The 57,263-nt window shown below is 58.0% G+C and carries 53 protein-coding genes and 1 tRNA gene (2 of these 54 running past the window's edge); 32 read left to right on the top strand and 22 right to left on the bottom strand.

Features of this window, described 5'->3' with window-relative positions; genetic code table 11:
- The 4 genes from GPM19_RS01800 to GPM19_RS01785 all read left to right on the top strand — a co-directional run.
- Positions 1 to 1,260, top strand: partial view of a CocE/NonD family hydrolase gene (locus GPM19_RS01800; protein ID WP_160417156.1) — the 3' portion only. It extends 762 nt beyond the left edge of the window; only the last 1,260 of its 2,022 coding nucleotides appear in the window; the start codon falls outside the window, past its left edge; the stop codon is at positions 1,258 to 1,260.
- Positions 1,261 to 1,404: 144 nt separating this feature from the next.
- Positions 1,405 to 1,794, top strand: coding sequence for a hypothetical protein (locus GPM19_RS01795; RefSeq protein WP_227842050.1), 390 nt, complete (start codon positions 1,405 to 1,407; stop codon positions 1,792 to 1,794).
- Positions 1,795 to 2,002: 208 nt separating this feature from the next.
- A complete protein-coding gene (locus GPM19_RS01790; protein WP_160417155.1) occupies positions 2,003 to 2,950 on the top strand; it encodes an AEC family transporter in 948 nt (315 codons plus the stop codon).
- 51 nt (positions 2,951 to 3,001) lie between these two features.
- Positions 3,002 to 3,078, top strand: a tRNA-Arg gene (locus GPM19_RS01785).
- A gap of 157 nt (positions 3,079 to 3,235) precedes the next feature.
- Here GPM19_RS01785 and GPM19_RS01780 read toward each other — a convergent pair.
- On the bottom strand, positions 3,236 to 3,913 hold the full coding sequence (locus GPM19_RS01780) for an IclR family transcriptional regulator (protein WP_160417154.1): 678 nt from the start codon (positions 3,911 to 3,913) through the stop codon (positions 3,236 to 3,238).
- Positions 3,914 to 4,113: 200 nt separating this feature from the next.
- On the opposite strand from GPM19_RS01780, the gene GPM19_RS01775 reads away from it, so the two are divergent.
- Both GPM19_RS01775 and GPM19_RS01770 read left to right on the top strand, forming a co-directional pair.
- A complete protein-coding gene (locus GPM19_RS01775; protein ID WP_202114627.1) occupies positions 4,114 to 6,477 on the top strand; it encodes a cytochrome P450/oxidoreductase in 2,364 nt (787 codons plus the stop codon).
- 68 nt (positions 6,478 to 6,545) lie between these two features.
- On the top strand, positions 6,546 to 7,607 hold the full coding sequence (locus GPM19_RS01770) for a TRAP transporter substrate-binding protein (protein WP_160417153.1): 1,062 nt from the start codon (positions 6,546 to 6,548) through the stop codon (positions 7,605 to 7,607).
- Positions 7,608 to 7,710: 103 nt separating this feature from the next.
- Here the strand turns inward: GPM19_RS01770 and iadA are convergent, their stop codons facing one another.
- Genes iadA through GPM19_RS01755 form a run of 3 tightly spaced genes read right to left on the bottom strand, consistent with a single transcriptional unit; the run spans position 7,711 to position 12,367 of the window.
- The gene (gene iadA, locus GPM19_RS01765) at positions 7,711 to 8,883 is read right to left on the bottom strand and encodes a beta-aspartyl-peptidase (protein ID WP_160417152.1); all 1,173 of its coding nucleotides are present in this window, start codon (positions 8,881 to 8,883) and stop codon (positions 7,711 to 7,713) included.
- On the bottom strand, positions 8,880 to 11,522 hold the full coding sequence (gene cphA, locus GPM19_RS01760) for a cyanophycin synthetase (protein WP_160417151.1): 2,643 nt from the start codon (positions 11,520 to 11,522) through the stop codon (positions 8,880 to 8,882). The genes iadA and cphA overlap by 4 nt, the downstream gene beginning before the upstream one ends.
- Positions 11,519 to 12,367, bottom strand: a complete 849-nt coding sequence (locus GPM19_RS01755; RefSeq protein WP_160417150.1) for a cyanophycinase — start codon at positions 12,365 to 12,367, stop codon at positions 11,519 to 11,521. The genes cphA and GPM19_RS01755 overlap by 4 nt, the downstream gene beginning before the upstream one ends.
- A 351-nt stretch (positions 12,368 to 12,718) precedes the next feature.
- On the opposite strand from GPM19_RS01755, the gene GPM19_RS01750 reads away from it, so the two are divergent.
- Positions 12,719 to 14,020, top strand: coding sequence for an ATP-grasp domain-containing protein (locus GPM19_RS01750; protein WP_160417149.1), 1,302 nt, complete (start codon positions 12,719 to 12,721; stop codon positions 14,018 to 14,020).
- Positions 14,021 to 14,080: 60 nt separating this feature from the next.
- Positions 14,081 to 16,123, top strand: coding sequence for a CocE/NonD family hydrolase (locus GPM19_RS01745; RefSeq protein WP_160417148.1), 2,043 nt, complete (start codon positions 14,081 to 14,083; stop codon positions 16,121 to 16,123).
- 86 nt (positions 16,124 to 16,209) lie between these two features.
- On the opposite strand, the gene GPM19_RS01740 is transcribed toward GPM19_RS01745, so the two are convergent.
- Positions 16,210 to 16,881, bottom strand: coding sequence for a glutathione S-transferase (locus tag GPM19_RS01740; RefSeq protein WP_160417147.1), 672 nt, complete (start codon positions 16,879 to 16,881; stop codon positions 16,210 to 16,212).
- A 198-nt stretch (positions 16,882 to 17,079) separates the two neighbouring features.
- Between GPM19_RS01740 and GPM19_RS01735 the strand changes: the two genes are divergently transcribed.
- On the top strand, positions 17,080 to 17,463 hold the full coding sequence (locus tag GPM19_RS01735) for a SpoIIAA family protein (RefSeq protein WP_160417146.1): 384 nt from the start codon (positions 17,080 to 17,082) through the stop codon (positions 17,461 to 17,463).
- Between the two features lie 73 nt (positions 17,464 to 17,536).
- Here GPM19_RS01735 and GPM19_RS01730 read toward each other — a convergent pair whose 3' ends face one another.
- From GPM19_RS01730 to GPM19_RS01690, 10 genes are all read right to left on the bottom strand, one after another.
- On the bottom strand, positions 17,537 to 17,902 hold the full coding sequence (locus tag GPM19_RS01730; protein WP_160417145.1) for a hypothetical protein: 366 nt from the start codon (positions 17,900 to 17,902) through the stop codon (positions 17,537 to 17,539).
- A gap of 121 nt (positions 17,903 to 18,023) precedes the next feature.
- Entirely contained in the window at positions 18,024 to 18,905 is an 882-nt protein-coding gene (locus GPM19_RS01725; protein ID WP_319928078.1) for an alpha/beta fold hydrolase, read from the bottom strand.
- A 48-nt stretch (positions 18,906 to 18,953) separates the two neighbouring features.
- Positions 18,954 to 19,148, bottom strand: a complete 195-nt coding sequence (locus tag GPM19_RS01720; protein ID WP_160417144.1) for a hypothetical protein — start codon at positions 19,146 to 19,148, stop codon at positions 18,954 to 18,956.
- Positions 19,149 to 19,163: 15 nt separating this feature from the next.
- Positions 19,164 to 20,372 carry a YeeE/YedE family protein gene (locus tag GPM19_RS01715; RefSeq protein WP_160417143.1) on the bottom strand — a complete coding sequence of 403 codons (1,209 nt, stop codon included), beginning with the start codon at positions 20,370 to 20,372 and terminating at the stop codon, positions 19,164 to 19,166.
- Positions 20,373 to 20,450: 78 nt separating this feature from the next.
- Entirely contained in the window at positions 20,451 to 21,425 is a 975-nt protein-coding gene (locus tag GPM19_RS01710; protein ID WP_160417142.1) for a sulfurtransferase, read from the bottom strand.
- Between the two features lie 166 nt (positions 21,426 to 21,591).
- Entirely contained in the window at positions 21,592 to 22,125 is a 534-nt protein-coding gene (locus tag GPM19_RS01705; RefSeq protein WP_160417141.1) for a DUF302 domain-containing protein, read from the bottom strand.
- On the bottom strand, positions 22,125 to 22,688 hold the full coding sequence (locus tag GPM19_RS01700; protein WP_160417140.1) for a DinB family protein: 564 nt from the start codon (positions 22,686 to 22,688) through the stop codon (positions 22,125 to 22,127). The genes GPM19_RS01705 and GPM19_RS01700 overlap by 1 nt, the downstream gene beginning before the upstream one ends.
- Positions 22,689 to 22,778: 90 nt before the next feature.
- Entirely contained in the window at positions 22,779 to 23,111 is a 333-nt protein-coding gene (locus GPM19_RS15185) for a hypothetical protein (protein ID WP_202114626.1), read from the bottom strand.
- Between the two features lie 112 nt (positions 23,112 to 23,223).
- Positions 23,224 to 25,641, bottom strand: a complete 2,418-nt coding sequence (locus GPM19_RS01695; RefSeq protein ID WP_160417139.1) for a PqqD family peptide modification chaperone — start codon at positions 25,639 to 25,641, stop codon at positions 23,224 to 23,226.
- Positions 25,642 to 25,758: 117 nt separating this feature from the next.
- On the bottom strand, positions 25,759 to 26,475 hold the full coding sequence (locus GPM19_RS01690) for a TVP38/TMEM64 family protein (RefSeq protein ID WP_160417138.1): 717 nt from the start codon (positions 26,473 to 26,475) through the stop codon (positions 25,759 to 25,761).
- Between the two features lie 163 nt (positions 26,476 to 26,638).
- Between GPM19_RS01690 and GPM19_RS01685 the strand changes: the two genes are divergently transcribed.
- From GPM19_RS01685 to GPM19_RS01665, 5 genes are all read left to right on the top strand, one after another.
- A complete protein-coding gene (locus GPM19_RS01685) occupies positions 26,639 to 27,493 on the top strand; it encodes a cytochrome c oxidase assembly protein (RefSeq protein WP_160417137.1) in 855 nt (284 codons plus the stop codon).
- 109 nt (positions 27,494 to 27,602) lie between these two features.
- The gene (locus tag GPM19_RS01680) at positions 27,603 to 28,319 is read left to right on the top strand and encodes a Crp/Fnr family transcriptional regulator (RefSeq protein ID WP_319928077.1); all 717 of its coding nucleotides are present in this window, start codon (positions 27,603 to 27,605) and stop codon (positions 28,317 to 28,319) included.
- 124 nt (positions 28,320 to 28,443) lie between these two features.
- Positions 28,444 to 28,821, top strand: coding sequence for a phasin family protein (locus GPM19_RS01675; RefSeq protein ID WP_160417271.1), 378 nt, complete (start codon positions 28,444 to 28,446; stop codon positions 28,819 to 28,821).
- A 169-nt stretch (positions 28,822 to 28,990) separates the two neighbouring features.
- A complete protein-coding gene (locus GPM19_RS01670; RefSeq protein ID WP_160417136.1) occupies positions 28,991 to 29,794 on the top strand; it encodes a methyltransferase domain-containing protein in 804 nt (267 codons plus the stop codon).
- Entirely contained in the window at positions 29,794 to 30,795 is a 1,002-nt protein-coding gene (locus GPM19_RS01665; RefSeq protein WP_160417135.1) for a methyltransferase, read from the top strand. The genes GPM19_RS01670 and GPM19_RS01665 overlap by 1 nt, the downstream gene beginning before the upstream one ends.
- Here the strand turns inward: GPM19_RS01665 and GPM19_RS01660 are convergent.
- Positions 30,768 to 31,313: a GreA/GreB family elongation factor gene (locus tag GPM19_RS01660; RefSeq protein WP_160417134.1), complete on the bottom strand. Its 546-nt coding sequence runs from the start codon at positions 31,311 to 31,313 to the stop codon at positions 30,768 to 30,770. The genes GPM19_RS01665 and GPM19_RS01660 overlap by 28 nt on opposite strands.
- 135 nt (positions 31,314 to 31,448) lie before the next feature.
- Here GPM19_RS01660 and GPM19_RS01655 point away from each other — a divergent pair, with 135 nt between their 5' ends.
- The 8 genes from GPM19_RS01655 (at position 31,449) to GPM19_RS01620 (ending at position 38,375) form a co-directional block, all read left to right on the top strand.
- Positions 31,449 to 32,099 carry a TRAP transporter TatT component family protein gene (locus tag GPM19_RS01655; RefSeq protein WP_160417133.1) on the top strand — a complete coding sequence of 217 codons (651 nt, stop codon included), beginning with the start codon at positions 31,449 to 31,451 and terminating at the stop codon, positions 32,097 to 32,099.
- A 103-nt stretch (positions 32,100 to 32,202) separates the two neighbouring features.
- Positions 32,203 to 32,871, top strand: coding sequence for an NUDIX domain-containing protein (locus GPM19_RS01650; RefSeq protein ID WP_160417132.1), 669 nt, complete (start codon positions 32,203 to 32,205; stop codon positions 32,869 to 32,871).
- Between the two features lies 1 nt (position 32,872).
- Entirely contained in the window at positions 32,873 to 33,322 is a 450-nt protein-coding gene (locus GPM19_RS01645) for a DUF1249 domain-containing protein (RefSeq protein ID WP_160417131.1), read from the top strand.
- Positions 33,322 to 34,056, top strand: a complete 735-nt coding sequence (locus tag GPM19_RS01640; RefSeq protein ID WP_160417130.1) for a metallophosphoesterase — start codon at positions 33,322 to 33,324, stop codon at positions 34,054 to 34,056. The genes GPM19_RS01645 and GPM19_RS01640 overlap by 1 nt, the downstream gene beginning before the upstream one ends.
- Before the next feature lie 135 nt (positions 34,057 to 34,191).
- Positions 34,192 to 35,163, top strand: coding sequence for a sulfate adenylyltransferase subunit CysD (gene cysD, locus GPM19_RS01635; protein WP_160417129.1), 972 nt, complete (start codon positions 34,192 to 34,194; stop codon positions 35,161 to 35,163).
- On the top strand, positions 35,163 to 36,605 hold the full coding sequence (cysN, locus tag GPM19_RS01630; RefSeq protein WP_160417128.1) for a sulfate adenylyltransferase subunit CysN: 1,443 nt from the start codon (positions 35,163 to 35,165) through the stop codon (positions 36,603 to 36,605). The genes cysD and cysN overlap by 1 nt, the downstream gene beginning before the upstream one ends.
- An 88-nt stretch (positions 36,606 to 36,693) precedes the next feature.
- Positions 36,694 to 37,257, top strand: coding sequence for a type 1 glutamine amidotransferase domain-containing protein (locus GPM19_RS01625; RefSeq protein WP_160417127.1), 564 nt, complete (start codon positions 36,694 to 36,696; stop codon positions 37,255 to 37,257).
- An 89-nt stretch (positions 37,258 to 37,346) separates the two neighbouring features.
- Positions 37,347 to 38,375: an App1 family protein phosphatidate phosphatase gene (locus GPM19_RS01620; protein ID WP_160417270.1), complete on the top strand. Its 1,029-nt coding sequence runs from the start codon at positions 37,347 to 37,349 to the stop codon at positions 38,373 to 38,375.
- Position 38,376: 1 nt separating this feature from the next.
- Here the strand turns inward: GPM19_RS01620 and modC are convergent, their stop codons facing one another.
- From modC to modA, 3 genes are read right to left on the bottom strand one after another with little or no spacing between them, the layout of a single operon-like run.
- Entirely contained in the window at positions 38,377 to 39,573 is a 1,197-nt protein-coding gene (gene modC / locus GPM19_RS01615) for a molybdenum ABC transporter ATP-binding protein (RefSeq protein WP_160417126.1), read from the bottom strand.
- A gap of 11 nt (positions 39,574 to 39,584) precedes the next feature.
- Positions 39,585 to 40,268 (bottom strand): molybdate ABC transporter permease subunit, encoded by a 684-nt coding sequence (modB, locus tag GPM19_RS01610; RefSeq protein ID WP_160417125.1) that lies wholly within the window; start codon positions 40,266 to 40,268, stop codon positions 39,585 to 39,587.
- 15 nt (positions 40,269 to 40,283) lie between these two features.
- Positions 40,284 to 41,054, bottom strand: a complete 771-nt coding sequence (modA, locus tag GPM19_RS01605) for a molybdate ABC transporter substrate-binding protein (protein ID WP_202114625.1) — start codon at positions 41,052 to 41,054, stop codon at positions 40,284 to 40,286.
- Positions 41,055 to 41,231: 177 nt separating this feature from the next.
- Between modA and GPM19_RS01600 the strand changes: the two genes are divergently transcribed.
- Positions 41,232 to 41,906: a zinc metallopeptidase gene (locus tag GPM19_RS01600; protein WP_160417124.1), complete on the top strand. Its 675-nt coding sequence runs from the start codon at positions 41,232 to 41,234 to the stop codon at positions 41,904 to 41,906.
- Positions 41,907 to 41,908: 2 nt separating this feature from the next.
- Here GPM19_RS01600 and cmoB read toward each other — a convergent pair whose 3' ends face one another.
- Complete coding sequence (cmoB, locus tag GPM19_RS01595; protein WP_160417123.1) at positions 41,909 to 42,904, bottom strand: tRNA 5-methoxyuridine(34)/uridine 5-oxyacetic acid(34) synthase CmoB; 996 nt, start codon at positions 42,902 to 42,904, stop codon at positions 41,909 to 41,911.
- A gap of 1 nt (position 42,905) precedes the next feature.
- Positions 42,906 to 43,649, bottom strand: a complete 744-nt coding sequence (gene cmoA, locus GPM19_RS01590; RefSeq protein ID WP_160417122.1) for a carboxy-S-adenosyl-L-methionine synthase CmoA — start codon at positions 43,647 to 43,649, stop codon at positions 42,906 to 42,908.
- 85 nt (positions 43,650 to 43,734) lie between these two features.
- Here cmoA and pgi point away from each other — a divergent pair, with 85 nt between their 5' ends.
- The 7 genes from pgi (at position 43,735) to GPM19_RS01555 (ending at position 55,132) form a co-directional block, all read left to right on the top strand.
- Positions 43,735 to 45,420, top strand: a complete 1,686-nt coding sequence (gene pgi / locus GPM19_RS01585; RefSeq protein WP_160417121.1) for a glucose-6-phosphate isomerase — start codon at positions 43,735 to 43,737, stop codon at positions 45,418 to 45,420.
- 148 nt (positions 45,421 to 45,568) lie between these two features.
- Entirely contained in the window at positions 45,569 to 47,458 is a 1,890-nt protein-coding gene (gene parE, locus GPM19_RS01580) for a DNA topoisomerase IV subunit B (protein WP_160417120.1), read from the top strand.
- Between the two features lie 6 nt (positions 47,459 to 47,464).
- Positions 47,465 to 49,741, top strand: coding sequence for a DNA topoisomerase IV subunit A (gene parC / locus GPM19_RS01575; RefSeq protein ID WP_160417119.1), 2,277 nt, complete (start codon positions 47,465 to 47,467; stop codon positions 49,739 to 49,741).
- Between the two features lie 3 nt (positions 49,742 to 49,744).
- The gene (serB, locus tag GPM19_RS01570) at positions 49,745 to 50,950 is read left to right on the top strand and encodes a phosphoserine phosphatase SerB (RefSeq protein WP_160417118.1); all 1,206 of its coding nucleotides are present in this window, start codon (positions 49,745 to 49,747) and stop codon (positions 50,948 to 50,950) included.
- A gap of 3 nt (positions 50,951 to 50,953) precedes the next feature.
- Positions 50,954 to 51,844: an ion transporter gene (locus tag GPM19_RS01565; RefSeq protein ID WP_319928076.1), complete on the top strand. Its 891-nt coding sequence runs from the start codon at positions 50,954 to 50,956 to the stop codon at positions 51,842 to 51,844.
- A gap of 345 nt (positions 51,845 to 52,189) precedes the next feature.
- On the top strand, positions 52,190 to 53,899 hold the full coding sequence (leuA, locus tag GPM19_RS01560) for a 2-isopropylmalate synthase (protein ID WP_160417117.1): 1,710 nt from the start codon (positions 52,190 to 52,192) through the stop codon (positions 53,897 to 53,899).
- A 123-nt stretch (positions 53,900 to 54,022) separates the two neighbouring features.
- On the top strand, positions 54,023 to 55,132 hold the full coding sequence (locus GPM19_RS01555) for a hypothetical protein (protein WP_160417116.1): 1,110 nt from the start codon (positions 54,023 to 54,025) through the stop codon (positions 55,130 to 55,132).
- Positions 55,133 to 55,217: 85 nt separating this feature from the next.
- On the opposite strand, the gene epmB is transcribed toward GPM19_RS01555, so the two are convergent.
- A complete protein-coding gene (epmB, locus tag GPM19_RS01550) occupies positions 55,218 to 56,258 on the bottom strand; it encodes an EF-P beta-lysylation protein EpmB (RefSeq protein ID WP_160417115.1) in 1,041 nt (346 codons plus the stop codon).
- A 60-nt stretch (positions 56,259 to 56,318) separates the two neighbouring features.
- Between epmB and efp the strand changes: the two genes are divergently transcribed.
- On the top strand, positions 56,319 to 56,885 hold the full coding sequence (gene efp / locus GPM19_RS01545) for an elongation factor P (protein ID WP_160417114.1): 567 nt from the start codon (positions 56,319 to 56,321) through the stop codon (positions 56,883 to 56,885).
- Positions 56,882 to 57,263, top strand: the 5' portion of a protein-coding gene (epmA, locus tag GPM19_RS01540) for an EF-P lysine aminoacylase EpmA (RefSeq protein WP_160417267.1). Its footprint extends 593 nt past the window's final position; the window shows 382 of its 975 coding nt (coding positions 1-382); the start codon lies at positions 56,882 to 56,884; its stop codon lies off the right edge, out of view. Before efp ends, epmA begins: the two co-directional genes overlap by 4 nt.

Raw genomic sequence — 57,263 nt, 5'->3', positions numbered from 1 at the left:
CTGGTAGCAAACATGCCTGGCTTATGCAAAGGGTTGATCGGGCCATGGAGCCATAAGTACCCACATCTGGGCGAGCCCGGTCCGGCTATCGGCTTCTTGCAGGAATGCCTGCGCTGGTGGGATCAATGGCTTAAGGGCGAAGAAACCGGCGTCAAGGAAGACCCGGCAGTCAGGGTCTGGATGCAGGACAGCATTCCACCCACCACCAGTTACAGCTGCCGCCCCGGTCGCTGGGTGATGGAGCCGAGCTGGCCTTCTTCTGATATTACTACTTGGCGTTTGCCGTTGGCACAAAAAGCATTGTCTCTCGACGGCACCCGAACGGATGAAAAAGCGGCGTTGACCGTACAGTCGCCGTTGAGCTGTGGGCTATTCGCTGGCAAGTGGTGCTCGTATGCGGCAGGGCCTGATTTGGCCCATGACCAGCGTGAAGAAGACGGGGGAGCCTTGATCTTTGAGAGCCCACCCTTGGAGAAGAACCTGGAAATCATGGGTGCGCCGGTATTTGAACTGGCATTTTCGGTGGATCGCCCAGTGGCCATGGTGGCGGTGCGCCTTTCCAATGTTGCCCCCGATGACAAGGCCACGCGCGTGACCTACGGCTTGCTCAACCTGACACACCGAGAAAGCCATGAGTCACCAGCACCGCTTGAGCCCGGCCGCCATTATACTGTGCGGGTCAAGTTCAATGATGTGGCTCAGGTATTTCCGGGCGGTCATCGATTGCGTCTATCGGTTTCCACCTCCTATTGGCCGCTTGCCTGGCCACCCCCCGAACATGTTCGTCTTTCGGTAATAGAACGCGATAGCACTCTGGAATTACCGGTAAGAACGCCACGGGCGGAGGATAAGCAACTGGCCTTTGAAGAAGCCGAAGCCGCTCCCACGATTCCGGCGAAGCGTCTCGAGCCCGACCATCACAACTGGTATGTGCATCGTGACTTGGCCGAGGATTCCTCTACGCTTGAAGTGATCAATGACAATGGGACCATCCGTCTGGAAGACTCGGGTCTTGAAGTGCAGACCAAAGCAGTGGAGTGCTACCGTTCGAAAGACGACGACTTCGACAGTGTGGTGGGGGAGGCACGTTGGGATCGTTCATTAAAGCGCGGTGACTGGGAGGTTAGAACCGTCACCCGGACGATACTTACCTCTAATTCGAAGGAGTTTATAGTGCATGCCACGCTGGATGCCTACGAGGGAGAGCTGCGTGTCTGTTCTCGAAACTGGGATGTCAGCATACCGCGCAAGCTGGTCTAGGTAATGCCCAGCTCATCATCAATGTTCGGCTTGCAGCGTGGCGGATTCGAGGATTTCCAGGAATAACAAGTGGGGAGGAAGTAAGCCACGTTCAAGATGTTGCCAGCGAATCAAGGTGTTAGGGTCGGCACTGTCTTGCGGATAATGAGTGATATCGCTACTCGTGGTGACTTTCAGCCGCTGGCCTTCGATGGTGAAGGGCAGGCTGATAGCGTTCGCCAAGGCTGGCAGTCGGGTGACCGCAAGCGGCGCGATGCCAAGCCGCCACGCTTTAACCCGGTCGCGGGCTGTTATCCAGTGATGTATCGCGGGCAACTGGCCAAGTTTGATGATGGCTTCACTACAGCAAGCCTCAAACTCTGGGATAGCAACGAGTGGCTATGGCACGACGTCGCCATCAAGGCGGTGCGCCAGCGCCATTTTCTTGGCACGGTGAAATCTCCCACGCTGGTTATCAACCGCCGCTGTCATCTTGCGGTGCAGATAAACGCGCCGCATGATTCGTGGGTGCATTCACTTGGTAGGTATCGCTGAAAGCTTGCTGGTGGTCGATGGCTTGATTAAATGCCTGTAATCGCTGGGGCTCATTGGATGAAAAGATGCCGGGAGCATACGAAGCCTGTGCAGTAGCGTGCATGTTTTTGCCTACTTTCCATTAAGTTGCAGGTACTGTCTAGCCTGTCGACAAAGCTGAGCGAACGGTAGAGTATGGCATTTTGCTTACTTGCGCGAGAGCTTATTGATGAGCCTGGTCGAACTTTTTTCTCGTACTTTGGATATCACTCTACCGGTATTTGCCATGGTGTTTATCGGGCTGGGGCTTAAAAAATTAGGTTGGATTGATGGCGCCTTTGTGTCCACCGCTTCGACCTTGGTATTCAAGGGAACATTGCCGGCACTAATTTTTCTGAGCCTGATAAAGGCGGACCTTCAGGTGGCTCTGGATGTGGAGCTGTTGCTGTTCTTTGCTTTTGCCACGCTAGGCCAGTTCCTGCTGAGTTGGGGTTGGGCGCATTATCGAGTGCCCGCGGCTGACAGAGGCGTCTATGTGCAAGGCGCATTTCGTGGAAATTGCGGCGTGGTGGGGCTGGCGCTAGCGGCGGGCATGTATGGCAACTATGGGCTTTCGACAGGTAGCTTGCTCTTGGGAGTGGTGATTTTGATGTTTAACATTCTCTCGGTAATCGTGCTTTCCAGTTACCAGCCTGAGCAGTCCACGAATTGGCGCAGCCTGTCATATAGCCTGGTGAAAAATCCCTTGATTCTGGCAGTGCTGGTGGCGCTTCCCTTTACCGCCTGGGAAATTCCATTGCCTAGTTGGCTGATGACCTCCGGCGATTATTTTGCTTCCCTGACGCTACCGCTGGCACTGATTTGTATCGGTGCCACGCTCTCGGTTAGAGAGGTGCGCAAAGGCCAGGCAGTGGCGTTCAGCGCCGCCGGCATGAAGATGCTGGTGCTGCCGATAGTGGCCACCATCGCCGCCCGGCTGTATGGCTTTTCGGGGCGCGAGTTAGGGCTGTTGTTCCTGTTCTTTGCCAGCCCGACGGCAGCGGCAAGCTTCGTGATGGTGAAAGCGATGGGGGGCAATTCAGCGCTTGCGGCCAACATCATTGCGCTCACCACCTTGATGGCCAGTCTCACGGTTACCTTGGGGATTTTCGGATTGAGCCTGCTTGGCTGGATCTAAGGCAGTGGTTGGCCTGGAGAGGGCAAGAAGTTATACTACCCGCCCGCCTAAGTCCCTGTAGCTCAGTAGGATAGAGCAGCCGCCTCCTAAGCGGCAGGTCGCAGGTTCGACTCCTGCCAGGGACGCCAGAATTACATAGCGAGGAAAACCGGAAAATTTTCCCGCGATTCCGCTTAGATAAAGAAAGGTGAGTGTCAGAGCTCAGACTGCGACCTCTCGCCTCCATCCGTGGCGATGATCCGTTGATCGCTACAAAACTCAAGATTTTCCACCTGTCGCTTTTGCCTATTGCCCAATCAGTTCGACCAGCTGTCTGGCGGAGGCCTTCACCTCTCGGATCGCCCTCTCGGTATCCAGATCATCCATCGCCACCACCCCGACGCAGGCTTCGATCCCCGCGCGCAGACGAGCGGTAACGATGGGGCTGGCTACTCCCACGGCTCCGCGCTGTAATTGTCCGCGGGTGAGGCTGTAGCCTTCGGCGCGGGCCTGGCATACCTCGGGACTGTCATCATCCTGCGGGGTTCTCCCAGCCAGGATCGCAATGCCAGCTGCGCCTTGGGTCAGCGGATGGCGGCTGCCGACTCGATAGCTCACCCGCAGCATCCCCTCGTCGGGCTCGGCGACCAGCGTCACCACGCACTCCTTTCCCTGGGCGATGGAGACGAAGGCGGTGGCGCGAGTCGCTTTGGCTAGTGTTTTTAACAGCGGCTGCGCCACGGCGTGCAGCTGCGGTTCGAAGCGTGAGGCGAGCAGAGTGATGCCGGCGCCCAGCCGCACAGGACCCTCGGGAGTACGGGTGAGCAGGGCGTGTGCCTCGAGGGTGGTGACGATGCGGTAGGCGATAGCCCGGTGCACTCCCAGCTGTTCGGCGAGCCCGGCGATGGTGATGCCCTCTTTATGCTCGGAGACGATTTCCAGGGCGAGCAGGCCGCGATCCAGGGTTTGCAGGGTGGAAGACATCGGTGGTGCCCCTCGTGCTGACGTAACAACGTGGATGGTTAGTGATCGGCAAGCATGGCGCAGTGCATACGGCCGCAGGCATGTATTGACGGCGTAGGTGACTTCGCCTATTTTGCATATGTGCGCTAAACGATTTTAAGTGTGCGATAAAAGTAACAATAAAAAAAGCCCTGGCAAGCAGACCGTACCTTGGAGCCATCATGACGATATCCTCTCATCAACCCGAGACCATGGCAGAAGGCTGCCCTTTTCATCAGCCAGGTCATGCCGACGATCAGGTGACGATGAAGTCGCCTACCGGCTGCCCGGTCTCGCCCGAGGCGGCCGCCTTCGACCCCTTCGGCGCGTCCTACCAGCTCGACCCCGCCGAGGCGCTGCGCTGGTCCCGTGAGCAGGAGCCGGTGTTCTTCAGCCCCAAGCTTGGCTATTGGGTCGTGAGCCGCTTTGATGACGTGAAGGCGGTATTTCGCGACAACATTACCTTCTCGCCATCCATCGCGTTGGAGAAGCTCACTCCGGCACCACCCGAGGCAACGAAAATCCTCGAGAGCTACGGTTTCGCAATGCGCCGCACCATGGTCAACGAGGATGAACCGGACCACATGGAACGCCGCCGCCTGCTGATGGATGCCTTTCTGCCCGAGAATCTCGAACAGCACGAGGCATGGGTACGTGAGTTGGTGCGTGACTATATGGATCTCTTCATCGATAAGGGACGTGCGGATCTGGTGGGTGAGATGTTTCGGGAAATTCCCATGACCGTCGCACTGCGCTTCCTTGGCGTACCCCATGAAGACGCCAAGGAGCTTCGCAAGTTCTCTGTCGCTCATACGCTTAATACCTGGGGCCGCCCCTCTCCGGAGCAGCAGCTTCAGATTGCCGAGGATGTCGGCCGGTTCTGGAAGACGGCTCAGGATATCCTCGACCGCATGTATGCCGAGCCTACCGGCGAGGGTTGGATGTACGATTCGATCCGCATGCACAAGGTGCATCCCGCCATCGTCCCGGAGAGCTACCTGCGCTCGATGATGATGGCGATCCTGGTGGCTGCGCATGAAACTACCGCCTTCGCCACCACCAATGCCTTTCGTACCTTGCTATCGAACCGTGAATCCTGGAACGATATCTGTGAGAACCCCGCGCTGATTCCCAGCGCGATCGAGGAGTGTCTGCGTGTTGCCGGCTCGGTCGTGGCCTGGCGTCGTATCGCTACCGACGACACTATCGTGGGTGGAGAGAAGATTCCTAAGGGTGGCAAGCTGCTGATCGTGCAGGCGTCGGCCAACCGGGATCAGAGCCACTTCGAGAATCCCGACGACTTCGATATCTACCGCCATAACGCAGCGGAGCACTTGACCTTCGGCTACGGTGCGCACCAGTGCATGGGCAAGAACATCGCCCGGATGGAGATGCGTGTCATCCTCGATGAATTTGTCCGACGTCTACCGCATGTGCATCTGGTCGAGGACCAGACGTTCGAGTATCTGCCCAATACCTCGTTCCGGGGGGCCACGTCGCTGTGGGTGGAATGGGAGCCGGCACAGAATCCTGAACGGCGCACCCGCTCGGTGCTGGAGAACCCCACGCATTTCCATATTGGTGCGCCTATCAAGGATGACATCCTGCGCCGGGTCGTGGTCACCGAGGTGGAACGCGAGGCCGAGGCGGTAATCCGCATTGATCTGGTCGATCCACATGGACGTGATCTGCCCGACTGGTCCCCCGGCTCGCATGTCGAGCTGGTCTCCGGCGAGTGGCGTCGTTACTACTCGATATGCGGGACACGCGGGGATCGTAGCCGCCTGTCCTTCGCCATCCTGCGCGAGCCAGAGGGGCGCGGCGGCTCGGTACATTTCCACGACACCGTCAAACCAGGTGATGTGCTGCATATTGCCGGCCCCAAGAACCACTTCCATCTGGACGAGACGGCAACGCGCTATACCCTGATTGCCGGTGGTATTGGTATCACACCGATCCTTGCCATGGCCGATCGGCTCAAGGCGCTCGGCAAGCCCTATACGCTTCACTATTGCGGCGCCGGGCGGCGAACCATGGCCTTTCTTGATAGGGTCGAGCGTGACCACGGCGCAGCGCTGACTGTCCATGCGGGAGACGAAGGCTGTCGACTCGACCTGCCAAGGGTACTGGGCGGGCTATCCGAGGGTGAGCAGGTCTACTCCTGCGGCCCGGAGCGCATGCTGGAGGCGCTCGAGACGCTGGCGGTGAATTGGCCCGAGGGAACGTTGCATGTTGAGCATTTCACCGCCCGCTCCAGCATCCTTGATCCCGCGAACGAACATGCCTTCGAAGCGGTGCTTGCGGACTCCGACCTGACGGTACAGGTCGGCAACGATCAGACCCTGCTCGAGGCGCTAACGGCGGCCGGCGTGGATGTGCCTAGCGACTGCTGCGAAGGCCTGTGTGGTACCTGCGAAGTGGCTGTGGTCGAGGGCCACATCGATCACCGTGACCTGGTGCTCAGCCGTACCGAGCGCGACGCCAATGACCGTATGATGGCCTGCTGTTCGCGCGCCAAGGACAAGCGCCTGGTGCTCTCTCTCTAATACCGACGATAATCAAAACGGCCCGAGGCGTACGCCAAACCTGAAGTGAATAACAAAGGAAATCAACAATGAAAAAATTGGCAACACTGACGACAGTCTCCGCCCTGATGACCCTAGGGGCCTTCCAAGGCGCCACCGCCGCCACCGAGCTGCAGGTCAGCACTTGGGCGGGGCCTAATCACGGCGTCAATACCATCGTCTGGCCGACTTGGGGCAGTTGGGTGGAGGAGGCTACCGAGGGTCGCGTCACCGTCAACGTGATCCACGACCTGGGTCCGCCCGATGCCCAAATGGAGTTGGTGGCCGACGGGGTGGCCGATGCCACTTGGCTGTTCCATGGTCTAATGCCGGGGCGCTTCGAGCTGACCAAACTGCCCGAGCTGCCCACCTTCGAGGACTTCTCCTCCGAGGACGCCTCGGTGGCCTACTGGCGCACCCATAACGAGTACCTGGCCGAGGCCGGTGAGCACCGCGGCGTCGAGGTAATTGGTCTCGGGGTGCACGGACCCGGCGCGCTCTACCTCGACGAATCGATCGACAGCCTCGATGATCTTGACGGCAAGCGCGTGCGCATCGGCGGCGGAACCATGGCCGACATCTCCAATGCACTCGATCTCACCGGTGTGGCGCTGCCTCCGGCAGGCACTTACGAGGCCGCCACACAGGGCGTCATTGACGGCGCCATGCTGACGCTAGAAGGGCTCAAGAGCTTCCGCCTGGCCGAAGTGCTGCCCTACACCGTGCAGATGCCCGGTGGCTTCTACCGTGGCAGCTTCTCGCTGGTGATCAACCCCGATACTTGGGCGTCGCTCTCCGAAGAGGATCGTACAGCCATCGAAGAGGTCTCGGGCGAGCGGCTTTCCCGCCTGTTCGGCTACATGATGGATGTGGTGGACGAGCGCGGCATCGAGTTCGCCGAGGAGCAGGGCAACACCTTTATCGAGCTGCCTGACGAAGAAGTGGAACGCTTCCAGCAGATGGTGGCGGACCTGCCGGAGCAGTGGGAAGCCGAGGCCGGTGAGCGCGGTGTTGACGGTGAGGCCGCCCGCGCTTTCTTCCTCGAACAGCTCGAGGTGGTGGGCAATGAAGAAGGCATGAGTGAAGACGACTTGGTCGATCAGAGCACCTAAAGCTCTGCATCGCGCCATACATAATGGGCCTGACGCGAGCACGGTACCGCCGTGCTCGCTGTCGTTACGCTCGCTAGGTCGTCATAAGGGTGAATGTCTTGAGTTATTCTGTGCGACTCACGTCATAGATACATTTCCCCGCCACAAACGTCTGCTGCGGCTGAAGTTCACGGTCGAGTAGCGTCACATCAGCCTCGAAGCCGATAGCTAAATATCCCTTGTTGGTGTGTAAACCGAGTACCCGGGCCACATTGGTGGAAATCAGGCCCAAGGCCGATTCGAGAGGTAGTACACCTTCACGAACGAGACGTTGCCAATCCGCAATCAAGGTCGTATTTTTGGCTACCTTCATTCCCAGGTACGCCCCATCGGCATCGAATTCAGGCAAACTGCCATTGCAATCGGAGCTCATGGTGATGCGCTCCGGGGCTACGCCGCGCTCCAATAGCCGAGACACCGCGTCGAAACCGGAGAGGCCGTCGCCAGCATCTTCAAAGGCGGTAACATCGACACTGGCGTTGAACGCCAAGGCATAGTCGGCGGCTTCCTCGAGCAAGGCAGGGTGGCGATTCACATGGGTGGGAATCACCTGATCGGCGGGAATCTCGGTCTCGGATAGCAATCTGCGCAGCGGCTCCAGTCCTCGCTTTCCGCCACCGATATGGAAATGACAGATACCTCGCTTGCCGGCCAGCATGGCACCGATGCGTGTATCACTGACGAGCCGTTCGATTTCATCCTGACGTGGCTGGCTCGAACGATGGTCCGAGATGGCGATTTCGCCCAGGCCGATGACTTCAGGAATCCAGGCCAGATCGCGCTGAATGTCGCCGGTCAGGGTGGGAGGTGGAACACGATACGCACCGGTATACATGAAGGCCGAGATGCCTTCGGCCCCCAGCCCCCGTACCTTGGCCAGCAGATCTGCCGGGGAGCGGCTGATGCTGTCAGTGCCAAGCACACCCACCACCGTGCCAATTCCCATCGCTGCGATTTCCCGAGCCGTAATCTCCGGGCAGCGGGTACCGCAACCGCCTTCGCCTCCGCCTCCGGTAACATGCACATGCTGGTCAATGAAGGCGGGAACGGCGATAAGGTCGCGGGCCTCCACCACACGTATAGGCCAGTCCTTGGGAATACTGAAGTCGTTTCCCAAGGCGATGATTTTTCCTCCCGCCATGAGGATATCGGTTGCCTCGAGCCGTTCGGGCGAAAAGACGCCGCCGACACGCAGCAGGGTCATGAGCCCGGGACTACACGCATTGCGGGATGTCATGGTCGGTCACCTGCATCGCTACCCGGCGCCGGTGTATCCGGCAGGAACCGGCGTCCACGCAGGCGTTCGGTGGCGCTATCGATGTCATCGATCAGCAGTACCAGCAGATCGCCTTCCCTGGCCTCATTGAACGCTCTGTCGACGGCGTGATGTTCTTTCATGACCACCTCGACTCGGCAGGTGCCGGATCCTGACTGCGCCCCAGCGCGCAGCAGGTTGACGGTTTCACCGGCGGGGCGGCCTCGCGGGTCGGTTTCATACAGAACGACAATGTCATGCATGCTGGCAAGCTGAGCGCCCAGGCTATACAGATCCTCGTCACGCCGGTTGCCCGGGGCGCTGGCCACGCAAATACGCCGCTGCGCGGGGATACGGCTCACGAGTTCGCTCAAGGCTTTAAGCGCCGGCACGTTATGGCCGTAGTCGATCAGCACTTTTATGTTGCCGGCGTCGATAAAATTGGTACGTCCCGGATTCTGCCCCGGCGTCGGGTGGAACGTCTGCAGGCCCAGCTGGATATCGGCAATGCTTAGCCCCAAGGCATAGGCCGCGGCGCTGGCGGCCAGGGCATTGGCAACATTGAAAGGGGCATGGCCTTCGAAGGTAATAGGGGCATCCACCACCGAAATGATGCTAGCTTCGACATTTCCTTGGCGCAGCACGATGCAGTCGTCATGAACCGTGAAAGCGACCCCATGGGCTTGCACATGCTGACGGACAGGCGCTGAGTCGGGATTCAGAGAAAAATAGATCACATTTCCTCTGGCCCATTCCCTGCTCGCCAGCACGCGCGGATCATCGGCATTGAGCACAGCCGTCCCTTCGGGGCTGACCGCATCGACAACTACGGTCTTGCAGCGTGCCAGCTCATCTAGGGTATGGATGTCGTTTTCCCCCAGATGATCGCTCGCAATGTTCAGCAGAACGCCGACCTGGCATTCATCGAAGCCCAAGCCGCGACGCAAGATGCCGCCTCGTGCGACTTCCAGAACGGCATACTCGACGGTGGGCTCGCGGAGCACGGTCGTGGCCGCTTGCGGCCCGCTATAATCTCCCCGCATGATGGTGTGGTTGTCGATCTCGATGGCGCCTGTGCAGGCCGTGCCGACACTGCGTCCCGCCTGGCGGAGCAAGTGCGAGATCAGGCGCACCGTGGTGGTTTTGCCATTGGTGCCGGTTACCGCAACGATGGGTATCCGCCCGTTGTCTTCGCTATCCGGAAAAAGCATCTCGATGACGTGATGACCGACATCCCGGCCCGTGCCATGGGTCGGCGAAAGATGCATCCGAAACCCCGGACCAGCGTTGACCTCGACCACCGCGGCAGACTGTTCCTCCAAGGGCATCGTCAGAGTCTCGGCGAGCAGGTCAATGCCAATGATGTCCAGTCCGACCAGGCGGGCGATGCGCTCTGCCGTGTACCTCACGTCAGGATGGACATCCTCGGTGACATCCGTCGCAGTGCCCCCGGTGCTCAGGTTCGCCGTGGACTTCAGATAGATGACCTCATCTTTCGTGATGACAGTCTCCAAGGTCAGATTCTGCTGAGCTATCAGCCGGTGCGACTGCTCGTCCAGGTGAATCTGTGTCAGCAGGTTTTCATGACCGATACCGCGGCGCGGGTCCTGATTTTCCCTGTCGATCAGTGCCTGCAGCGTCGCCTGTCCATCGCCGACCACATGTGCCGGGCGCCGCCTGGCGGCGGCGACGAGCTTGCCATCGATCACTAGCAGCCGGTGATCCTCTCCCTTGATGAACCTCTCGACGATGATCGATGAATTCTGCAGGGAGGCGATGGTAAACGCCTCCCGCAATGCCGGTTCGTCGGAGATGTCTGTGCTGATACCGCGGCCGTGATTGCCGATCAGCGGTTTTACGACAACGGGATAGCCGATATCGTGAGCGGCCTCGAGCGCTTCCTCGATCGAGTGGCAAACGCGCCCGAGCGGCACGGGAATCCCGGCCTCGCCGAGCACTTGCTTGGTCCAGTGCTTGTCATCGGCGATGCCGTGACTGATCAGGCTCGTGCGGCAAGTCACCGTCGCCTGGATGCGTTGCTGACGGCAGCCGTGCCCCAATTGGACATAACTGCTGTCCTCGTCAAGGCGGATGCAGGGAATCCCTCGGCGCACGGCGGCATCCACGATCGATGCCGTGGATGGCCCCAGCATATGCGCATCGCGCACCTGCTTGAGACGGGTGATTGCCGAGGCGATATCTATCTCGTCGCCATTGAAGAGCCGGGCGACGATATCGACGGCTTCCACGCCGGCCGCCAGACCGCAGGCCTCGTCCCGGTAACGATAGACGACGTTATAGATGCCGGTTTCGTAGGAATCGACCGTCTTGCCGTAGCCCACCGAAAAGCCGATCAGATTCTGTAGCTCGATCGCGACATGTTCTACCACATGGCCGGCCCAGGTGCCCCGCTCGAGCCGTTCCAGAAACCCGCCGGCCCGCCCCACCGAGCAGCGGTGTTCGTATAGGGTCGGCAGAAGTTCGGTGATGCGTTCTGCGATGCCGGGAACGGTATCGCTTGGCCGCTCCTCGAGCTCACCAATGTCCAGTCGCATGAAGATTGTCGGATAGCGACTATAGAAATTCGGACCGCGTAGCGCTCGATGCTCAAGAATGTTCATCGACTCTCCGCGAGAATGGCGCCAAGTTCATGAGGGACGAGATAGCGCCGGGCCTCGACATCGTAGCCTTGGCCGCTAACCAGCGCATGGAGGATCATGTGCTCGACGGACACCGGTTCACCCATGGCCAGTTCCGCGATATTGGAACTCGCCAGTTCCCGGCTATCGATGAGGATGACATGCCCCGGACCGATGGCTTCGAGAATGCCGTGGGGATGGATGATCACGCCGGCATCCTCACCCAGGCCCACGCCTAGGTGTTCCGGGTTGCTGGCGCCAACCTCCATCAGCCGCGTAAAGCGCCCGCGCTCAAGGAAGTGGCTGTCGATGATCAGGCCTTCGATGAAATCCAAGCCAAAGGTCATGTTGACGGCGCCCTTGCGCAGGGCGTCAGCAGCGGCACCGTTATAGATCATGGTGCTTGGCATGGCCGCGGCGCCGGCACTGGTCCCAGCCACGACGGCGCCGGCCCTCAACCGCTCGCGGATGGCCTTCAGAACCGGCGAGCCGCCCAGCACATTGGTCAGGCGCAGCTGGTCACCGCCGGTGAAGAAGATGATGCCGCTCTGCTCAATCAGGTGCACCGTCTCGGCATCGGCTGCCTCCTGGCGGTCCCGGATCCCCAGCGAATGGACCTGGCTTGCGCCCAGGCGAGAGAAGGCCGCTTCGTATTCAGGCAGGATCTGGTCGGGAATGCCACTGGCCGTGGCAATGACCGCGACCTCCTGGTTACCCTCGGGGGCCAGGACGAAGACCTTCTTCAGGATCTCGAGATTGGAGGTCCTGTCCTCGGCACCGCCGATGGCGACGAGGTGGCCGGATGCCAAGAAAATTGGAGAGGCCATATTCCTTTCGTCGCCCAGCGACGCTTTTGAGGGACGCTAAATCATTACCGATACCGGCAATGTCGTATCGTATGATGCTTTAACCCGCCTCTTCACTTATAACAGCTGAAAACCGCCCTAGCCAGATTAATAATGAACCCTCGGCCTGGCTAAATCCCGCCTGTGGAATAAGTGGAGTTCCTGCTCTTTTGCGTATTTTTGCGTATTGCCCCAGCGCAGCAACGATAACCCGCTATGCTTCGATAAACGGCCTTCCCTAAGCCTTGACCGAAGGTCAGGAAGGTAAGCGCCAAACCTGCTGCGCTTAAGCGGCGAGGGCTGCGATAGCCGAGCTTGCGCCAGGAGGCGATCATGAGCGTACGGAATATTTTTGTAGTCGGGCTGGATGAATACAATCGTAAACGGCTCGAGCATTTACGTGGGGCCGAGAAGTACCGGTTCCATGGCGTGATCGAGCCAACGGAAGTCTATGATACGGAAATCTTTCCTATCGAAGAGATGCTTTCCAGAGCCGAAACCCAGTTGAAAGAATTCAGTGAGCCTATCGATGCTGTCGTTGGCTACATGGATTTTCCCGTCTCGACCATGCTGCCGCTGCTCTGCGAGCGACTGGGGACGCGTTCCACCAGTCTCGAAAGTCTGCTCAAATGCGAGCACAAGTATTGGAGTCGGCTCGTTCAGCATGAAGTGATTGCCGATTATATTCCCCGCTTTACCGCCTTTGACCCCTTTGACGCCCAGGCACTGCAGCAGATAGGGGAGGCGGGCCTGTATTTCCCCTTCTTCGTCAAACCCATCAAATCCTCAGGTTCGCGACTGGGCTTTCGCATCGAAAGCCCCGAAGACTTCGCCCATGCCGTAGCGCGGTTATGTGAAGACATCGGGACGATTTCAGAGCCTTTCAACTACGTGCTGGAGCACGCCAGCCTGCCTGACGACGTACGCTCGGTCGATGGCGGCCACTGTATGGCGGAAGAGATTATCGGCGGGTGGCAATGTACGGTCGAGGGATACGTGTTCCAAGGTGACGTCGTCCCTTATGGCATTGTCGATTCGATGCGCTATCCGCAAGTCCTTAGTTTTTTCTCTTATCGCTATCCATCCCGGCTCCCCGCCCCTATTCAGGAAAAGATGCAAGAACTGACTCGTCAAATCATGGCCCATATCGGTTACGACAATGCGGCTTTCAACATCGAGTACTTCTGGGATGAAGTGCAGGATCGCATCTGGTTGCTGGAGATCAATACCCGCATTGCACAATCGCATTGCGACCTGTTCGAAAAAGTCGATGGAATCAGTCATCAGCAAGTGACGGTGGACCTGGCGCTGGGGCAGTTGCCCGACATGCCTTACCGCCAAGGGGCATTCAAGGTCGCAGCGAAATTCTTCTATCGGGTGTTCTTCGCCGACGCCACCGTCAGCCAAGTACCGAGTGCCGAGGAGGTCGAGACACTGCAGCAAGCCTTTCCCGGCACCATGATCACGCTACAGGTCGAGGTCGGTATGCGCCTGTCATCCCTGCCTGAGCAGGACAGCTACAGTTTTGCTCTGGCTTACGTGTGGATGGGCGCAGACGACGACGTCACGCTGGAAGAGAACTATGCACGACTTGCCGAGCAGCTGCATTTCGCGTTCGAGGACATCGTCGGCTGACATGGTCTCGTCGCGGGCATGAATCATAAGAAATCCAGTGAAGAAAAAGGGAGCAGGCTCATGCATATCGTCAGCGATTTTCCCCGTGAAGTGCAGGAGGAGGAAGGCTGGATCACGCTGGCCGATGGCTGCCGGCTGGGCATACGCATCTGGCGTCCGGTGGATGCCGAAAGCGATCCGGTGCCGGCGATCCTCGAATACCTGCCTTATCGCAAGCGAGACCTGACGGCGGAGCGCGACGCTCAGACGCACACTTACTGGGCCGGCCACGGCTACGCCGGGGTGCGTGTAGACATCCGCGGCTGCGGCGAGTCGGACGGCGTGCTGACCGACGAATACTTGCAACAGGAACTCGACGATGGCGTCGAAGTCCTGCACTGGCTGGGTGAGCAACCCTGGTGTACCGGTGATGTCGGCATGATCGGCATCTCCTGGGGCGGGTTCAATGGCCTGCAGGTTGCGGCACTGCAACCGCCCGAGCTTAAGGCCGTCATCACGCTGTGCTCGACCGATGATCGCTACGCCGATGATGTCCACCACATGGGTGGCTGCCTGCTCGGCGACAACTTGTCATGGGCATCGACCATGTTCGATGGCAATACCTGCCCCCCCGACCCGCTATTGGTCGGTGAGCGCTGGCGGGACATGTGGCGTGAGCGCCTTGAGGATAGTGGGCTGTGGCTGGCTACCTGGCTCCAGCATCAGCGCCGCGATGACTATTGGAAGCATGGCTCGGTCTGCGAAGACTTCTCACGCATTCGCTGCCCTGTCTATGCCGTTAGCGGCTGGGCTGATGGTTACTGCAATGCCGTGTTCCGGTTGCTTGCGGGGCTCGACGTGCCACGTAAGGGCCTGGTTGGCCCTTGGGCGCACATGTATCCCCACCTCGGCGTTCCGGGCCCGGCCATCGGCTTTTTGCAGGAATCGCTGCGCTGGTGGGACTATTGGTTGAAGGGTAAGGAAACGGGCATTATGGACGAGCCGATGCTGCGCGTATGGATGCAGGAATCGGTTCCGCCGTCGGCCCGCTACGAGGTACGCCCGGGACGCTGGGTTGCCGAGCCGACTTGGCCATCGCCGCGGATCGAGCCGAAGCACTTCCGCCTCACCAGTGGTCATGACCTGGTGCCTACCCTGGAGGAACCCGCGGCTTGTGTATCGGGCGATGATGTTCCTCTTACTGTTCGCTCGCCACTATCGGTAGGGCTGTTTGGCGGCAAATGGTGTTCCTACAATGCCCCGCCGGATCTGCCTCACGACCAACGCGACGAGGATGGTGGTGCGCTGATATTCCAGACGGCACGACTCGATCAGGACATCGAGATTTGCGGGCAAGCCATTGTCGAACTCGACATCGAATCAGATCAGCCGGTGGCGATGGTGGCGCTAAGGCTCAGCGACATTGCAGAAGATGACCAGGCGACCCGGATTACCTATGGCCTGCTCAACCTGACCCATCGTGACAGTGACGAATTTCCCCAGCCCCTGGAGCCCGGCAAACGTTATCAGGTGCGTGTGCCACTTAAACACATCGCGCAGAAGTTTTCCGTCGGCAACGCCATGCGGCTCTCGCTCTCGACCAGTTACTGGCCGGTGGCCTGGCCGTCGCCAGTTCCCGTCAAGCTGACAGTGCACCCTGCCGGCTGCCGACTGATCCTGCCATGCCGCGAGCCTCGACCTCAGGAAGAAGCGGCACTGCCCCCATTTGGTCCACCCGAGGCCGCACCGCCGTTAGCGATGACTCTGATACAGCCGAGCCAGGAAGCCTGGCGAGTGATACGTGACCTGGCCAATGACCAGACCACACTCGAAGTCATCAATGACCAAGGGACCTTCCGTCTCGATGATATCGATCTCGAACTCTCGTCACGGGTCGCCGAGTGCTATACCTATGCCTACGGCAACTATGACAGCCTGAGCGGCTGGACCGAGTGGGAGCGCCGTTTCCGACGCGGCGACTGGGAAGTGCGCAGCGTGACCCGCACCTTGATGACGTCCAACGCAGCAAGCTTTCGTTTGCGTGCGACGTTGGATGCCTTTGAGGGCGATAGCCTGGTTTTTACCAAGAGTTGGGACGAGGAGATCCCGCGCGACCTTGTTTGAGCGCAGGTGTTTGAGCACAGGTATTTGAGGATAGGTGTTTGGGCGTAGATGTCGGGCTCTATTGACGCTCTTGCTGCCCGAAAAAACTACTGCCCCGGCAGTGTCAGCGGGCCCGCACGCTCTACCACGCGCTGCCACCCGGAATCGGCGTCGATACGCTCGACTAAAGCCATAATCGCTGGGTAGTCATCAAGCGATTGAGACATCGCCAGCACCTTTAGTGGGAAGCTCATTTGCACATCGGCCCCGCTCGGCCAAGTGCTGGAGAACTGCCGGCGCTTGGCAAGGTGGCTTTCTATCATGGCCAGGTGCTGGGTTAACTGCGGCGTGATGAATCGCTTATTCACCGTGTCGTTAATGCCCTTGGCAATCGGTTTGATCACCCACGGCGACTGCTTGGGTAGTTGAGCGAACACTAAGCGCATGACTAACAGCGGCATCAGCGAGCCTTCCGCGTAGTGCATCCAATAACGATAATTGGCCCACTCCGCGATATCGTCACTGCTTGGCTGGCAGCGGCCCTCACCGTAGCGGCTAAGCAGGTAGTCGATAATGGCGCCAGATTCTGCAACCGTTATTTCACCATCGGTGATGACCGGCGACTTACCCAGCGGGTGAACGCGCTTGAGGGCCTCAGGCGCAAGCTGTGTATCGCTATCACGCTGATAGGTGATGACTTCGTACTCAAGCGCTAGCGTTTCCAGCAGCCAGAGAATGCGATGTGAACGCGACTTTTCCAGGTGATGAACGCGAATCATGGAAGCTCCAAGGATAGGCGGGTCGGTTAAAACGGCATCGGTAAGAAAGAGCTTAACATCCTCATCGCATTGAACCCATGAAGGGCGTAAGCGGTGGTCGGTTGCTTATTGCGGTCCGCGCAGGGTCTCGCTCTATGTCTTACACTGAGAAGACACCTTGTCTTGGCAGGAAAGACCCATAGCGATTTAGGAGGTTTCATGCTGGAAAGTAAACTCGACGAGAACCGAGGCATCATCACGCTCCACCCAGGCGACGAGTTGCGTGAGGCGGATTTCGAGTACGCTACGCGCCTGGCAGATGAGTTTCTGGAAAAGGGTGGAGAGATAAAGGGGGTAATCATCAATACTCGCGACTTTCCGGGCTGGGAGTCCTTCAATGCCATGCTCACGCATTTTCGCTTCATCCGCGATTACCACGAGAAGATTCCCAAAGTCGCCCTCGTCACGGATTCCGCGGTAGGCAAGGTAGGAGAAAAAGTGGCCGATCATTTTGTCGCAGCCGAGATCAGGCATTTTCCCTTTGATGATTTGAAAGATGCAGAGCAGTGGGTTCTTGAAGAGAAGGGCACGCAGCAAAGGTGAGGTCTGCAGAAGATCACAAGTAAAAGGGGCCTGCGCATCTTAAGCAGAGCCCCCTTTGAAAATCCTGGCCTGATCAGCATTTCCTCGCGTCTTTCGGGCAAGAAGGCGAGAGAGGTATGCCGTCACCGGAGTAGCCATCTATCTCTAGGAGTCCGTTAGCAAAGTCCATGTCATAGGCAAGCTTTTGGAGCAACGGGAACAACTGATCATTGGGCATATACCGAGCATCGTCGGATTTCAGGGTCATGTTCTCGAGAGTCTCACGGACGTGGTCAAGAATCAGATAGGCCCGTTTTTCCGGAGTGTCATCAGCGTGAAAGTACCAGGCTGATCCATCAGCAAGATCGATACGAACGCGTTGTTCAATCATGGCCATTCTCAGAAGAGTAATAAAAATTTCAGCTGACTGGTTATTTATTAACCAGTCTCTGAAGCTCATTATCGTGTCTTCTAAAATAATTTTCAGGCAATAAAAGTCATATAACTTATGTTAATTTTTTATTAATATTAAGGTCTTAATACCTTAATACGAAGTAGTTGAGCTAAGGCGAGATCAAGCATCATGCTTGCATGAACGCCAAGAGGTGCTGGAACAACATATCGGGTACTTCTTCAGGAATGTAATGCCCGCAAGGAAGGGGTTCTCCATCAACATGTTTTGCGACCGAACGCCATTCCTGCAAGGGGTCGAAACAACGTTCGATGATGCCGTGCTTGCCCCAAAGAATTCGCATAGGACAACTGATTAGCCGCTCTGCAACGCGATCGTCACGATCATGCTCAAGATCGATGGTGTTTGACGCTCGGTAGTCCTCACAAAGTGCATGTGCTGCGCCTGGCTGAGCCAGAGTGCGTTGATATTCGCTAATCGCCACAGGATCGAAGATTTCCAGGTTGCCATGACGGCCACCCATGGTGCGTTTGATGTAGTCTGCGGGAGAAGCCTCTATTAGCGTTTCCGGTAGTGGAGCAGGCTGGATCAGAAAGAACCAGTGAAAATAAGCGGTCGCAAAGGTGCGGTCGGTCTTTTCGTACATGGCAAGGGTCGGCGCAATATCCAGCAGCATCAGTTTTCTGACTGCTTGCGGGTGGTCCATGACCAGTCGATGAGCGACTCGTCCCCCCCGGTCATGCCCGCAAAGAAAAAAATCCTTGAAGCCTAATTCATCCATCACCGCTACCTGATCGGCAGCCATCGAGCGCTTGCTGTAATTGGCATGGTCGGGTTCTCCCGCCGGTTTGGAAGAATCCCCATAGCCTCTCAGGTCGGTTACCACGACGGTGTAGTGCTGAGCCAGGCGCTCAGCCAGCCGATGCCAGATAAGGTGTGTCTGGGGGTGGCCATGCAGCAGCAGGAGGGGAGGGCCTTCTCCACCGATACGCCCATGGATACGGATGCCGTCATTGTCGATATCAAAGGTACGAAAGCCCTGAAACATCATCTCTTCCTCCTGTTGCCTGATCGCTCATTGGCTTGATCTTGAAAAACGTTACTCCCGAGCAGAGGGGCAGGGTGCCCCGCATGGCGCACAGGCCGTGCTGTCTTGCTGCATCAACGTGGTTTCGACATTGCCACGTCCCATGTTGAAAGCAAAGGTGGGACTTTGCAGATGATCGGCCATAATCAGCACCAGGATCACCGCTAGGGCTATCAACACGCTGCTACGTCTGTAAACGGCTTGCATGAATCTCTCCAGTGCTCAGTTGGGTAGACGGAACCAGGGGCGTAGGCGAATGCCCATCATCGACCCCAGGAAAGCTGAAGCAAACCATATCCAGCCGTGCAGGCTGGCCGAGGCGATGCCTGAAAACAGCGCACCGATATTGCAACCAAAGCCCAGTCGCGCGCCGTATCCCAACATCAAGCCGCCTACAATAGCCGCCAGGAACTGGCGCCCTTGGGGGCGAGTGCGGCTGGCCTCATTGAAGCGGTTCGCCATGCCGGCGGCGAGCATAGCGCCCAGCAACAAGCCGAAGTTCATCACTGAGGTGATATTGACCAGCACGGAGTCGGCCAAGGCCATGGCCGGGTAATCCCACGTCCAGAATTCGAACTGGCTCATGTCGACGCCGACGGCCTGTAATGCCTTGGCACCCCAGAGATTGAAGGCAAAGGTAATGCCCCAGGGCGAACCACCGAGCACCAGGGTCAAGGTATTGCCGATGGCAAGCACGGCAATTGCCCAGAAAAACGGCCAGCGACCGGTAAGAAGGGTGCGTAAAAAGCCGTTATCCCCACTGCGAAAACGCCATTCGGCACGCTCGACATTGCCATGCGCGCGCCGTTCGATGCGCGTTACCCACCAGGCTATCGCACCCAGCGCCAGCCACTGTGCGGCAATGGCACCGGGAATGCCCAAGCCGTCGATCAGGCTGATAGGGTCCACCGCCGGCAGGTCCAGCCACCAGGGCAGGTGAATCGAGCCGATCACCGCGCCAATGATGAAAAACAGCAGCGTGACCACCATGCGGATATTGCCCGAACCCACGGTGAATAGCGTTCCTGAGCCGCAGCCTCCGCCCAGTTGCATGCCCACGCCGAAAATGAAGGAACCCACTATCAGAGAAGTGCCTACCGGAGCCACCGCGCCGATCAAGTCGTCGGGATTGTTACCTAACAGGGGCACCATCAGCAGCGAGGTCAGGGCGAATAACAACAGCTGGGCCCGCATTCCCGCCCCGCGTTTTTTTGTCACCAGGTTGCGCCAACCGGCAGTGAACCCAAAGGCGCCGTGGTAAAGCGCCACCCCGAGAAGCGTACCCACCGCAAACAAGACTACCAGGAAGGGGGCGGTTTCCAGCCAGATCAAAAAGCCGAGAAGGGCGAGCCCGAATAGAGCCACACCGACCACGAAACGGTCGATCTGCAAGGGCTGTCGAGTGGGAGTGAGAGTACTTGCTTGACTCATGAGAGGTCTCTTCCGTAATGAAGGCCGCCCTGCATGAAGGCTCAGGCAGGGCGGAAAGCACGAAGGGCGATAGGCGTCTTAGTTGAAGAATTCGATGACGCGCGCGAGGCCACGTTTGGCGGTTTGCACCGGGCGACTGTCGCTGAGCGTCCATTCCGCCATTGAACCGTCGTACATGGAAACGTTATCGAAGCCTGCCACTTCACTGAGCACGAACCAGTCGGTCGCCGCCCAGTGCCCGGTATTGCAGAATGCTACGGTCTGAGTATTGCTGTTCAATTGCGCTTCGTTGATGCGTACCTGCAGGTTTTGCGTATCCAGATAAAAGGCGCTGTCACGGTTTTGCATCAGCGAGTTGTGGGGCAAGCTAGTGGCACCGGGAATGGTGCCGGCGGAACGAACCGCAGGCGAGGTCGTCTCGCCGGTGAAATAATCGGAAGGCCGGGCATCCACCAGCTGCGTTTGAGTGTTACGAGCGGCTTCGACTTCTTCCAGCGTGGCGATCAGTTCCTGGCGAAAATCGACGTCGAAAACAGTCATCTCCCGCGAGGCCGGAGAGCCATTTGCCACCTCGTAGCCTTGCTCTTTCCAGCCATTGAACCCGCCATTGAGCACGGCAACGTCATCATGGCCGAGTACTTTGAAGGTCCAATAGATACGCGCGGCACTGCCAAAGTCAGTCGCGCCAGTGCCTGCCGGGACAATCACTACCGTATCGTCGTTGCCGATGCCCAGGCCGCCGATCAAGCGCTTCAGTTTGTCTTCTGGAGGGAGAAGGCCTGCGACATCGCCACGTTTTTCGCGCCAGCCATCATTGGTATAGCTGCTATAAAGACTGCCGGGAATATGCGACTGCTCGAAGGTCGAACGATCGCCGCCATTATCGATCCCGGAACGTACATCGAGGACCACCAGGTCATCATTTTCCAGATGATTGCTGAGCCATTCTGCGTCTACCAGGGCCGAAGGGAGTTCGATAGCCAAAGCATGCGAGGCAAACGCAGCCATGCCCAGAGCGAGCAAGGCCGGTTTGATGAATAATTGCTTGAGCATAATCTTGATCTCTTGGGTCGGGTATAAGCATTGGTATTATCCGAGGATTGTCGAGATTTTCAATATGCTTTAGAAGAATTAATAATAACTTTGTTATATTTTTTAGGAATATAGGATCAAGCCACTTCCCGCAATTTCCAAGGTCGGCATGCAAGAAAGAACAATGTCAGCGTTGGGTGGCGCGCTCGGCGATCGCCATGAAAATAGCGTCGAGTTCCTTCGCGAGTTCGAGCAGGTTTTCATCGCTTTCATGGGCATAGGGCGCGAAGACATGCGTCGGGGTTTTCCAGGATAACGTGGCCGTGCCATCGGCCTGTTCCGTGACGTAAAAACGCACAGGCGCTTCTATCATCGCCGGTACGCTGCTGCGCAGAGCTCGCACGGCAAAGTCATTGCGGAACACCCCCACGACGCGGTTGCCGGGAATCGTTTCACCTCGCTGCGCGGCCGCTTCGGTGGGGCCGGCTTCCGTCACTACCGCCATGCCTTCGGCGGGAACGGCTTCACGTAGAGATTCGAGAAGTTCGGCGTAACTCTGTTGAGTGGGCATTACCTGCCAGCCTTCTTCGGGCCACTGAGTCTCGGCAGCCACTGGAAAGGCCACCGCCAGCATGAGCATGGCGGCCAGCAAGGCGGCGCCAATGTGACAGAATTTCGAATGCTGCCGAGAGGTGGATATGGATCGAGTATGGTAAGACATCAGGCACTCCTTGCAGAGGTTTCAAGCGATTCGCGTTGCCAGTGGCGCAGGGTGGAAGGGTGAACGCCAAAGGTTTCAGGGACGCGCAAGCCGAGACTTTCAGCCAACAACCCGATAAGCGCCATATGATGGATGGTATGGCTGGTGAGAAAGGCCAGTTCGCGTTCAAGGCTCGAATCGAGCGTCAAGGTGGTGAGGGCGTCAGGGTAGGTCAAGGAAAGATGCGATGTAGCTGAGCCTTGCTTCAGGGCTTGCAAGCCGCGCTCAATCCACCTCAAGTGCTCGACGGCCAGGGGCGGCGATTGCTCCAGCGCGACATCGCGCTCGCGGTTTTCATAGTTGAGGCTATCGGGGAAGGATGAAATGTCTTTATCCAGCAATGCATCGTAATGATCGATAATGTGGCGAACGTGTTTCCCCAGGGTATGCATCTTGCGTTCGCCCAGGACCTCCTGGTAGTGATGAGGCGATAGGCTATTGAGGAATTGTCTGAGTTGAGCAAGGGGATGAAGGCTTTCCTCGATGAGCGCCTCCAACGCCAACGCCTTGTCGTTTATTGCCATTGCACTGTCTCCCTCTGGGGCCACGGCGATGAAAGGGAGAGGCTGAAGCCGGACAGCACCAGCCTTTCCATTGGATGCAACGGCTCGGGATCAGGAAGCTTCCGCTTCGCCTTCGCCTTCGCCTTCGCCTTCTCCCTCGCCCTCAGCTTCATGCTCTTCCTCGCCTTCTCCCTCGCCCTCAGCTTCATGCTCTTCCTCGCCTTCTCCTTCACCCTCTCCCTCGGCTTCACCTTCGGCGTGCATACTCGCCAGCAACAGGGTTTCTTCCTGATAAGCGCTAAACCCTGCTTGAGTGGCTTCATCGCTTGCCACGGCCTGGAAAGCCGCGGTGCCGGCGATAAGCGCCAATGCCGGGGCCGTATAGCCCAGCTGACGGCTCAGACGACTCAGCAGGCTGCGGCGTTTTTGATCTTGTAATGACATGGTCTATCTCCTTGGATGGTCTCGATTGACATACGCTGTATGTCGTCCCGCAATGAAGTCAGCCAGCTGGGCCGACTCCGGTTTTGCCCAGGATGAAGCTGCCTTTGCTGCATTATTCGGCTTCGGCTTCATCCTCGGCTTCTGCTCGGGCGGCTGAAGGCTTAGCCTTGAGTCGCTGTGTCAGTATCTGGGTCGCGTCGCTGCCGTCCTCCAGATTGATCACGCTGCGCTCACATTGGGAGAGCCAGTCGTTCAGGCCGGTGATGGCATCGGCATCCAGCGGTTTGCCATGGGGGGCGTAACAGCAGGGCAATAACGCCCCCAGCGCATCCAGGCTTGAAAGGGGCTCGGATAAGGCCGGGGAAGCTTCTTGGGCTTTTTCATGGTTGATCCATATCACCTGTCGCACTTGGCCTTTTTCAGGTAACACCAGCAGCGAGGTTGTGGCTTCGCGCAGCAGGGTGGCCGATATCGGCAGTCCCAAGGGTTCTGCTTGCATGAAGGTAGTGGTATCCAGGCGGATTCCCCGCGTCAATGACAGCGCCGAAGATGACGCAAGGCGTTTTGCCAAGGCCTCGCCTTCTTCAGGGGTGGCAAACAGGCATAGCGCCATTGTCCCTTCCGGCGTCGTCAGCAAGCCGGCATCGATCACCAGTTGGTGTGTCGATGCCGCCTGGCGGGCCAGATAGGTAATCAGTGCAGGCGCTAGCGAGGCCAGTTTCAGGCGCGAAGCCAGCACTTCTCCATGGGTGACCAGGGTGTAACCCGGCGAATCCCGCAGGATTTCAAGGCGAGGCAGGCCCTTGGCGTAATCATCTTCAGCCATGGGCGACAGCAGCGGCGCCAGCCGGGCCAGAACGGGGGCGCTGTCAGTGTGCAGTTGCCATTGCTGGTCCTTGCCTAGCAGTTTCATGGAAGGCAGCGACACCTCAGAGGCACTCGGCTGAGTCTCATCGGCAGAGGAGAAAGCGTGGCCGGAGGGAGGCTGCTCGCCCTGTTGTCTTGGAAACTCCCGTCTTGGAACCTGCTGTCTGAGTAAGCCGTTGCGACACCATTCTGCAAGGCTCGTCCATACCTCGTGACGCAAGGCCTGGCTATCGACGGTTTCCCCTTGCGTGAGCCCGGCGGAACAGGCGAGTTGCTCGGTGATGGCGTCCGGGTCCAGGCCCTCGGTTGCCAGCAACCAGATCAAGGCGGCAGTATCGTTGAGCCGATAGTAATGCCCGGTATGGGTGGCGTAGAGCGCGAGCTGGTCATCATCGAACACTTCCGCTGCCTGCCAACGGCATAAGGTCGGGCGTGGAACGGGATGGCCTGCCAAGGCGTCGGCCAGCTGAATATCAGCAAGCCGGGGCAGCGAGAAGTACGGCAGATAGTGCGATGGCGATCGATTGGGATACAGGCGCTGGAAGCCACCGGCACGGGCCAGTTCCTGTTCGGCCTGCTGAGCGAATGTCTCGGCGGTTTGCTGCCCGGGTGCATCGATCCCCACCAGCGCAACCATATCCTTCACCAGCCCATTCTTGATTTTTTCCTCGACGATGCCGCCATCCTCGGGCTTGGCGCAGATGCCCAGCGAGGGGCTGAGGTTGCATTCCAGAATCCAGGGCTTAAGGTCGGCGTCCACCATGCAGTCAAGGCCCAATAGCTCATAGCAACCTTGGGAGTCGGCGCCGAACTCGGCCGTGCGTTGGCGCATGGCATCCAGAGCGGAAATCACGGTCAGGGTGATCAAGTCATGAATTTGCTTGAAGAGGCGTTCGTCGTCATGGCCTTGGTGACGCAACCATTCACGGTAGCGTTCCAGGTCGATGAACTCGACGGGAATCTCCGCCGAGGTATTCAGGGCGTTGATATCGGGGTTGGTCAGCTGGCTGTAGGGGTTGTCTGCATCGTTGACGTCATAAGGCTCCGAGGCCAGCTTGGCAAACCCTTGGCGATAGACATACAGCCGAAGCGGTTCGAGAGAAGCAATCAACACATAAAGGCGAAGCACATATTTGTGGCCGCGAATGGTATGCGGATGGGCCAGATACTCTTGAACCATCCAGTTGGGTTCGAGCGGTGTCTCGCCCACGTCTCGCAGCACGCGGATACCTTTGCCCTTGGAGGCATTCTTGGGTTTGAGAATCCAGTGTTTCTCGGGATGCGCAAGGGCCGCCTGTTGCAGGGCATGGTAATCCTTGGGCATGGAGTAGACCCGAGGAAAGAAGGCCAGCCGCGCACTCGCTTCGTGGTTCGGACCGAAGGTTTCGTGGATACGGGAACGCAGCGCCGCCAGAATGTCATGCAGGCGACTTTTTACCGTCAGGGCATTATTGCCGGGAAAATGATTGAGCTTGCGTTGCGCGGAGACATGCTTGAATTGGGCTGGGTCGGGCATGCCCGTGTACCAACCGGCGTCCCACTCATCTGCATTGCCTGGCTCCCAGCCTTGAGTCTCGAGGGCTTCCCGAAAGAACCGGTCCTGCTCAGCGGCGCGTTTGCCTCCCAACCAGTAACGACGTTTTGGCATTTTTTGCTCAGCCATTCCCGAACCCTCCCATGACCCGGTTTTATTATTTGCTGATCCTTAGTCGTTAACTCTAGGAAGGCCTTACAGTCTTCGCCGATTTTTTTTGTGGCTCATGTCTATTTGTTTGATTGTTTAACGCCGGGGCCGATTTTTGGGGACTGCATCAGTGGCCAGGTGAAGCCAGCGAGCCAATCGGGAAGTAGGGTGGCGGCGCAGGTAGTAAGGCAGCAGTGTCATCAACGTCAGCACCGCCAGAGCTGCGGTGACCGTCAGGACGGGGTTGAGCTCGAAAGTGGTGCCCAGACCGGAAAATATAACCGTCATGGGGAGCATCCCCAGAAACGTGGCCATGGCGAAACGCCAAGTAGCGATGGCCGTGACGCCAGCGGCGTAACTGACCAAGGCAAACGAGAAGAGTGGAATGAGCCGTGTCAGAAAGACCGTCCAGAACAGCATATGCTGCGCCCCATCCGCTGAGAAAAGAGGATGATGCGAAAGCCGTTTGCGAAGAAGTTCGCGCCCCAGCAAGCGAGCCACGAAAAAGGCCACCAACGCGCCGATCATCGCTCCCACCGCGGCCACCAGGGTTCCCTGGAATATGCCGAATGCCAGCCCGGCGGCCGCACTGATGGGCAGGGTGGGGATAGGCCCCACCACTACCGCAAGAATCATCATCAATACGAGTAACAGCGGTCCGAGAGGACCATGCGCATTCAACCACTCGGAAATGGCTTGAGCCGAAAGGCTGTTGGGCATTCCCAGCCTATGCAATACCCACCAGATTCCTAGCATGACCAGGGTGACCGAGCCCACCATGCCGAGCTTGAATAGCCAACCTTCTCGCTTCATGTACTGTTTACTCATTTGAATTATAAACATCCGAACAGGGCGCAGACACCAAGAGGCTTTTCAGTTTCGGTTCAAGGCAACAGGCGCTTCAAGGCATCAATATTTCCTAGGCTACGCTTATCGGTATGGGTAGGCACTCACGGGCCAGGAGCGCAGCGCAGCCATGATGGAAGAATTGAGCGTTTTAGCGAGCTATATTCTCCCTTGGGAGTTTTCCCCGAGTTGGTCGCTAGGTTGTCTGGCGGCTATGCTGCTCTATCTGCGTGGCCTGCGTTCAAGGCGACATAAGGGGCTGACAAACGGCTTCTGGCGGGCGACGGCTTTCCTGGTGGGAGTGGGGGCTATCTACACCGTCACTCAAACCCACTACGATTATCTCGCCCAGTTCATGTTCTTCACCCACCGCGCGCAGCACTTGGTACTACACCATGCCGCGCCTTTTTTAATTGTTTTGGCGGCGCCTCTTCCTGTACTGGCGGCGGGTATGCCCACCTGGTTGAAAAGCATCTCGGAGAACAGTTCGCTGGCCTATGTCCTCGGCCGCTTGTATAGGTTGGTTCAACAGCCGCTGGTGGCGGCGGTGCTCTTCGTTGGGTTGATCTATTTCTGGCTAATCCCCGAGGTGCACTTTGATGCGATGCTGAGCAGGCGGCTCTATGCCGTCATGAATTGGAGCATGCTGATCGATGGGTTGCTTTTCTGGTGCCTGATGCTCGACCCTCGCCCACATGGCAAAGGCGGCTTGGGCTATGGTACTCGTATCTTGATTCTATGGCTGGTGGTGATTCCGCAGATTCTTCTGGGAGCGGTCATTACCTTCAGCGACCGCCTGCTATTTGATGTTTACTCGGTGTGTGGCCGTGCTTGGCCGCTTGCTCCCCAGACTGACCAACAACTCGGTGGGCTTATCACCTGGATTCCCGCTACGATGATGAGTGTGCTGGGGGTGCTGGTCGTACTGAGTTATATCTTACGCAAGACAGCGCCTGAAACAGTGCCGAAGCATGTGGCGACGTGACGTACGCTAGTTCGCTGCCTCCTTGGTTTTAAGCGGGGATACTGCCTTTATCTATATAAGCGATAGCTATAACTATTATAATAAGCCAAACCGAACAAGGAGAGAGGCAGTGATTGACCCCTTGATTAATAAATTGAGTTACTACATGACTCTCTCCGAAGAAGAAAAGCAGGTGCTGGCGAAGGTGGGTGCCCAAAGCACTTTCGTCGAAAAAGGTGAGGTCATTATCAACGAGGGCGAGCGGCCTGACTACGTCTACCTCATAGAAAAGGGATGGGGATGTCGCTACAAGCTTCTGGAAAATGGCGATAACCACATCATGGCCTACTTGATCCCCGGGGATCTATGTAATGTGCATATCGCTATCCTTGAGGAAATGGACCACTCGATACGGGCGCTTACTCCCCTGACGCTGTGCAGGTTTCCCGCAGATGCTATGCGCGACATCATGGAAAACCATTATCGCCTGGCGCGAGCGCTTTTCTGGTCGAACCTGGTTGATGAAGCCGTTTTGCGAGAGTGGTTGGTTAATATGGGGACTCGCTCGGCCGAGTCGCGAGTGGCGCATGTCTTTTGTGAAATGCTGATACGCTCACGTATTGCCGGCTGTGCTGAAAACGACAGTTTTGAGTTTCCACTGACCCAGGCGGAACTCGGCGAGACGATGGGACTAACATCGGTACATACCAACCGCGTTCTTCAAAAGCTGCGCCAGGAAGGCCTGGTAACGCTGGAAAAGAAACGGCTGACGATTCATGACTGGGAACGATTGAAGACGTTTTCTCAATTCGATCCTATTTACCTGCATTGCCAACACATGCCTTGATAAGTCTTGGTGGAGAAGTGTGAAAGATATTGTTGCAATGCACAAATAGCATGCTATTGTGCATTGCAACAGAGCAGGGATCTCCTGTTCGCTACTTCAAGAACCTATGGAGGTTCCTATCATGATGAACAACTTCAATTTTGACCCTAAGCAGTTCGATACCCAGCAAATCGAATCCATGATGTTCGGTCCGGCTCGCGCATACGCTGCCTTGTCCGTCGACTTCACCGAGAAACTGGTCAACGCGCAGCTGGATGCCAGCAAGGCTTATGCTGACAACGGCCTGGCCCAGCTGCGCAGCCTCATGAACGTCAAGGATGCTGAAGGCCTACGTAGCTACATGGAAGGCCAGCAGCAAGCTGCCCAGGACTTGGCTGAGCGTCTGAAAAAAGATGCCGAGAAAGTGGTTTCCTTGCAGAAGGATTTTGTTCAGCAAGGCCAGAAGCTGACCGAAGAAAACGTCAAGCAAGCACAGCAGGCTGCTCCCAAGACAGCCAAGTAAAACGGCTAGCCGAGGTCTAGTCGGCAGGACGTTACCCAAGAAGGCCGCTGATCATCGATCAGCGGCCTTCTTGTTTGTGATTGAGCAAGTCAAAGTGGTTTAGCGACGATAGATACGACTATGAAATTAACGAGTACCATGGCGACTTTCATTGCTGTGGCGCTTGCTCATGTCATTTTCCGCACCACCCTTATCCTCTGCCGGGGACCGCTACTTCGATGGTCTTGTCGACAAGTTTTCCCGGTCGTTATACAACACCCCGCGAGGAGACCTGCGCCTGGCGATGCTGGATGAGTTATTACCGCAGATGCTGCGCCTGGAACAACAACCGGTGCTGGATATCGGAGGCGGTCTGGGGCAGTTGGCGCAGTGGCTGGCCGCCCGTGGCCACCCGGTCACCATGACCGAACCATCCGGTGAGATGCTGGCCTATGCAGCTGAGACATTATCCACGCTCGAAACCATGACTCCCATCGAATTCGTGCAGGCGCCGCTTCAGGCTCTTCGGGCGAAAACACCCGGCCCTTGGTCACTGATCACCTGTCATGCAGTACTTGAATGGCTGGGCAACCCGCAAGATGCCATGCGGCAGCTGACGGCACTGCTGGCGCCAGGAGGTCAGTTATCGTTGATGGTCTTCAATCGCGATGCGCTGCGTTTTTCCAACGTGATAAAAGGCAACCTGGAAAAAGCCTTGAGTGATCGTCTGGCCGGCACCGGCCATCGCCAGCGGCTAACACCGATTTCGCCTGTTTCGCATGATGAGATCACCCGCTGGGCGGCGGATAACCGGTTACAGATCGAATCGGTGGCCGGAATCCGTGTTTTTCAGGACTATCTGCGACAACCGCCGCAGACTGACGCTGAGCGTGACAATCTTCTGGCATTGGAGCGTCGGTATTGCCGCAGTGAACCACATTGGCGCCTGGGGCGCTATCTGCTTTATACCCTGATTAAACCGGAGGAAAGTTGATGAGTGCACAAACACCGGCTTGCAAACTGTTGGAACGTCATTTTGACGCACACGCCGACCTGTGGGCGATCGCACCGCCCCAGGATGCCTGGTTGAAGACCCATGCTGACACCTTGGTGAGCGCCGATCAGACCATTCTGGATGCTTGGCGGGCACTTGGAAAATCCGCTTATAGTCCCTTTGACAGCTTGCCCGCCCCGACTGGGCCCTGCGTGCTGTTTTGGCCCAAGGCGCATCGCCTGGGACAATGGTGGCTGGCGTGGTTATGCCAAGCGCTGCCAAGCGGTACAGCGCTTGTCGTGGTGGGTGAAAACCATGGGGGAATCAAGCGGGTGCCCAAGGTGTTGACTGAGTTGGGGCTGCAAAACGAGAAACTGGATAGTGCGCGGCGTTGTTCGTTGTTCGTCACACGGACCGAAAAGCTTGCTAAGTCGCCGGATGATGCCTGGACAGAGTTTTCCGCCGCCGGATTGAGCTTGGCAAGCCACCCGGGTGTTTTCGGTCATGGAAAGCTGGATGAGGGCACGGCACTGTTGTTGGAAACGTTAACGCAAACCCTGCCAACCAGTGTCGATAAAGTCTTGGACATGGGGTGTGGCGATGGTGTCCTGGCCGCCAGCTTGGCAAAGCAAGGGCGCAGTGTGACGGCGGTGGACGTGAATCTGTTTGCGGTGGAAGCGACGCGGCGTACCTTGAGCGCCAATCAACTGGCCGGTGAAGTGCTGGCGAGTGATGTCTATCAGGCGCTGGAGGGTCGACGTTTCGATGCCATCATCAGCAACCCTCCGTTTCATCAGGAACGCGCAATTGATTATGGTCCGACCGGGCGCCTGATACAGGAATCGCCTGGCTATTTACGCCCTGGCGGTCGCTTGATTGTCGTGGCCAATGCCTTCCTGCCTTACCCGAATCTGCTTGACAAGACGTTCGGTCATTTCACGCTGCTCGCTGATAACCGTCGTTTTCGCGTCTATCAAGCCGGTTTGGAGGCACTGGTGTAACGAATGCCGGTAATCAGATAGGTAGCCTCGCCACCCGGTGCCATTACGGTGACCTCGTCATCCAGCATCTTGCCGAGCAGGGCGCGGGCCAGGGGAGCATCGACACTTATCCAGCGCTGTTCCGGCTTCATCTCGTCGTGCCCGACGATCCGTAGGTGGATGATCTCGCCTTGCGCATCCTCCAGAGAAACGAAGGCTCCGAAAAACACCTTTTGGGTATCCGCCGGTAGACGGTCTATCACACGCAGTTCGTCCAGGCGTTTGGTCAGATAGACGATGCGGGCGATTACCCGGCTGAGCTCTTTCTTGTTGTAAGTGTAATCGGCATTTTCGCTACGGTCCCCCTGGGCGGCGGCTTCGCCTACCTTGGCGGAAAGCGCTGGGCGCTTGATGCGTGAAAGGTGATCCAGAATGCCGCGCAGGCGTGCGGCGCCTTCGACGGTTATCAGGTTACTTTTAGGTTCCTGGCGAGGATCCTTGGCGGGATCGCGCCAGCGGGTCATATTACGGCCTTTCATGTATTACTCGATCATTACAGCGGAGCGTCCAAGATACGTGATTGCAGGCTTATGAGCCAGCGATGTCTCTTGACTGGAAAATCATTCAAACGTTCGTTACATTCAGTCCTTGCACAACAACAATCTGGAGATTGAATGAAACATTATCGTTCGTTACGTCGATGCGTACTGACCAGCAGCCTGTTGGTGGGTCTAGTACTGACACCCTTGAGTGTCGCCATGGCATATGAAAATGCGCTTTTTTCGCTGAAAAATCGCTGGGAAAACAGCACTACGCAACTTGCCGAAACACAACGACGTGAGGCGTTGAAAGCATTGGCCGATGAAATGGAAGTGCTGGCGGAACAACATCCGGATGAAGCGGACGTCTTGATCTGGCAGGGCATCGTGCTGGCATCCTATGCTCGCGAGCAAAGCGGCCTGGGGGCACTGGGCAGTGCCGGTGATGCCCGAGATGTACTCGAACGTGCCCTGGAGCTCGACCCCGAAGGTGGCAATGGCTCGGCATACGTGACGCTTGGCGCGCTTTATGATCGCGCCCCTGGCTGGCCGCTGGGATTCGGCGATGATGAGACGGCCGAAAGCATGTTTCAGCGTGCCTTGGAAATCCGCCCTGACGGCATTGATGTCAACTATTACTACGCAACCTATCTTGAAGAAGCGGGCGAGCTGCAAGCAGCGCGCCGGCATGCCGAGCGTGCAGCGAACGGTAATGCACGCGATAGCCGCCAGGCATCCGACGAAGCGCTGCGCCAACAAGCTCAAACCTTGCAGCGTCGTCTGTGAGCCGTTATCAGTGAATTTATGAATCACTGAATTTATGGGGTTGATTGGCATTCCCGGGAGCAAGCATTGATAATGTTGCGAGTCATTAACCAGGAGTGCCGTGATGTCTACGACGCCTCACACTGATGAGTTGGATAGGCCGTTGCTGGGGCATGGCGATGTCGATCTGCAGCAGCGGCGCTGTTTATACCAAGGCTTCTTTCGCCTTGAGGAACTGGAGTTGCGCCACCGCCTTTTCGGTGGTGGTTGGAGCAAAACGATGCTGCGCGAAGTGCATCAACGTTTCGATGCGGTAGGGGTGCTGCTCTATGATGCTCAGCGCGACACTCTGGTACTGGTCGAGCAGTTTCGCCCTGGTGCCATTGACGATGCACGCTCGCCCTGGAAGCTCGAAGTTGTGGCGGGCTTGATCAAGGAAAGCGAATCGCTGGAAGAGGTGGCGCGTCGTGAAGCTTTCGAAGAAGCCGGCGCCGACATCAGTGAGCTGATCAAAATGCATACCTATTATCCCAGTCCCGGAGCCTGTAACGAGGAGGTCACGCTGTTTTGCGGCTTGATTGACAGCCAGGGCATGGGCGGCATTCATGGACTGGCCGAAGAACACGAGGATATCCGCGTGCATGTGGTGAGTTACGCTCGGGCTTGGGAACTTCTCGAACAGGGTCGACTCGATAACGCCATGTGCTTGATCAGCCTGTACTGGCTGGCTGCGCAGCGTGCCTCACTCATGGCTTCATCACGGCGTTCCTCACCAAGGGACACAAGGAGCTAACATGGCAAGACATGCCTATGTCACCGACTTGAGATCCCTGCAGGGAGAATGTAGCGCCAACTATTTGCGTTTATTGCGCTTGCTGGGCGACATGGAAGCCGGTCAGCATCGTGAGATTGCGCTGGGCGGCGCCTCAGGACGTGAGTTCGGCTCACTACATCTGCACGTACAGGAACAAGCCCCCTATACCACCGTGCTGAATGTCTCTCAGTCCGGGCCACTGGACGAGATGATCGAAGCGCAGCGTATGCGCGTGCACCTTTATCATGATGCGCGCATGGCGGAAGTGACACACTTTCAGCGTGAACGTCATTTTCATGGCCGCTACCGCTACCCCAATTCCCGCATGCATCAACCGGACGAGAAGCTGCAGCTCAACCGTTTTCTCGGCGAATGGCTGGCTCACGCCTTGGCGCATGGACGCAGTCTCGATTTGCCGGAGATGCGTTGATGCGTCTGATTCAGATCACGGATGCCCATCTGCATGCCGACCCCCAAGGGCGCTCGCGTGCAGGTCTGCCGTGGCGCCAGTTTCGCACCGTGATCGAATCGGTGATCGCCGAGCGCCCCGATGTAGTGGTGATAAGTGGCGATGTCAGCCAGGACGCGACTTCTGCCTCTTACATCTTGGCCAAGGAAACCCTGTCCGCCTTGCCTTGCCCATGGTTCTGGTTGCCGGGCAATCATGATCAACCGGAATTGATGAAAGCGGTACATCCCCTGCACGATGACGTGGACCTTGAGCATTGGCATATGGTGCTGCTCGATACGCGTGTGGAAGGCCGGGAAGAAGGTGAACTGGGGCCGGGGCGTCTGGCCGCCTTTGCCGAATGTCTCGAGCAGGACGCCCGGCCCACTTTGGTGGTGCTGCATCATCCCCCGGTCGCGGTGGGAAGTGCCTGGATGGACCGCATTGGTTTGCAGGACCGTGAAGCGTTCTGGCAGATGCTATCGGCTTACCCGCAAGTCAAACTGGTCTTGTTCGGTCATGCTCATCAAGCCTTTGCCCACTATCAGGTGCTGAATCACAACCCTGTGGGCGTCTATGGTTGTCCGGCCACTGCCGATCAGTTTCTTGCCGGGGCCAAGGACTTCGCCCTCGACCAGGCCGCACGCCCCGGCTACCGAATAGTGGACCTGCATGATGGCGATTGGCTTACATGGGTCGAGCGTGTCGATATATGAGCTTTCAGGTTGTTAGATTTTAAAAGTCTAAAAAGATAGTTATTAATTCTTTTGGGTTATGATTGGCTCGGCGTTACCCTATGCAGATTAAATCGACAATACCATTTGATATTTGTCCTGCGAGGTAGCCGGGCCATGAGCCAGTTTTCTACTTTATCGACCACGGCCCAGCGTGGGGCGTCAAAGGCGCCTTTCGAAATCGGTGCCGAGCGTCAGACCCATCTCAAGCAGTTGGAAGCCGAGTCGATCCATATCATTCGTGAAGTGGCCGCCGAGTTTCGCAATCCGGTGATGATGTATTCCATCGGCAAGGACTCCTCGGTGATGCTGCATCTGGCGCGCAAGGCGTTCTACCCGGGAACTCCTCCTTTCCCCCTGATGCATATCGATACCACCTGGAAATTCCGCGAAATGATCGAGTTTCGCAACCGCATGGCGTCGCAAGCGGGCATGGAATTGATCGTGCATACCAACGAAGAAGGGCGTGCCGCCAATATCAATCCTTTCGATCATGGTAGCGCCAAGTACACCGACGTCATGAAGACCTCGGCGCTCAAGCAGGCGCTGGACAAGCACGGTTTCGATGCCGCCTTTGGTGGCGCGCGACGCGACGAGGAAGCCTCGCGGGCCAAGGAACGTGTCTATTCGTTTCGTGACAAATACCATCGCTGGGACCCCAAGAATCAGCGTCCGGAACTGTGGAACGTTTACAACGCCAAGATCAACAAGGGCGAATCGATTCGCGTCTTCCCGCTTTCCAACTGGACCGAGCTGGATATCTGGCAGTACATCTATCTCGAGCAGATTCCCATCGTGCCGCTTTACTACGCCGCCCCCCGCCCGATTGTCGAGCGGGACGGCATGCAGATCATGGTCGACGACGAACGCATGCCGCTTGAGCCCGGCGAGGTGCCCGAAGACAAATGGGTGCGCTTCAGGACCCTGGGCTGTTACCCCTTGACCGGCGCGGTGGAATCGCATGCCGCCACCTTGCCCGAAATCATCCAGGAAATGCTGCTGACCCGTACCAGTGAGCGCAGCGGCCGCGCCATCGATCACGATCAGGCCGGGTCGATGGAGAAGAAAAAGCGCGAGGGCTATTTCTAATGTCACATCAGTCAACCTTGATTGCCGATAATATCGAGCAATACCTGCATGAGCATGAGAACAAGGATCTGCTGCGCTTCATCACGTGCGGCAGTGTGGATGACGGTAAATCGACCCTGATCGGTCGGCTGTTGCACGATTCCAAGATGATCTTCGAAGACCAGCTTGCCGCCATAACGCAAGCCTCGAAAACCAGCGGCACCACCGGGGATACCGTGGACCTGGCGCTGCTGGTCGATGGCCTGCAGTCAGAGCGTGAGCAAGGCATCACCATCGACGTGGCGTATCGCTTCTTCTCCACCGACAAGCGCAAGTTCATCATCGCCGACACGCCCGGGCATGAGCAGTACACCCGCAATATGGCTACCGGCGCCTCGACAGCCAGTCTGGCGATCATTCTGATCGATGCCCGTTACGGCGTGCAGACCCAGACCCGGCGGCATAGTTTCATTGCCGATCTGCTGGGGATCCAGCACCTGGTGATCGCGATCAACAAGATGGACCTGGTCGGTTTCTCCGAAGCACGCTTCGAGGAAATCAAGGCCGAGTATCGCCAGTTCGCTACCAACCTCAAGGCACCCGATATTCACTTCGTGCCCATGTCGGCGCTGGAAGGCGACAACGTGGTCAACGTGAGCGAGCGGATGCCCTGGTACCAGCACAATGGCAGCCCCGGCCCGGCAATGCTCGAGTTGCTGGAAAGCGTCGAGATCGAACGCGACCAGAACCTGAGCGACATTCGTCTGCCGGTGCAGTATGTCAATCGCCCCAACCTGGATTTTCGTGGCTACTGCGGCACCCTTGCCGCCGGTGTGCTGCATCCGGGTCAGGCAGTCAAGGCGCTGCCCTCGGGCAAGAGCTCGACGGTCGAGCGTATCGTCACCTTCGATGGCGACTTGAAAGCCGCCTATCCGGGTCAGGCGATTACCGTGACCTTGACCGATGAAATCGATATTTCACGGGGCGACTGGCTAGTGGCAGTGGATGCCGAGGTGCCGCTTTCCAATCTGTTCGCGGCGGATATCGTCTGGATGCACGAGCAGGCGCTGACACCAGGTAAGCTGTTTGATTTCAAGCTGGCCACGCGCGATCTATCCGGTGAAATCTCCAACATCGATTACCAGATCGATGTCAACAGCCTGGAGAAGCATCCGGCCGAGCGGCTGGAGCTTAATGCGATTGCGCGCTGCCAGGTCGAGCTTACCGCCGCGATTCCGGTGGATGACTACCGCACCAGCCCCGGCACCGGGAGCTTTATCGTGATCGACCGTTTGAGTAATGTCACGGTGGGTGCGGGCATGATTCGCGGTGTTGCCGAAAGCCGTCAGAAAGCTCAGCATCAAACCGATTGGGCAGCATTTGAATCCGATCTCAATGCCTTGGTGCGCAAGCATTTTCCCCACTGGGAAGCCAAGGATATAAGCAACATCCTGAAGCGCTAGGATAAAATGCCCGGCTTGACGTAGGGCTCTGATGATTCACACTTCTTTAGGCAAAATACCAAAAGTTGCTCTAAAAAAGGAGTCTCGAATGTCTCAGTCTCTACAAGGAAAGCGTGTGGCCATCCTGGCTACCGATGGTTTCGAGGAAGCGGAATTGAGCAGTCCGCGTGCGGCACTGCAGAAAGAAGGTGTTGAGGTGGATGTCGTTAGCCCGAAAAAGCAAGGAATTCGTGCCTGGGCAAAGACCGATTGGGGTGATGTCTATCAGGTCGACAAGGCTCTTGATGATGTCCAGCCGTCCGATTATCACGCCTTGGTGTTGCCCGGTGGGCTGTTCAATCCGGATACCTTGCGGCTGGACGAGAAAGCCTTGGCCTTCGCGCGCGGTTTCTTCGAGCAAGGCAAACCGGTCGCGGCCATCTGCCATGCACCCTGGATATTGATCAACGCGGGCCTGGTCGAAGGGCGGCGTATGACCTCGGTATCTTCCGTAAGCCAGGATCTCAGGAATGCCGGCGCAAATTGGGTCGATGAATCCGTGGTGGTCGACAACGGCTTGGTGACCAGCCGTACCCCAAAGGATCTGGAGGACTTCAACGCCAAGTTGATTGAATCGCTCGAGCAGGGCGCAGAGATGGAAAAGCACGCTTGAAGAAATTATTTCGTCATGGCGTGAGTTTCGTCCAGCGAATCATCCGTGTACTTGCCAAGCCCGTGAAGCGCGATAGCGGGCGAGGCGGAATGATGGTAAACCCCTATCGGGGGTACGGCTCTCAAAAACAGGCCTTCCTGATGGGCCGCGTGTTTCATCAGGCGTCCTTGGGACGCATGATTCCACGGCGGGGTATGCTGCGCGACACGGCGGATGTGGTGCGGCGTATCGCGCGGCGTGGCTTGGCTGATGCCAGTGTCGAGATCTGTTTAGGTGACAATCGGGTGAGGGTAATCACGGATCGTGACGGTTACTTCAATGCCCACATTCCGTTGACCATTCCTCTCTCTCTGGAGGTTTCCTGGCACTATGCCGAGGTGCATGTCTCCGCCGTTGATGAGCACCCGGTAAGAATCCAGGGGGAAGTGTATGTGCCGCCCCCGGCCACCGATCTGCTGGTGATCAGCGATATCGACGACACGGTGATGTTTACCGGTGTGGCCGAGAAGTTCCGTATGCTATACCGCCTGTTTGTCGAAAAACCTCACCGTCGCACGGCATTTCCCGGCGTGGCTTCGCTTTATCAGGCGCTTCATCGGGGTGCCAGCGGGCATAGCGAACGCCCGATTCTCTACGTTTCGCGCGGGCCTTGGGCGATCTACGAAGTGCTGGAAACCTTCTTTCAGCTCAATCGTATCCCGGTAGGTCCTATCTTGTTTCTGCGCGAATGGGGCCTTACCTTGCGCCATCCCTGGCCACGCCGCGCCGAAGATCACAAGCGTGATGTCATCAAGCATATGCTGGCACTATTTGAAGACATGCCTTGCATTCTGATAGGCGACAGCGGCCAGCATGACCCGGAAATCTACGCTGATATCCTCAGGGCTTATCCAGAGCGTATCAAGGCAATCTATATCCGGCGGGTGGATAACAAGTCCAGCCGCGAGCGCGCCATTCAAAAGCTGCAAGAGCAACTGAGCCATACGGCCTGCGAATGGGTGGTGACCGATGACAGTGGCCTGATGGCCGAGCATGCCTATGCGAAGGGGAATATTTCCATCTATGGGTTGCAGGCCGTGCGCGAGGATGTAGCCCAGGAAAGGAAACTAGATTGCTGAATCAGTAGGATGCCAGGATGTCAGGGGCGCTGAGCTTCCGGTGTTGGCAGTTTGGCGTGTGGGACAGGCCACTGGACCGCCAGGATGCTTCGCTGCAGGAAAGCGCAATGTTCACCAGAGCGTAGACGGGCATGCCCGGCGTTAACCCCAGCTGTTCATGGGCGTGACGGGCGATGCGCGCGATCAGTTTCTGGTCACCGAAAGCCAGGCCCACCAGCACATGACAGGGTTGGGGGTCATCGCTTATCGATTCCACTTGTGCCGCCAGGCAATTGGAGACACTGGACCCCGCCGGTGGCCTGAGCGCGATGGCGACGTCCCGGGCTGTCACCCGTACGCGCAGGCGTTGTCCCGGCGAAGCGTTTTGTCGCGAGACCAGCAGTCGCTCGCCGCCACATTCCAGTACGCTTAAATGATGCTGTGCATCCTGATCGACCAGGGTGGCATTGAGCACGGTGGAAGCATTGCCGCTGCGGGCCAGCGGCAAGTCGGGACGGGTAAGCATTTCCTGCAGCGGTCCTTGGGCCAGAACGCGTCCGTTTTCCAATAGCAGCATATGGTCGGCCAGCCGGGCGACCTCATCGATGGAATGGCTGACGTAGACCAGGGGTATCGACAGGGACTCATGCAACCGCTCGAGCCAAGGCAGTATTTCCGCCTTGCTGGTGTCGTCCAGGGCGGCCAGCGGCTCATCCATCAGCAGCAGGCGGGGGCTGGTCAGTAGCGCGCGACCGATGGAAACCCGCTGTCGCTGGCCTCCGGAGAGCTTGTCCGGATAACGCTCCAGCAGGTTTTCAAGCCCCAGCAGGGCTACCGTTTCATCGAAGGTGACGCTGCGCTCGGCAGTGGCGACACGCTGGTAGCCGTAAAGCAGATTGCCGCGTACGCTCAGGTGAGGAAACAGGCTCGCCTCTTGAAAGACATAGCCCAGGGCACGCTGATGAACGGGCACGAAACGCTCGGCATCCTGCCATACTTCATCGCCGAGCCGTAGCCGGCTGCCGTCCAGGCGCTCTAGCCCCGCCAGGCAGCGCAGTATCGTCGTCTTGCCCGAGCCGGAGCGGCCGAACAGCGCGGTGACCCCGTATGAGGGAATTGAGAATTCCACATCCAGGGTGAAGTCGCCGTGCTCAACGTAAAACCGCGCTTGCAGCTCTGTTTGGGTCAGCAGCTCTGTTTGGGTTGTTTCGTTTTGCATCTCCCGCCTCATCAGCCTATTCCCACTACCTTGAATTTGCGGTTGAGCCCGTACACCGCCACCAGCAAGGCGAACGACAACACGACCAGAATCAGTGACAAGGTATGGGCGGAAGCGTAATCCATGGCTTCCACATGGTCGTAGATGGCGATTGAGGCGACTTGGGTGCGGCCGGGAATGTTACCCCCGAGCATGATGATGACCCCGAACTCACCCAGCGTATGCGCGAAGGAAAGCACCGCTGCGGTTAAAAAGCCGCGGCGTGCCAGCGGCATTGCCACGCTGAAGAATCGGTCCAGCGGTGAGGCGCGCAACGTCGCCGCCACTTCCAGCATGCGCCCACTGGTCGCCTGAAAAGCCGCGGTCAGTGGCTGCATGACGAAGGGCAGCGAATAGATCATCGAGCCGATGACCAGGCCGCTGAAACTGAACGCCAGATGGTTGAACCCCAGCGATTCCAGGGTGCCGCCGACCCAGCCGCGAGGGCCAAGCAATATCAGCAGATAAAAGCCCAGCACGGTGGGCGGCAGCACCAGTGGCAGCATGACCAGCGCTTCGATCAAGGTCTTGCCTCGCCAGCGAGTATGGGCAAGCCACCAGGCGAGGGGGGTACACAATACCAGTAGGATAGCGGTACTGATCAAGGCGAGTTTGAAGGTGACCCACAGTGCGCCGGCATCCTGGGGCGAGAGCATGGCTTGGCTCCTGTTCTAGTGGGGGACGCTGTAACCGGCGGCTTCGATGATTGCCGTTGCCTGGGGTTCACGCATCCAGCTCAAGAAACGTTGGGCGGCTTGAAGGTCCTGAGTGTCGCTAAGGATCACCGCCTGCTGGGTGATAGGGTCGTAAAGTTTTGCAGGGGGAATCCAGTAGGAGCCGGGAATGCTCCCATCCTCGGCTTTGACCTGCGAAAGCGCCACGAAGCCCAGCGGCGCCGCGCCCGAGGCGACCTGGCTGTAGGCCTGGCCGATGGACTGAGCGCGAATCAAACGCCCCTCTTGCGTCAGTGTCTCCCATACTCCGACTTCTTGAAGTACTTGTTGCGCGGCGGCCCCATAGGGGGCATTGCGTGGCTCGGCGATACTCAAATGACGATAATCTCCCTGTGACAATACCGTGCCGTTGCTGTCTACTCTCTGTGAGTTGGATGACCATAGCACCGGCACGCCGACAGCATAGGTGAAACGCGATGCCTCCAGCGCCAAGCTATCGGCGACCAGCCGTTCCGGGCGCCGGCTATCGGCCGAGAAGAACACATCAAACGGTGCGCCATGGTGAATCTGAGTATAAAAAGCCCCGGAGGAGCCGGAGCTCAGCATCAAGCTTTGCCCACTATGCGCCTGGTAGTGCCGAGCAAGTTCCTGCATGGTGCCGAGAAAATTGGCGGCTACCGCCACCCGCAATTCGGCGCTGGCGGATGCGGTGGTTACCAGCAATAGGCTAAGGCCCAGCAGGAGCTTTTTAAGTTCGATCATCTTCATGCAGATAAGCTCCGATAGGCGTAGTGACTGCGGTCGATGATAGCGCAACCGCCGACCTTATCGCCATTGGCGTAAGGCGGCCTGTGACATGAAGGCACAGTGGTTGACGCTGGGCTTGCCGTCTTCTTGTAAGCTGGGAGACATTACCGGAATCGCAGAGTACGCGGGAGTGATGGAATGGTCGTGGTATTGCTAGGTATCGTGTTGCTGTTGTTTTTCCTGCCCAATTATTGGGCCAAATGGGTGCTTAAGCGTCATACCCGAGGGCGGGATGATTATCCGGGGACCGGTGCCGAGCTTGCCGATCATCTGTTGCGCCGTCTGGGCATCGATGAGGTCAAGGTCGAGCTGACCGAGCATGGCGATCATTATGACCCCGAAGCACACCGTGTACGGCTTTCCCAAGATATCTATCATGGGCGCTCCTTGACGGCGGTGACGGTAGCCGCCCATGAGGTGGGGCATGCCATTCAGCACCACCGAGGCTATCCGCCGTTGCTGGCGCGCAGCCGGATGGTGAAGGTCGCCCAGAAGGCCGAAAAGCTCGGCGCATTGTTGATGATGGCAGCACCTTTTCTGTTCCTGCTCACCCGCGTGCCCGGCGGCCTGTTGGTGGTGGTGGCCATGGCGGTCATCAGTTTCGGCACCGCGGCGCTGGTGCATCTGGTGACCTTGCCGGTGGAGTTCGACGCCAGTTTCAACCGGGCTCTGCCATTATTGAAAGAATATGTGCCACCTTACGATATGCCCGGCGCGCGCCATGTGTTGACCGCCTGCGCCTTCACCTATGTGGCGGCCTCGCTTGCCGGCATCATGAATCTGGGCCGCTGGCTGGTCATTCTCAGGCGATAAGCTCAGGCGCTAGGCTTGTTGGCGATCACCACCGCACGGCGGGGTGCCGGGTAACCTTCCAGCGTGCGGCTAGGGTCATTAGGGTCGAGAAAGTCTTCAAGCGACTGAAACGTCATCCAGTCGGTGGCGCGCTGTTCATCCAGGCGGGTCGTTGCTTCGTCGACCACGCGCACATTGTCGAATCCACAGCGCTCGATCCACTGACACAACGCTTGGGAAGAGGGCAAAAAGTAGACGTTGGGCATGGCGGCGTAGCGCTCGCCGGGCAACAGCACCGTGGTGACGTCGCCTTCCACGACCAAGGTTTCCAGCACCATTTCACCGCCGGGGCGCAGGGCATCCTTCAATTGTTGCAAATGCTCCAACGGTGAAGGGCGGTGGTAGAGCACGCCCATGGAAAATACCGTATCGAAAAACGCCAGTTTTTCGGGAACGTCCTCGATGCCCACCGGCAGAAAATGCGTGCGTCCATTGTCGGCATCACCGATAAAGTGGCGCACCGCCTGGAATTGCCAGAAAAAGCGTGGCGAGGGGTCGATCACCAACACGAAGTCAGCGCCTTCTCCCGCCATGCGCCAGGCGTGGTAACCGCTACCGCCGCCCACATCCAGCACCTTGCGATGTTTCAGCGTTGCCAGGTGCGGGGCCACACGCTGCCATTTCCAGTCCGAGCGCCATTCGGTATCGATATGGATACCGCCCAGGCGGTAAGGGCCTTTACGCCAGGGAGCCAATTTTCTCAGCAGGTTGTCGCACTGGCGGCGCTGGCTGTCGGAAAGTGGAAGCTCTACCGTGACGGTATCGGCGTTCAGGTGGACATCCCGCGTCAAGGGCAGCTGAGGAAGCTTGGCCACGGCTTTCTCCCAGGCGGGCAGGTCGCCGAAACGCTTGCGGTCCAGGCCATGGGCGAGCTGCTCGGGTAGCCGGGCAAGCCAGCTATCCAGGCCCTGGTCGACAAACGCCTGGTACAGAGGGCGGTGAGCGGGAGGTATCGGCACGTCAGGCTTCCTTGAAGGCGATCAGCGAGGCGAAATTCATGTATTGAAACCAGGTCAGAGAGCGCGTGAAACCGGCATTTTTCAGGCGCGCATGATGAGCGTCGAGGCTGTCCGGCACCAGGACGTTTTCCAGGGCGGTGCGCTTCTGGCTGATTTCCATGTCGCTGTAGCCGTTGGCACGCTTGAAGTCATGATAACGTTCCACCCGCCAGGCATTATCGCGCTCGTCGGCGTCGATGATCTTTTCCGAAAGCAGCAAGACCCCGCCGGGTTCCAGGCAGTCATATAATCGCGCAAGCAGGGCGTCGCGATCCTGTGGGGGCAGGAACTGCAGGGTGAAGTTGAGAATCAGCATACCGCAAGGCTGGTAGTCGAAACGACGGATATCACTTTCCACTACCTGCATGCGATGATCGGGACATTCCGTCTCGAAGGTTTGCCGGGCACGTTCGACCATCGCCGGGGAAAGGTCCAGGCCCGTGTAGCGAAACGCATCGGGGCTGAGTTGCCCGGCCAGCGCCAGGCCAGAGGCGCCGAGAGAGCACCCCAGGTCGTACACCTGGGCGCCATGGCGCAAATGGCGTTGGGCGATTAAGCTCAACATGCCCAGTATCTGGCCGTAACCGGGTACTGAACGGCGGATCATGTCGGGGAAACACGCCACTACCTGCTCATCGAAAGAAAAGCGGGCCACCCGGTCTAGGGGTGTCGAAAAGATGGCGTCACGGTAAGATGCATCACTCATGGATAAGCCGGAATTTGGATTGGGGGAGAGGTATTTTACGCGCCCCAAGACCCGGCTGCACGGATCGAAGCCTTTGGAGACAATCATGGCCTCAGCATCAAGCGCTACTCCTGATACATTGCCTGCCTGGCAAACCCTGCGTACCCACGCCAACCAACTCAAACATGTCCATCTGAAAACCTTGTTCGGCGACGACCCTGGCCGCTGGCAATGCTTTACCCGGCAAGTCGCAGGTCTGACGCTGGATCTTTCCAAGCAACGCTGGGATGAGGATACGCTGGAACATTTGTTGGCCTTGGCCGAAGAGGCCGGGGTGCGAGGGGCGATTCAAGCGCTTTTGAGCGGTAAAAGGGTCAATACCAGTGAAAATCGCCCAGCGTTGCATACTGCTCTGCGTTTGCCCCGCGATGCCAGCTTGGTGGTGGACGGCGAAGACGTGGTGCCGGCGGTGCATGAAAGCCTGGCGCGTATGGCGGAGCTGGTGGAAAGGCTGCATGCCGGGCAATGGCGCGGCGCGACCGGCAAGCCGATCGAGGACGTGGTCAACCTTGGGGTGGGCGGCTCCGATCTGGGGCCCTTGATGGTGACCCATGCGTTGGCTGACTTTCGCCCCGAGGACGTCCATCCGATCGAGGTGCATTTCGCATCGACCATGGATGGCTCGCAGATGGCGGACTATCTGAGTCGTTTCAACCCGGAAACCACGCTCTTCGTGCTGTCTTCGAAATCGTTCACCACCATCGATACCCTGTCCAACGCCAGTACCGCTCGCGACTGGCTGACCAACCGCCTCGGCCGGTATGGAAGCATGTCGGCAAGTGCGGAATTGGTGGTACGTCAGCACTTTATCGGTGTTTCCGCCTGCCCGAAAAAAATGAGCGAATGGGGCGTCGCCCCGGCTCATCAGCTCAGGTTCTGGGACTGGGTGGGAGGGCGTTATTCGTTGTGGGGGGCTATCGGGCTACCGATCGCCCTGGTGGTAGGCATGGCCAATTTCCATGAGTTGTTGGCCGGTGCCCATGCCATGGATGAGCACTTCGCCAAGGCACCCCTGGCGGACAACATGCCGGTGCTGCTTGCGCTGGCGGGTATCTGGAATGTCAATTTTCTGGATATTCGGGCCCATTCGATACTGCCTTACGATGGTCGCCTGGAGTATTTCGCCGCCTACCTCGAGCAGCTGGAAATGGAGTCCAACGGCAAGTCGGTCACGCGCCAGGGAAATCCAATCAATTACTCCACTTGCCCTGTACTATGGGGCCAGCTCGGCCCCAATGCCCAGCATGCCTTCTATCAGCTGTTGCATCAGGGGACCCAGCCGGTAGTGTGCGACTTCATCGCTCCTGTGCGGCGTTATGATGAAGTCGAAAACCGTGACACTCGGGCGCATCTCAAGGCACAGCACCGCTTGGCGCTGTCCAATTGCTTCGCTCAGTCACGGGTGCTGATGCTGGGTGACGACGCCCTTGATGACGATGGCCCGCGTCCGCAGCATAAGCGCTATCGTGGCAACCAGCCTTCCACCACGGTGCTGCTCGACAAGCTGACCCCGTCAACGTTAGGGGCCTTGATTGCCATGTATGAACACAAGGTGTTCGTCCAGGCGATGATCTGGGATATCAATCCATTCGATCAATGGGGGGTGGAACTGGGCAAGAAAATTGCCGGTGAAACTCAAAAAATCCTGGAACATGATGGCGATATTCAAAGCCTGGATGCCTCCAGTCGTGGATTGATCGAAGCCTTCTGGGCAGCCGAGGATCACGAATGACGTGACTTGCCCTCTGGCTGTATATACAGCTTTTCGCTATGCTGTGCGGCCTGAGATGAGCGCCGGTGCTCCCGGTTGCGCTTGTGCGTAGCCAGGCCGGCGTTTCTGCGTTTGCACGAGTGGATTTACCCTTCAGGAAACGTCTTACATGACCCAGTACGATGCCTACAGTGCCAGCGCTATTGAAGTCCTGTCCGGGCTCGAGCCCGTGCGCAAGCGTCCCGGCATGTATACCGATACCTCCCGGCCCAATCACATGGTTCAGGAGGTCATCGACAACAGTGTCGATGAAGCCCTGGCCGGTCATGCCACCGAGCTCGATGTGGTACTGCATGAGGATGGTGGGGTAGAGGTACGCGATAACGGGCGCGGCATGCCGATCGATCTTCACCCTGAGCACGGTGTCTCCGGGGTGGAACTGATCTTGACCAAGCTGCATTCCGGCGGCAAGTTCTCCTCCTCCAGCTATCGCTTTTCCGGCGGCTTGCATGGGGTGGGGGTTTCGGTGGTCAATGCGCTCTCCACGCGTCTGGAAGTGGAAGTGGTACGTAACGGCGAGCGACATGCCATCGCCTTCGAGCACGGGGAAAAAGTCCGTGAGCTGGAACTGATCGGCAAGGCCCCCAAGCGCATGACCGGCACCCTGGTGCGCTTCTGGCCGGATGTGAGCTATTTCGATAGCCCCAAAATTTCCCTGGTTCGTTTACGCCATTTATTGCGCGCCAAGGCGGTGTTATGCCCCGGCCTCAAGGTCACGTTGCGTGACGCCGAAGGCAACGATACCGTCTGGGAATACGCCGATGGCTTGCGCGACTATCTGGCCCAGGCAACCGATGGCTATGAGGTATTGCCGGCGGAGCCCTTTGTCGGGCATTTCAGCGACGATGAGCATGGCGTCGACTGGGCGATCCAGTGGCTGCCGGAAGGTGGCGAGCCGCTCACCGAAAGCTACGTCAACCTGATTCCCACACCCCAGGGTGGCACCCACGTCAATGGCTTTCGGGCCGGGCTTCTCGATGCGCTGCGCGAGTTCTGTGAGTTTCGCAGCCTGTTGCCGCGAGGCATCAAACTCACTGCCGATGATCTGTGGGAGCGGGCTTCGTTTGTGCTCTCGGTGAAGATGCTCGACCCCCAGTTCGCCGGCCAGACCAAGGAGCGGTTGTCATCGCGCACCATTGCCGGCTTCGTGGGCGGCGTGCTCAAGGATGCCTTTTCGCTGTGGCTCAATCATCATGTCGACCAGGCCGAGGCGCTGGCCGAGCTGGTGATCAATGCTGCCCAGAAGCGTCAGAAAAAAGCCAAGAAAGTGGCGCGCAAGAAGGTCACGTCGGGGCCCGCCTTGCCCGGCAAGCTGGCGGACTGCTCCAGCCAGGACCCCTCCCAGGGCGAGCTGTTTCTGGTCGAGGGCGACAGCGCCGGCGGCAGCGCCAAGCAGGCGCGTAACCGCGAGACTCAGGCGATCCTGCCGCTGCGTGGCAAGATACTCAATACCTGGGAAGTCGAGACTCACGACATCTACGGCTCCCAGGAAGTGCATGATATCGCCGTGGCGATTGGCGCCGACCCGGGAAGCACCAATCTGGAAAAGCTGCGTTATCACAAGCTCTGTATTCTGGCGGATGCCGACTCCGACGGCCTGCATATCGCCACCTTGCTGTGCGCGCTGTTCGTGCGCCACTTTCCCGCACTGGTGGATGCCGGTCACGTTTTCGTGGCCATGCCGCCGTTGTATCGCATCGATCTGGGTAAAGAAGTGCATTACGCCCTGGATGAAAGCGAAAAGGCGGCGATTCTCAAGAAGCTGGAGAAAAAGCGTGGCACGCCCAACGTCCAGCGTTTCAAGGGATTGGGTGAGATGAGCCCGCTGCAGTTGCGTGAAACCACCATGGCGGTGGATACCCGCCGATTGGTGCAACTTACCCGGGAAGTTGGCGATGGCACCATGGAAATGATGGACATGCTGCTGGCCAAGAAGCGCGCCAGCGACCGCAAGCGCTGGCTGGAAGATTACGGCAACCTGGCAGATATCGAGGTCTAACGATTCATGGTAATGGATATTCAAGTGGCGGAGGGTGACGTCGAACGTCTTTCCCTGCGGGACTACACCGAAAAGGCGTACCTCGACTATTCGATGTACGTGATTCTGGATCGGGCCTTGCCCAATATCGGCGACGGCATGAAGCCGGTGCAGCGGCGTATCATTTATGCCATGCGCGAACTGGCGTTGAGCGCCAACGCCAAATACAAGAAATCGGCGCGCACCGTGGGCGATGTACTGGGCAAGTTTCACCCGCACGGTGACAGCGCCTGCTATGAAGCCATGGTATTGATGGCGCAACCCTTCAGTTATCGTTATCCACTGGTAGATGGCCAGGGCAACTGGGGGAGTCCGGACGATCCCAAGTCGTTCGCCGCCATGCGCTATACCGAAGCCAAGCTTTCCCGGTTCGCCGAAGTATTGCTGGCTGAACTCGGCCAGGGCACGGTGGACTGGACGCCCAATTTCGATGGCACCATGAATGAGCCGGTAGTGTTACCGGCACGCTTGCCGCATGTGTTGCTCAACGGCGGCACCGGTATCGCCGTGGGCATGGCCACTGATATTCCACCGCATAATGTGTCCGAAGTGGTGGAGGCGACCTGTCATCTTCTGCGCAATCCCGAGGCAACCACCACGGATTTGATGGAATACCTGCCGGCGCCGGATTTCCCCACCGATGCGGAAATCATCACGCCCCCCAGCGATCTGAAAAAGCTTTACGAAAGCGGGCGTGGTTCGGTGAAACTGCGTGGGCGTTATGTGCGCGAAGACAGCCATATCGTGATCACCTCGCTGCCGCACCAGGTCAGCGGCGCCAAGATTCTGGAACAGATCGCCGCCCAGATGAATGCCAAGAAGCTGCCCATGGTGGCTGACCTGCGCGATGAATCGACCCACGAAGAACCCACTCGCCTGGTGATCGAGCCGCGTTCCAATCGTGTGGATGTCGAGGCGCTGATGGCGCACCTCTTCGCCACCACCGATCTGGAAAAGAGTGTTCGCGTCAACATGAACGTGATCGGGCTGGACGGCCGACCAAGCGTCATGTCGCTACCCGCCATGCTGGGAGAATGGCTACGTTTTCGCCGTAGCACGGTGCGTCGGCGTCTCGAGCATCGGCTGAGCAAGGTGGAAGATCGCCTGCACCTTCTGGAAGGCTTGCTGATCGCCTACCTCAGTCTCGACGAGGTCATTCGGATCATTCGCGAAGAAGACGAGCCCAAGGCACAACTGATAGAGGCATTCGCGCTTTCCGATCGTCAGGCCGAAGCGATTTTGGAGCTGCGCCTGCGCCATCTCGCTAAGCTCGAGGAAATGAAGATTCGCGGTGAGCAGGATGAGCTGGAAGCGGAGCGTAAGCGCTTGAGCGCCTTGCTCGGCAGCGAAGCCAAACTGACCAACCTGATCGAGAAGGAAATTCGCGCGGCAGGCAAGGAGCATGGCGATGCACGCCGTTCGCCGCTGGTCGAACGTGAAGATTCCAGGGCGCTTTCCGAAGTGGAATTGCTGGGTGCCGATCCGATCACCGTGGTGCTCTCGGAAAAGGGCTGGATTCGCGCCGCCAAGGGCCATGATATCGACCCCGAAGGGCTTTCGTACAAGGCCGGGGATCGCTTTCACCTGGTCGCTCGTGGCAAGACCAACCAACCCTTGGTGCTGCTCGATGACACCGGCCGCGCCTATACCTTGGCAGCACATAACCTGCCCAGTGCGCGCGGCCAGGGCGAACCGGTGACCGGCCGGGCCAATGTGGCGGCCGGGGCGCAAATGACGGGATTGATGTTGGGGCCTGCGCAAAGCCGCTTCCTGCTGGCATCCGACGGTGGCTACGGCTTTATCGCTACGCTTGAGGCATTGACCGGCAAGAACAAGGCGGGCAAGGCCGTGCTGAGTGTGCCCAAGGGGTGCAATGTGCTGCCACCCGTACCGGTGCCCCAAGTTGAGGGCGCGGCTGAGGACGAAGCCCGAGCCTTGTGGGTGGCGGTGGTTTCCAACGAAGGGCGTCTGCTGTTGTTCCCCTTGGATGACTTGCCGCAAATGGCCAAAGGCAAGGGCAACAAGATGCTGGATATTCCCGGGCCGAGGGCGGCGCGGCGCGAAGAATTTGTGCGTGATATCACGGTGCTGGCCCGGAGCGCGGCCTTGGTGCTGCATGCCGGCAAGCGCAAATTGACCTTGAAAGCAGTGGATCTGGCATATTATCGCGGTGAACGTGGCCGGCGAGGCAGTAAACTGCCGCGTGGCTTTCAGAAAGTGGATCGAATTGAGGCAGGGGACTAACCCATGGCAAAACGTCTGTTGATTCGCGCCACCGGCATGGCGCGTCCCGGCCAGCTGGCGGGGTTGGGCAAGGCACTGGCCGGCAGTGGTGCGCGGCTTCTGGATATCAATCAGAGCGTGACGTTCGGCATGCTGTCACTGGAAGCCTTGGTGGGGCTGGATCACGACAGTGCTCTTGAAGCCGCTCTCAGTGACGCCGGGGATGCCCTGGGGCTGGATGTGCAAGCGATTGCGGTAAGTGCCGAGGATTATTATCGCTGGAGCAGTGAGGCCAGCCAGCCGCGTTTGATTTTGACGCTACTCGCGCCACGCCTGCCCGCCGGCATCCTGGCCGAAGTAGGCGCCCTGACTGCTGAGTTCGGTTTGACGGTGGAGCTGATTCATCGGCTTTCCGGCCGGGAGCCGCTGGATGGCGATACCCCCGAACTGGGTGCTTGCGTGGAATGCTGGCTGCGTGGCGAAGCCGTCGACCTGGATGCCCTGCGCGTAAAGGCCTTGGCACTGGGGGCTCAGCACGGCGTGGATATCGCTCTGCAGGAGGACTCCATTTGGCGCCGTCATCGTCGCCTGGTGTGTTTCGATATGGACTCCACCCTGATCCAGGCTGAAGTGATCGACGAGTTGGCGCGGCGCCATGGCGTCGGCGATGAGGTGGCGGAAATCACCGAGCGCGCCATGCGCGGCGAGCTGGATTTCCAGCAGAGTTTTCGCCAACGCATGAGTAAGCTCAAGGGCCTGGATGAATCGGTGCTTGCCGATATCGCCGAGAACCTGCCGCTCATGGATGGAGTCGAACGCTTGATGCGCCACCTCAAGCGCCTGGGGTATCGCACCGCGATTCTCTCCGGCGGTTTTACTTATTTCGCCCGCCATCTTCAGGAAAAGCTCGGTTTCGACGAGATTCATGCCAACGAACTTGTCATCGAGAACGGCAAGGTCACCGGTGAGGTGCGTGAACCCATACTGGATGCCAGCCGCAAGGCGGTATTGCTGGAAGAAATTGCTCACCGGGAAGGCTTCAGCCTGGAGCAGACCATTGCTGTCGGCGATGGCGCCAATGATCTTCAGATGCTGGCCAAGGCTGGGCTGGGGATTGCGTTTCGCGCCAAGCCGCTGGTACGCGCCCAGGCACGTCAGGCGATTTCAACCTTGGGAATCGATGCAGTATTGTACTTGATCGGCTACCGTCAGGTCGATCTGGAGGAGTAAGCGGTGAGCGAAGCGCCAAAAAACGAGCCCTTCATCAGTTGGCAGGGGCGCCTTGAGCGGCTGCGGTCGAACAAGCTGTTTGAAATGGGGGTGATTTCGATCATCGTCGTTTCAGCGCTGATGATCGGCGCCAAGACCTACGAGGAAACCTCGCGTTTCGAGCAGTGGCTGCTGTACCTGGATATCGCGGTTACGGTGTTTTTCCTGATCGAGATAATGATTCGCATGGCCGCCGAGCCCAACCTGCTGCGCTTTTTCAAGCGGGGCTGGAATGTGTTCGATTTTCTGATCGTCACCGCCAGTCTGATTCCCATGGATGATTCGGAGATGGTGCTGCTGGCGCGCCTGCTGCGGATTTTCCGCGTGCTGAGGCTGGTGTCGATGATTCCTGAGCTGCGCATGTTGCTGGCGGCCCTGGTCAAGTCGATTCCCCGCATGGGTTATGTAGTGCTGTTGATGTTCATCATTTTCTACATCTACGGCGCCATCGGCAGTTTCCTGTTCAATGACGTGGATGAACAGCTTTGGGGCAATATTTCCCTGGCCATGCTTACGCTGTTTCAGGTGGCGACGTTCGAGAGTTGGGCCACTGCGGTGATGTATCCGGTAATGGAAGATTACCCCTACAGCTGGATTTTCTTTCTCACCTTCATCTTTCTCAATGCCTTCATTTTTCTCAATATGATGATCGGGATTGTGCTGGATGTCATGCAGAAGGAGAGCGCTCAGATAGAGCTGGAAAGCGGGGAAGGAGAAGTGGCCGAGATGCATGGGCTACGCGATGATGTCCGCGCCTTGCAAGCTCAACTCGACCGGATGGAAGCGACCTGGAAAACACCGGCTTTGCAAGACAGCAGTCAGGATAGAGGTCGGGATAGAGAAAAAGAGTCTTGACAAGCATCGTCCAGACTGATTTTCTAAGGGGTATGACTACCCCATTGAACTGCCTTGCACTAGACCTACGACTACTAGCCCGCCGCTGAAGCTTCAAGCGCCGGGCAATGCCTTCTGCATTGTCGTTTGTTTTATCAGTTGCGAGGTTTTCAATGTCTTACATCACTTTTACTACTTCAACCTGTGCCACCCGATTGTCCCGATCTTGCTGCATGAATAGCCACTCAGGCTGTTCGTCGTTTGACTCCCACGCCCCTTCGCACCTTGTTGCGATGGGGCGTTTTTGGTCTGCGCCGCCAACGTATTTTCCCTCTTTTTCGCTACCGTTTAACCAGGAGAGCCGCCATGATGTTGTCTGATCCCTCCAAGAAGTATCGTCCCTTCGCCGCCGTTGATCTGCCCGACCGTCAATGGCCGAGCAAGCGCATCGAAACCCCGCCTCAATGGTGCAGTGTCGACTTGCGTGACGGTAACCAGTCGCTGATCGACCCCATGGATCAGGAGCGCAAGCAACGCTTTTTCGACTTGCTGGTGAAAGTCGGCTTCAAGCAGATCGAGGTGGGCTTTCCTTCGGCCTCGCAGACCGATTACGATTTCGTGCGTACCCTGATCGAGGAGAACCGGATCCCCGCGGATGTCACCATTCAGGTATTGACCCAGGCGCGTGGCCACCTGATCGACCGTACTTTCGAGGCGCTCAAGGGTGCCAAGAATGCCATTGTGCATGTGTATAACGCCACGGACCCGATGTTTCGCCGTGTGGTGTTCAATGTCGACAAGTCCGAATGTGTCGAGATTGCGGTAGACGCCACGAAGCAGATTCGAAACCGCATGCTCGAGGCGCCGGAAACCAACTGGACGTTCCAGTACTCGCCGGAACTTTTCACTACCACCGAGATGGATTTTGCAGTGAAGATCGTGGAAGCGGTGATGGGTGCTTATCAGCCCACGCCCGAGCACCGCATGATCGTCAACCTGCCGGCCACCGTGGAAGTAGCGCCACCCAACAACTATGCCGACCAGGTGGAATGGTTCTGCCGTCACGTCAATAATCGCGAAAGCCTGATTGTCAGTGTGCACCCGCACAACGACCGAGGTACCGGGGTGGCCGCCGCCGAGCTGACCTTGATGGCCGGCGCCGATCGGGTCGAAGGCACCTTATTTGGTAATGGGGAACGTACCGGTAACGTGGATATCGTCACCCTGGCGATGAATATGTACACCCAGGGCGTGCATCCCCAGCTGGATTTTTCCAATATCACGCCGATCATGCGGGAAGTGGAATATTGCAACCAGCTGCCGGTACATCCGCGCCATCCCTACGTGGGCGATCTGGTATTCACCGCCTTTTCCGGCTCCCACCAGGACGCCATCAAGAAGGGCATGGCTGCCCGCCGTGAAGACCCCGAAGCAATCTGGGCCGTGCCCTATCTGCCCATCGACCCTTTGGATGTGGGACGTTCCTACGAAGCCGTGATCCGCGTCAACAGCCAGTCCGGCAAAGGCGGGGTCTCGTACCTGCTGGAACAGGAGCATGGCATCGAGCTCCCGCGCCGGTTGTCCATGGAGTTTAGCCAGGTGGTGCAGGAAGTCGCCGAGCGCACCGGCAAGGAGATTACCTCTCAGATGATTTACCAGGCGTTCGCCGACGAGTATCTGGAGCAGGACAGCCCGATGGCGCTGGTCAATCATCGCCTGTCATCCGAGCCGGATAGCCCGAAAGTCACCCTGGAGGCCGTCATCGAAGCCAATGGCGAGCGCCAGACGCTACAGGGTGAAGGCAATGGCCCTCTGGCCGCCTTCATCAAGGCGCTGGGTGCTGCCGGGCATGACGTGGAAATCATCGATTACCACGAGCACTCTCGCGGCCAGGGGGCCGATGCCGAAGCCATCGCCTACGTGGAAGTGCGTATCGATGGCAAGGCGGTCTTCGGTGTGGGCACTGACGAAAGTATCACCAGCGCTTCGATGAAAGGGGTGTTGAGTGCGATCAACCGCCACCGTTCAAGCCAAGTGCCGGCACCCAACGTCACGGCTGAAACGCTGGTGTCGTAGCGCACTATGTTGACTAAGCATGTTCGAAAACTGACAGCCCGAAAGGGCTGTCGGTTTTTATAGGCTGCGGCGATAACGTTTGTTGAATAGTCTGATAGCACAGCCTCAACGGGAGAAACGGTCATGCGTATTGGGTGGGTGATACATACTGGGTGGTTGACAGTAGTGACAGCCATCGTGGCAGCGGCGATGTTGTCAGCCGCAGCCTCTCACGAGCCGTTCGAGGCCAGGCTGGTACGCCTTGACGCGCAGCGGGCACTTCCTGCGCTGGCGCCGACGCTTGCACAGGAGTCGCCGGAGATCAACGCGCTGTTTCTCGGCTACGCCTCAGAGCAGGCACTATGGATGAGCGCTTCTCTGGCGGTTTTGCGTCATGGAAATGTGGCCCGTGAAGTGTTGATGGAGTATGGGCTATTACCTCAATTTCAGCGAGTGCTGGTACGCTTTGGCGCCGATACTGTGCTCCCTGTGAGCTACTTCCGTACTCACGATGTGGCTACGCTGAGCGCGCAACACTGGATTGGCGAGCGCTATCGGCAAGTCAGCCGCTGGTGGAGTGACGAGGGTGTATCCACGAATGCGCCGTTGACCCCTTACCGCCGTGGCCAAATGGGAATTGCACTACTCGACGACAATGGACACGCGTTCCTCAACCAGTTTGTGGTAAGCGACCAAGGCGAGGTGGAGTGGTTACAGGGTGAGCGAGTGGCGACGGGTGTCAGCGACTTCTTCACCAGTGGCTTGCGCGACTTGGAAAGCCAGTGGCGGCGGGGTGAAGCGATTGGCTCAGGCGATCTAGGCTGGGCGGGGGTGGATCTGTTAGTGATGGCCAGCACCGTCAAGGTGCTGCGGGTGGGGAGAGCCGCCCGTGCCGCTCGGGTGGGCAATATGGAAGCACAGGGCGCTCGCACTGGTTTACGCCAAGGCGCGTTGGCCACTGGCGGTCGTTTCGCGGCCTTGCCACGTACGGCCAAAGTCGCGGCGGTGGCGACCACGACCTTTGTGGTGATTCGCCACCCCAGTCTGGTGAGCGCGTTAGGTGTCAATTTCTCAAGCTGGCTCGGCTGGCCGGTATGGTTCGGCCAGTTTCTTATCTGGCTGATCGTGCTATTGCCGGTACTGATCATTGCGCGATTTGTCTATCGCTGGCTACTCACACCGTTGCTGTGGCTGTTGGGGCCTGTTGTGCGGTTATGTTTTAAGAGCGCCAACCGTGCGTTAGCCAAGCTGTAGTGGTCCGCTTATCTCGGACAGTGTTTCAAGTTTTTCTTCCGTGGACACAGGTGGCATGCCGTCATTGAATATCTGTGCTTCTATGTTAAAGCGGCGTCTTGCTCGATTCGCCGGGAATCTCGCGCACCAAGCGCGGCATCAGAAATCCCGGTAACTTGGTTCTCAGGCTCGCGACCAGTTCGCGAGCCTCGTCGTCCGGTACATCGAAATGGGCGGCGCCCGCCACCGGGTCGAGGACATGCAGATAATACGGCAGCACACCGGCATCGAACAGGCGCTCGGAAAGGCTTGCCAAGGTGTCGCTGTCATCGTTGACGCCGCGCAGTAGAACGCTCTGGTTGAGTAGCGTCACGCCTGCTTCCTTGAGTCGCTTGCAAGCCGCGACCACTGGCGTATCGATTTCCTGGGCATGGTTGATATGCAACACCATGACTTTCTGCAAGCGTGTGCCGTTCAGCCAGCCGAGCAGGGCGTCATCGATGCGCTCGGGAATCACTACCGGCAGGCGGGTATGAATGCGCAGCCGCTTGAGATGGGGAATGGCATCGAGCTCAGCGACCAGCCAGGCGAGCTGCCGGTCGTTGGCCGCCAGGGGGTCGCCGCCGGAAAGAATCGCTTCATTGATCGAGGTGTCGTTGCGCAAGTAGTCCAAGGCTTGTTGCCATTCGGCACGGGAGGGCGAATTTTCCGCATAGGGAAAATGACGACGAAAACAGTAGCGACAGTTGACCGCGCAAGCAGGGCTGGCAATCAACAACACTCGCCCCGGGTATTTGTGTATCAGCCCGCTGGCCGGACGATGTTCGGCTTCGGCAAGAGGGTCGGTGACATAGCCGGGGGTGGCAAGACTCTCGTCGCTTAGTGGCATCACCTGACGCAGCAAGGGATCAAAAGGGTCGCCCGGGCACATGCGTGCAGCAAATGCTTCCGGGACGCGAATCTCGAACAGGGCATGGCCTTGCTCGGCGCCGGGCAGCCAGTTTTGATCAAGCCCAAGGCGTCGGCACAGCTCGCGAGGGTCGCGAATGGCTCCCGCCAGCTGGCGCTGCCAGCTGGCGGGAGGCGGTGCATCACTGGCGACTACCTGAGTCTTGGTCTGCACATTGGCGGGGCTTCGGGTTATCATGCGGCGCACCAGTCATTACGGGCGAAGCTTGAACTTCGCTGAATATTTATCGAGGGCACTATGGCGAACTATTCTACCAATGAATTCAAGGGCGGTTTGAAAGTCATGCTCGACGGCGATCCTTGTTCTATCGTCGAGAACGAGCTGGTCAAGCCGGGCAAGGGCCAGGCGTTCAACCGCGTCAAACTGCGCAACCTGATGACCGGCCGCGTGGGTGAGCGTACCTTCAAATCTGGTGATTCGCTGGAAGCCGCCGATGTCATGGACCTGGAGATGGAATATCTCTACACCGACGGTGACATGTGGCATTTCATGAAAACCGATGGCTCCTTCGAGCAGTACGCCGTGGAAAAGAAAGCCTTGGGCGATACCGCCAAATGGCTCAAGGAGCAGGTGCCTTATACCATTACGCTGTGGGACGATAAGGCGATTTCCGTCACCCCGCCCAACTTCATCGAGCTGGAAGTTATCGAAACCGACCCCGGTTTGAAAGGCGATACCGCCCAGGGCGGCTCCAAACCGGCCACGCTTTCCTCGGGTGCGGTGGTGCGAGTGCCGCTGTTCATCAACCAGGGTGAAGTGTTGAAAATAGACACCCGTAGCGGCGATTACGTTTCTCGCGCCTGATGCTTGATTGGCAACCCACTGCCACGCTAGAAACGCTGCGCGCCCGCGCTCGCCTGTTGGGCGAGGTGCGGGCGTTTTTCGCTGAGCGTGATGTGTGGGAAGTGGAAACGCCGGTGCTGGGCCACGGTGGCAGCACCGATGTGCAGCTGGCCTCGCTCAAGGTTACTGCCACCACCCCCGAAGGCCCTGAACGCCTGTGGTTGCAGACCTCACCGGAATTTCACATGAAGCGGCTGTTGGCTGCCGGTAGCGGGGCGATTTTTCAGTTGGCGAAAAGCTTCCGCGATGGCGAAGTCGGGCGGCGGCACAATATCGAATTCACCATGCTGGAGTGGTACCGGCCAGGGTTTTCGCTAAACCAGCTGATCGAGGAAACCG

Source organism: Vreelandella zhuhanensis, assembly GCF_009793355.1.
In the GTDB taxonomy this organism is placed as follows: Bacteria; Pseudomonadota; Gammaproteobacteria; order Pseudomonadales; family Halomonadaceae; genus Vreelandella; species Vreelandella zhuhanensis.
Note: the sequence above shows the minus strand (reverse complement) of the source record. Positions and strands in the feature narration are given on the sequence as shown.

Bases quoted from the DNA above. Each gene is read 5' to 3' on its own strand.
- GPM19_RS01795 (WP_227842050.1), top strand. From the start codon at position 1,405: ATGAGTGATATCGCTACTCGTGGTGACTTTCAGCCGCTGGCCTTCGAT.
- GPM19_RS01790 (WP_160417155.1), top strand. From the start codon at position 2,003: ATGAGCCTGGTCGAACTTTTTTCTCGTACTTTGGATATCACTCTACCG.
- GPM19_RS01780 (WP_160417154.1), bottom strand. From the start codon at position 3,913: ATGTCTTCCACCCTGCAAACCCTGGATCGCGGCCTGCTCGCCCTGGAA.
- GPM19_RS01775 (WP_202114627.1), top strand. From the start codon at position 4,114: ATGACGATATCCTCTCATCAACCCGAGACCATGGCAGAAGGCTGCCCT.
- GPM19_RS01770 (WP_160417153.1), top strand. From the start codon at position 6,546: ATGAAAAAATTGGCAACACTGACGACAGTCTCCGCCCTGATGACCCTA.
- iadA (WP_160417152.1), bottom strand. From the start codon at position 8,883: ATGACATCCCGCAATGCGTGTAGTCCCGGGCTCATGACCCTGCTGCGT.
- cphA (WP_160417151.1), bottom strand. From the start codon at position 11,522: ATGAACATTCTTGAGCATCGAGCGCTACGCGGTCCGAATTTCTATAGT.
- GPM19_RS01755 (WP_160417150.1), bottom strand. From the start codon at position 12,367: ATGGCCTCTCCAATTTTCTTGGCATCCGGCCACCTCGTCGCCATCGGC.
- GPM19_RS01750 (WP_160417149.1), top strand. From the start codon at position 12,719: ATGAGCGTACGGAATATTTTTGTAGTCGGGCTGGATGAATACAATCGT.
- GPM19_RS01745 (WP_160417148.1), top strand. From the start codon at position 14,081: ATGCATATCGTCAGCGATTTTCCCCGTGAAGTGCAGGAGGAGGAAGGC.
- GPM19_RS01740 (WP_160417147.1), bottom strand. From the start codon at position 16,881: ATGATTCGCGTTCATCACCTGGAAAAGTCGCGTTCACATCGCATTCTC.
- GPM19_RS01735 (WP_160417146.1), top strand. From the start codon at position 17,080: ATGCTGGAAAGTAAACTCGACGAGAACCGAGGCATCATCACGCTCCAC.
- GPM19_RS01730 (WP_160417145.1), bottom strand. From the start codon at position 17,902: ATGAGCTTCAGAGACTGGTTAATAAATAACCAGTCAGCTGAAATTTTT.
- GPM19_RS01725 (WP_319928078.1), bottom strand. From the start codon at position 18,905: ATGATGTTTCAGGGCTTTCGTACCTTTGATATCGACAATGACGGCATC.
- GPM19_RS01720 (WP_160417144.1), bottom strand. From the start codon at position 19,148: ATGCAAGCCGTTTACAGACGTAGCAGCGTGTTGATAGCCCTAGCGGTG.
- GPM19_RS01715 (WP_160417143.1), bottom strand. From the start codon at position 20,372: ATGAGTCAAGCAAGTACTCTCACTCCCACTCGACAGCCCTTGCAGATC.
- GPM19_RS01710 (WP_160417142.1), bottom strand. From the start codon at position 21,425: ATGCTCAAGCAATTATTCATCAAACCGGCCTTGCTCGCTCTGGGCATG.
- GPM19_RS01705 (WP_160417141.1), bottom strand. From the start codon at position 22,125: ATGTCTTACCATACTCGATCCATATCCACCTCTCGGCAGCATTCGAAA.
- GPM19_RS01700 (WP_160417140.1), bottom strand. From the start codon at position 22,688: ATGGCAATAAACGACAAGGCGTTGGCGTTGGAGGCGCTCATCGAGGAA.
- GPM19_RS15185 (WP_202114626.1), bottom strand. From the start codon at position 23,111: ATGTCATTACAAGATCAAAAACGCCGCAGCCTGCTGAGTCGTCTGAGC.
- GPM19_RS01695 (WP_160417139.1), bottom strand. From the start codon at position 25,641: ATGGCTGAGCAAAAAATGCCAAAACGTCGTTACTGGTTGGGAGGCAAA.
- GPM19_RS01690 (WP_160417138.1), bottom strand. From the start codon at position 26,475: ATGAAGCGAGAAGGTTGGCTATTCAAGCTCGGCATGGTGGGCTCGGTC.
- GPM19_RS01685 (WP_160417137.1), top strand. From the start codon at position 26,639: ATGATGGAAGAATTGAGCGTTTTAGCGAGCTATATTCTCCCTTGGGAG.
- GPM19_RS01675 (WP_160417271.1), top strand. From the start codon at position 28,444: ATGAACAACTTCAATTTTGACCCTAAGCAGTTCGATACCCAGCAAATC.
- GPM19_RS01670 (WP_160417136.1), top strand. From the start codon at position 28,991: ATGTCATTTTCCGCACCACCCTTATCCTCTGCCGGGGACCGCTACTTC.
- GPM19_RS01665 (WP_160417135.1), top strand. From the start codon at position 29,794: ATGAGTGCACAAACACCGGCTTGCAAACTGTTGGAACGTCATTTTGAC.
- GPM19_RS01660 (WP_160417134.1), bottom strand. From the start codon at position 31,313: ATGAAAGGCCGTAATATGACCCGCTGGCGCGATCCCGCCAAGGATCCT.
- GPM19_RS01655 (WP_160417133.1), top strand. From the start codon at position 31,449: ATGAAACATTATCGTTCGTTACGTCGATGCGTACTGACCAGCAGCCTG.
- GPM19_RS01650 (WP_160417132.1), top strand. From the start codon at position 32,203: ATGTCTACGACGCCTCACACTGATGAGTTGGATAGGCCGTTGCTGGGG.
- GPM19_RS01645 (WP_160417131.1), top strand. From the start codon at position 32,873: ATGGCAAGACATGCCTATGTCACCGACTTGAGATCCCTGCAGGGAGAA.
- GPM19_RS01640 (WP_160417130.1), top strand. From the start codon at position 33,322: ATGCGTCTGATTCAGATCACGGATGCCCATCTGCATGCCGACCCCCAA.
- cysD (WP_160417129.1), top strand. From the start codon at position 34,192: ATGAGCCAGTTTTCTACTTTATCGACCACGGCCCAGCGTGGGGCGTCA.
- cysN (WP_160417128.1), top strand. From the start codon at position 35,163: ATGTCACATCAGTCAACCTTGATTGCCGATAATATCGAGCAATACCTG.
- GPM19_RS01625 (WP_160417127.1), top strand. From the start codon at position 36,694: ATGTCTCAGTCTCTACAAGGAAAGCGTGTGGCCATCCTGGCTACCGAT.
- GPM19_RS01620 (WP_160417270.1), top strand. From the start codon at position 37,347: ATGATGGTAAACCCCTATCGGGGGTACGGCTCTCAAAAACAGGCCTTC.
- modC (WP_160417126.1), bottom strand. From the start codon at position 39,573: ATGCAAAACGAAACAACCCAAACAGAGCTGCTGACCCAAACAGAGCTG.
- modB (WP_160417125.1), bottom strand. From the start codon at position 40,268: ATGCTCTCGCCCCAGGATGCCGGCGCACTGTGGGTCACCTTCAAACTC.
- modA (WP_202114625.1), bottom strand. From the start codon at position 41,054: ATGAAGATGATCGAACTTAAAAAGCTCCTGCTGGGCCTTAGCCTATTG.
- GPM19_RS01600 (WP_160417124.1), top strand. From the start codon at position 41,232: ATGGTCGTGGTATTGCTAGGTATCGTGTTGCTGTTGTTTTTCCTGCCC.
- cmoA (WP_160417122.1), bottom strand. From the start codon at position 43,649: ATGAGTGATGCATCTTACCGTGACGCCATCTTTTCGACACCCCTAGAC.
- pgi (WP_160417121.1), top strand. From the start codon at position 43,735: ATGGCCTCAGCATCAAGCGCTACTCCTGATACATTGCCTGCCTGGCAA.
- parE (WP_160417120.1), top strand. From the start codon at position 45,569: ATGACCCAGTACGATGCCTACAGTGCCAGCGCTATTGAAGTCCTGTCC.
- parC (WP_160417119.1), top strand. From the start codon at position 47,465: ATGGTAATGGATATTCAAGTGGCGGAGGGTGACGTCGAACGTCTTTCC.
- serB (WP_160417118.1), top strand. From the start codon at position 49,745: ATGGCAAAACGTCTGTTGATTCGCGCCACCGGCATGGCGCGTCCCGGC.
- leuA (WP_160417117.1), top strand. From the start codon at position 52,190: ATGATGTTGTCTGATCCCTCCAAGAAGTATCGTCCCTTCGCCGCCGTT.
- GPM19_RS01555 (WP_160417116.1), top strand. From the start codon at position 54,023: ATGCGTATTGGGTGGGTGATACATACTGGGTGGTTGACAGTAGTGACA.
- epmB (WP_160417115.1), bottom strand. From the start codon at position 56,258: ATGATAACCCGAAGCCCCGCCAATGTGCAGACCAAGACTCAGGTAGTC.
- efp (WP_160417114.1), top strand. From the start codon at position 56,319: ATGGCGAACTATTCTACCAATGAATTCAAGGGCGGTTTGAAAGTCATG.